Annotated in this window: 27 protein-coding genes and 3 pseudogenes (2 of these 30 cut by a window edge); 19 read left to right on the plus strand and 11 right to left on the minus strand. The window is 71.4% G+C overall.

Annotated elements, in window-relative coordinates; translation table 11 throughout:
* A protein-coding gene (locus ACIBJC_RS00425; RefSeq protein ID WP_399285761.1) for a non-ribosomal peptide synthase/polyketide synthase crosses the window boundary here: on the minus strand, positions 1-5,997 show its beginning. It extends 13,212 nt beyond the left edge of the window; only the first 5,997 of its 19,209 coding nucleotides appear in the window; its start codon is at positions 5,995-5,997; the stop codon falls past the left edge of the window.
* A gap of 565 nt (positions 5,998-6,562) precedes the next feature.
* Here ACIBJC_RS00425 and ACIBJC_RS00430 point away from each other — a divergent pair.
* From ACIBJC_RS00430 to ACIBJC_RS00460, 7 genes are all read left to right on the plus strand, one after another.
* Entirely contained in the window at positions 6,563-7,549 is a 987-nt protein-coding gene (locus tag ACIBJC_RS00430) for a class I SAM-dependent methyltransferase (protein ID WP_399285763.1), read from the plus strand.
* A gap of 18 nt (positions 7,550-7,567) precedes the next feature.
* Positions 7,568-8,356 (plus strand): 2-keto-4-pentenoate hydratase, encoded by a 789-nt coding sequence (locus ACIBJC_RS00435; protein WP_399285765.1) that lies wholly within the window; start codon positions 7,568-7,570, stop codon positions 8,354-8,356.
* Between the two features lie 181 nt (positions 8,357-8,537).
* A complete protein-coding gene (locus tag ACIBJC_RS00440; RefSeq protein WP_399285767.1) occupies positions 8,538-9,443 on the plus strand; it encodes an acetaldehyde dehydrogenase (acetylating) in 906 nt (301 codons plus the stop codon).
* A complete protein-coding gene (gene dmpG / locus ACIBJC_RS00445; protein ID WP_399285769.1) occupies positions 9,440-10,519 on the plus strand; it encodes a 4-hydroxy-2-oxovalerate aldolase in 1,080 nt (359 codons plus the stop codon). Before ACIBJC_RS00440 ends, dmpG begins: the two co-directional genes overlap by 4 nt.
* Before the next feature lie 20 nt (positions 10,520-10,539).
* Positions 10,540-10,797, plus strand: coding sequence for an acyl carrier protein (locus ACIBJC_RS00450; RefSeq protein ID WP_399285771.1), 258 nt, complete (start codon positions 10,540-10,542; stop codon positions 10,795-10,797).
* Positions 10,798-10,866: 69 nt separating this feature from the next.
* Positions 10,867-11,976: a histidinol-phosphate transaminase gene (locus ACIBJC_RS00455; protein WP_399285773.1), complete on the plus strand. Its 1,110-nt coding sequence runs from the start codon at positions 10,867-10,869 to the stop codon at positions 11,974-11,976.
* A gap of 111 nt (positions 11,977-12,087) precedes the next feature.
* Positions 12,088-13,032: an LnmK family bifunctional acyltransferase/decarboxylase gene (locus tag ACIBJC_RS00460; protein ID WP_399285775.1), complete on the plus strand. Its 945-nt coding sequence runs from the start codon at positions 12,088-12,090 to the stop codon at positions 13,030-13,032.
* Between the two features lie 92 nt (positions 13,033-13,124).
* On the opposite strand, the gene ACIBJC_RS00465 is transcribed toward ACIBJC_RS00460, so the two are convergent.
* From ACIBJC_RS00465 to ACIBJC_RS00475, 3 genes are all read right to left on the minus strand, one after another.
* Positions 13,125-14,561 (minus strand): tryptophan 7-halogenase, encoded by a 1,437-nt coding sequence (locus tag ACIBJC_RS00465; RefSeq protein ID WP_399285777.1) that lies wholly within the window; start codon positions 14,559-14,561, stop codon positions 13,125-13,127.
* Between the two features lie 306 nt (positions 14,562-14,867).
* Complete coding sequence (locus ACIBJC_RS00470) at positions 14,868-25,901, minus strand: type I polyketide synthase (protein ID WP_399285779.1); 11,034 nt, start codon at positions 25,899-25,901, stop codon at positions 14,868-14,870.
* Positions 25,902-25,979: 78 nt separating this feature from the next.
* Positions 25,980-38,585 (minus strand): type I polyketide synthase, encoded by a 12,606-nt coding sequence (locus ACIBJC_RS00475; protein ID WP_399285781.1) that lies wholly within the window; start codon positions 38,583-38,585, stop codon positions 25,980-25,982.
* Between the two features lie 533 nt (positions 38,586-39,118).
* On the opposite strand from ACIBJC_RS00475, the gene ACIBJC_RS00480 reads away from it, so the two are divergent.
* Positions 39,119-40,006, plus strand: a complete 888-nt coding sequence (locus tag ACIBJC_RS00480) for a 2OG-Fe dioxygenase family protein (RefSeq protein ID WP_399285783.1) — start codon at positions 39,119-39,121, stop codon at positions 40,004-40,006.
* Between the two features lie 27 nt (positions 40,007-40,033).
* Here the strand turns inward: ACIBJC_RS00480 and ACIBJC_RS00485 are convergent, their stop codons facing one another.
* From ACIBJC_RS00485 to ACIBJC_RS00505, 5 genes are all read right to left on the minus strand, one after another.
* Entirely contained in the window at positions 40,034-40,963 is a 930-nt protein-coding gene (locus tag ACIBJC_RS00485; RefSeq protein ID WP_399285785.1) for an NAD-dependent epimerase/dehydratase family protein, read from the minus strand.
* Positions 40,960-41,577 carry a dTDP-4-dehydrorhamnose 3,5-epimerase family protein gene (locus ACIBJC_RS00490; protein ID WP_399285787.1) on the minus strand — a complete coding sequence of 206 codons (618 nt, stop codon included), beginning with the start codon at positions 41,575-41,577 and terminating at the stop codon, positions 40,960-40,962. Before ACIBJC_RS00490 ends, ACIBJC_RS00485 begins: the two co-directional genes overlap by 4 nt.
* Positions 41,574-42,827, minus strand: a complete 1,254-nt coding sequence (locus ACIBJC_RS00495; RefSeq protein ID WP_399285789.1) for an activator-dependent family glycosyltransferase — start codon at positions 42,825-42,827, stop codon at positions 41,574-41,576. The genes ACIBJC_RS00490 and ACIBJC_RS00495 overlap by 4 nt, the downstream gene beginning before the upstream one ends.
* Positions 42,828-42,840: 13 nt before the next feature.
* Positions 42,841-43,626 carry a thioesterase II family protein gene (locus tag ACIBJC_RS00500; protein WP_399285791.1) on the minus strand — a complete coding sequence of 262 codons (786 nt, stop codon included), beginning with the start codon at positions 43,624-43,626 and terminating at the stop codon, positions 42,841-42,843.
* Positions 43,627-43,768: 142 nt separating this feature from the next.
* Entirely contained in the window at positions 43,769-43,975 is a 207-nt protein-coding gene (locus tag ACIBJC_RS00505) for an MbtH family protein (RefSeq protein ID WP_329826771.1), read from the minus strand.
* Between the two features lie 392 nt (positions 43,976-44,367).
* Here ACIBJC_RS00505 and ACIBJC_RS00510 point away from each other — a divergent pair, with 392 nt between their 5' ends.
* From ACIBJC_RS00510 to ACIBJC_RS00530, 5 genes and pseudogenes are all read left to right on the plus strand, one after another.
* Positions 44,368-45,645 carry an NDP-hexose 2,3-dehydratase family protein gene (locus ACIBJC_RS00510; RefSeq protein WP_399285793.1) on the plus strand — a complete coding sequence of 426 codons (1,278 nt, stop codon included), beginning with the start codon at positions 44,368-44,370 and terminating at the stop codon, positions 45,643-45,645.
* Positions 45,646-45,731: 86 nt separating this feature from the next.
* Complete coding sequence (locus ACIBJC_RS00515; RefSeq protein WP_399285795.1) at positions 45,732-46,661, plus strand: Gfo/Idh/MocA family protein; 930 nt, start codon at positions 45,732-45,734, stop codon at positions 46,659-46,661.
* 704 nt (positions 46,662-47,365) lie between these two features.
* Positions 47,366-48,319, plus strand: coding sequence for a sulfotransferase domain-containing protein (locus tag ACIBJC_RS00520; RefSeq protein ID WP_399285797.1), 954 nt, complete (start codon positions 47,366-47,368; stop codon positions 48,317-48,319).
* Positions 48,320-48,349: 30 nt separating this feature from the next.
* A pseudogene (locus tag ACIBJC_RS00525) lies at positions 48,350-48,556 on the plus strand (IS5/IS1182 family transposase); the annotation flags it as partial.
* 420 nt (positions 48,557-48,976) lie between these two features.
* Positions 48,977-49,081 (plus strand): annotated as a pseudogene (locus ACIBJC_RS00530) (IS481 family transposase); the annotation flags it as partial.
* A gap of 94 nt (positions 49,082-49,175) precedes the next feature.
* On the opposite strand, the gene ACIBJC_RS00535 reads toward ACIBJC_RS00530, so the two are convergent.
* Positions 49,176-49,781 (minus strand): hypothetical protein, encoded by a 606-nt coding sequence (locus tag ACIBJC_RS00535; RefSeq protein ID WP_399285799.1) that lies wholly within the window; start codon positions 49,779-49,781, stop codon positions 49,176-49,178.
* A gap of 195 nt (positions 49,782-49,976) precedes the next feature.
* Between ACIBJC_RS00535 and ACIBJC_RS00540 the strand changes: the two genes are divergently transcribed.
* Positions 49,977-50,951 (plus strand): helix-turn-helix domain-containing protein, encoded by a 975-nt coding sequence (locus tag ACIBJC_RS00540; protein WP_399285801.1) that lies wholly within the window; start codon positions 49,977-49,979, stop codon positions 50,949-50,951.
* Between the two features lie 61 nt (positions 50,952-51,012).
* Here the strand turns inward: ACIBJC_RS00540 and ACIBJC_RS00545 are convergent.
* Positions 51,013-51,210: pseudogene (locus ACIBJC_RS00545) on the minus strand (phosphoserine transaminase); the annotation flags it as partial.
* A 692-nt stretch (positions 51,211-51,902) separates the two neighbouring features.
* Between ACIBJC_RS00545 and ACIBJC_RS00550 the strand changes: the two are divergent.
* The 5 genes from ACIBJC_RS00550 to ACIBJC_RS00570 all read left to right on the plus strand — a co-directional run.
* Complete coding sequence (locus ACIBJC_RS00550; RefSeq protein ID WP_399285803.1) at positions 51,903-53,375, plus strand: hypothetical protein; 1,473 nt, start codon at positions 51,903-51,905, stop codon at positions 53,373-53,375.
* A gap of 497 nt (positions 53,376-53,872) precedes the next feature.
* Positions 53,873-54,865 carry a substrate-binding domain-containing protein gene (locus tag ACIBJC_RS00555; RefSeq protein ID WP_399285805.1) on the plus strand — a complete coding sequence of 331 codons (993 nt, stop codon included), beginning with the start codon at positions 53,873-53,875 and terminating at the stop codon, positions 54,863-54,865.
* A gap of 68 nt (positions 54,866-54,933) precedes the next feature.
* Positions 54,934-56,010, plus strand: coding sequence for a galactitol-1-phosphate 5-dehydrogenase (locus tag ACIBJC_RS00560; protein ID WP_399285807.1), 1,077 nt, complete (start codon positions 54,934-54,936; stop codon positions 56,008-56,010).
* A gap of 25 nt (positions 56,011-56,035) precedes the next feature.
* Positions 56,036-57,547, plus strand: coding sequence for a ribulokinase (locus ACIBJC_RS00565; protein ID WP_399285809.1), 1,512 nt, complete (start codon positions 56,036-56,038; stop codon positions 57,545-57,547).
* A 26-nt stretch (positions 57,548-57,573) separates the two neighbouring features.
* Positions 57,574-57,671, plus strand: the 5' end (the start) of a protein-coding gene (locus ACIBJC_RS00570; protein WP_399285811.1) for a sugar-binding transcriptional regulator. 868 nt of this gene lie beyond the right edge of the window; 98 of the gene's 966 nt are visible here — the first part of the coding sequence; the start codon lies at positions 57,574-57,576; its stop codon lies beyond the right edge, outside the window.

The raw sequence follows: 57,671 nt of genomic DNA on the forward strand, positions 1-57,671 counted from the left end.
GTCAGCGGTCCAGCGCACCCTGTCGCCGGTGCGGTACATGCGGCCGCCGCCGGGCTCCGGGCGGCTCCCGGCCGCCGAACCGGAGGAGGGCCCCGCCGCCCCCTGGAACGGATCGGCCACGAACCGGCCGGCGGTGAGCCCCGGGCGGTTCAGGTACCCCCTGGCGACACCGGCGCCGGAGACGTAGAGGTCGCCCACCACCCCCACCGGTACGGGCGCGAGGTGTTCGTCGAGGACGTAGACGCCGGTGTTGGGGAGCGGCCGGCCGATGCACGGCAGGTCACCGGGGCGCAGCGGGCCCGCGGAGGCGGCGATCACGGTGGTCTCGGTCGGTCCGTACGCGTTGCCGAACCAGCGGCCCGCGCCCCACCGGTCGACGAGTTCGGAGCCCAGTGCCTCGCCCGCGACCAGCAGCGTCCGTACGGTCGCCAGTTCGGCCTCGGTTTCGACCATGCCGAGGACCGTGGGCGGGAGCTGTAGGTGTGTGACGGCGTGCCGGGCGATCACACCGGCCAGTCCGGCTCCGGGCAGCAGTTGCTCGGCCGGCGCCACCACCAGGCATGCCCCTGCGGAGAACGCCATCATGATCTCCCAGGTCGCGACGTCGAAGCCGATCGACGCGAACTGCAGCAGCCGACTGTCGCAGTCCAGGCCCGGCCAGCGGTCGGCCATGAGGTTCACGGCGTTCGCGTGCTCCACCACGACGCCCTTGGGCGTCCCGGTGGAGCCGGAGGTGTAGATCACATAGGCGGCGTGGTCCGGACGCAGGGGGGTGATCCGGTCGGCCTGGGTGAGTGCGCGCGGGTCCTGGTCGGCCGCCGTCGCCCGGACCACCGCGTCGTCCAGCATGATCCACTGCGGTCCGGCTTCCGGTCCGTGCCCGTCCGCGTGGGGCTCACGCAGCCGGCCGGCGATCTCCGTGGAGGTGAGCAGGGCGACCGGGGTGGCGTCGGCACACATGAAGGCGACCCGTTCAGCGGGCTGGCCGGGGTCGATCGGAAGGTAGGCACCACCGGCCTTCAACACCGCCAGCAGCGCGGTGATCAGGTCGGGCGAGCGGTCCATCACCACCGCCACCAGCGACTCCGGGCCCACCCCCCGCGCGATCAGATACCGGGCCAACCGGTTCGACTCCGCCTCCAGCTCGGCGTAGGACAGCTGTACGTCTCCGTAGGCCAGGGCATCGGCATCGGGGGTGCGGACGGTCTGGGCGGTGAACATGTCCGCCAGGGTGGTGACGGGCACCGGGCGGGCGGTGTCGTTCCACTCCGCCAGAATCCGCTGTCGCTCGGCCGCGGGGAGGACGTCGATGTGCCCGAGCGGGGTGTCCGGATGCCGTTCCAGAGCGTTGACCAGGTTCTCGGTGGTGGTATGCAGCAGGCGGGTGATCATGTCCGGGTCGATCGCCGCGGTCACCTGCACCACGAAGGCGAACTCGTAGCCGCTGTCGTCCACGGACACGACGAGGGGGTAGTTGGTACGGTCCCAGGCGCCGAGGATCCGGGTCCCGTGCGGCCTGGGCGCCACCCAGTCGCCGCTGAAGAAGTGGCGGTAGTTCAGCAGGGCGGTGAACAGCGGAGCGGGGGCGCGGACGCCGCTGGCCCGCTGGGCGACGGCCAGTGAGGCGTGCTCGTGCACGATCAGGTCGGCGAGCTGAGTCTGCATCGCGCGCATCGCGTCACGCACACCGACGCCGCTGCCGGCCCGCGCGCGCACCGGCAGCGTGTTGATGAAGAGCCCCGGAACGCGGTCGGCGCCCGCTCCGGCGTTCATCCGTCCGAACAGCACGGTGCCGAACACCACGTCGTCGCGGGCGGACACCGATGCCAGGACGCGGGCCCACACGGTGTGGAACACCGTCGCCGGGCTCACCCCCAGCAGGCTGGCCTGCTGCCGCAACCGCACCGCCAGCCGCCCGTCCACCGGCAGACGGGCCTCCCTGACAGCCGTACCGTCCCCGTGCACGTCCGCCAGCCCGAACGGAACCGTCGGCTCCGTCACGTCTCCCAGCAGTCCCGCGAAGTACCGCTCGTGCTCCGCGGGCGGTATGCCCAGCCGTGCCTGCGCCACGAACGTGCGGAACGGCAGGGGCGCCGGGAGCTGGTCCTCCCGCCCCTCCAGGATCTCCTGCATCTCGTCCAGCACCACGTCCAGGGCGGTGTGGTCCTGCACGAGATGGTGAAACTGCAGCACCCCGTGCCAGCGTTCACCGTCCGGTTCGGCCGCGACGCACACCCGCAACAACGGGCGCCGGCCGATGTCCATCGCCGAACCGCTCGCGGCCAGCAGCTCCTGGACCGTGTCAGGGGCTTTGCCGTCCAGGGTTATTTCCCGTACGGGGAGCCGCGCTTCGCGGAGCACCACCTGAACCGGCTCCCGTAGGCCTTCCCACAGGAACACTGTCCGGAATGTGTCGTGCCGGTCCACGACCGTCTGGAAAGCCTCCAGGTAGCGGTCCAGGCGGGCCCTGGAATCGAACTCCAACACCATGGACACGACGTATGCGTCGTTGCCGGTGTCCCGCATGAGGTGGTGGAAGAAGATGCCTTCCTGCAACGGTGCCAACGGATACACGTCCGCCACGTTCGCCGCCCCGCCCGGTACCTGCGCGACAATCCGTTCGACCTCCTCGCCGGTCAGATCGACGAGCGGCAGCATGCCCGGCGTGATGGCCTCCGCGCCCGCCGGAATCATGTTCGGGGGAACCTCGATCTCGGACTGACCGGCCACCACGGCCAGACTCGCCACCGTCGGTGCCGTGAACAACGACTGCACATCGACCGCCAGAGCCCGCTGCCGCAGCCGTTCGACCAAGGACACCGCAAGCAGCGAGTGCCCGCCCAACTCGAAGAAGTTGTCGTCGATGCCCACCTGCGGCAGCCCGAGAACCGCGGCGAACTCCTCGCACAGGATCTCCTCCCGCGGTGTGCGCGGCCCGTGCGCCGGCCCGGACACATCAGGCGCCGGCAGCGCCTTCCGGTCCAGCTTCCCGTTCACCGTCAGCGGCAGGCCGTCCAGCACCACCACCGCGGACGGCACCATGTACTCGGGCAGGCACGCGCTCACGTACGTACGCAGTTCACCGGCGAGCGCGCTCGTGTCGCCCGAGGCCGCGGGGTCCTCCTGGCCGTGGTCACGCCCGGATTCACCCCTCGCCGGAACCACGTACGCCACCAGACGCTTGTCATCCGGCTGATCCTCACGGACCACCACCGTGGCCTGCCCCACCTGTTCATGGGCGAGCAGCACGGTCTCCACCTCACCCGGCTCGATCCGGAACCCGCGGACCTTGACCTGGTCATCCGCCCGTCCCACGAACTCCAGCTGCCCGCCGCGGGTCCAGCGCACCACGTCCCCGGTCCGGTACATCCGCCCGCCGGCACCCTCGAACGGGCAGGCCGCGAACCGCTCGGCGGTCAGGCCCGGACGGTGCAGGTACCCCCGGGCCAGCCCGGCACCGGCCACGTACAGCTCACCTGCCACGCCCACCGGCACCGGATTGAGGAAGTCGTCGAGAACGTACACCCGGGTGTTGTCCAGCGGGTACCCGATGAGGCTGCCCATGTGTTCCCCGTCGACCATGGCCGCGTCGAGCCGGAGGTGGCTGACGTGCACGGTGGTCTCGGTGATGCCGTACATGTTCACCAGTACCGGAGTTTCACTCCGGTGCCGGGCGTACCACTCCCGCAGCCGGGGCAGGTCGAGCGCCTCACCGCCGAACACCACCAGCCTCAGCGCCAGTCCGGTACCCACCTCGGCGTGCTGCCCGTCGGCCCGCACGAGCTGGTGGAAGGCCGAGGGGGTCTGGCTGAGCACCGTCACCCGCTCCCGCGCCAGCATGCGGAGGAACTCCCCGGGGGAGCGCGAGACCTCGAACGGAACCACCACCAGGCGCCCGCCGTGCAGCAAGGCGCCCCACAGCTCCCACACCGAGAAATCGAACGCAAAGGAATGGAACCAGGTCCACACGTCCCCGCCGTCGAAGCCGAACCGCTCCCCCGCCCCCTGCAAGAGGGCCACCACACTCGTGTGAGCGACCGAGACACCCTTGGGAGCACCGGTCGATCCAGAGGTGTAGATCACATAGGCAGGGTGTTCGGGCCGGAGTGGGGCGGCTCGGTCGGCCTGGACCAGGGCGTGTGCGTCCTGCCCGGTCACCGAGGCCCGCACCGCCGGATCATCCAGCACGACCCACTGCGGCACGGACAGTCCGGCATGTGCTCCAGACCGGCCCAGGCGGCCGGAGACCGCGGCAGTGGTCAGCAGGGCGACCGGGGTCGCATCCGCCACCATCGAGGTGATGCGCTCGGACGGATATTCCGGGTCGACCGGCAGATACGCACCACCCGCCTTCATCACCGCCAGCAGCGCGGTGACCAGCTCGGGCGAGCGGTCCATCACCACCGCCACCAGCGACTCCGGGCCCACCCCCCGCGCGATCAGATACCGGGCCAACCGGTTCGACTCCGCCTCCAGTTCCGCGTACGAGACCTGTTCCTCCCCCGACACCATGGCCACGGCCTCAGGAGTGCGAGCAGCCTGCGCGCCGAACAGTTCCGGCACCGTCGCAGCCGCCACCGGGCGCGCGGTGTCGTTCCACTCGACCAGCGTCCGCCGGCGTTCGTCGGCGTCCACCACCTCAAGGCGGTCCAGCCCGACTCCGGGATCGGCGGCAACCCCGCGTAGGACCTGGACGAGGCGGGCGACGAGGTCTTCGGCCGTGACCCGGTCGAACAAGGCGGTGGCGTAGATGAGCACGGCGTCCGTACCGGCCGGCCGGCCCTGGCTGTCGAACCGTTCCATCACCTGGAAGTCCAGGTCGAACTTGGCCAGGGGCACCTCTCCCAGACGGGCCCGGACCGCCAGGCCCGGCAGGTCCACCGTCCCCTCGGGGGTGTTGTGGAGTGTGACGTTGACCTGGAACAGCGGGTGCCTGGCCATGGAACGGGCCGGGGCCAGCTCCTCCACCAACCGCTCGAACGGCACCTCCTGATGCTCCAGCGCACCCAGCACCCTCTGCCGCACCCGGCCCAGCACCTCGGCGAAACTCGGACCACCCGACAGATCGGTACGCACCACCAGCGTGTTCACGAAGAACCCGACCAGATCCTCCAGAGCCTGATCGTTACGACCGGCCACCGGACTACCGATCACAATGTCCTCCCCCGCACCCACCTTCGACAACAGCACCGCCACCGCCGCCTGCCACACCATGAACACCGTCACGCCCTGCCGGGCCGCCAGCTCCGCCAACCCCGCATGCAGGTCGGCCGGCAGGTCGAGCCGCACCAGACCGCCGGCATGATCGGCTGTCGCCGGCCGCGGCCGGTCCACCGGCAGGGCCAGTTCCTCCGGCGCCCCGGCCAGCTCCTTGCGCCAGTACGCGAGCTGCCTGGCGAGCACACTGTCCGGGTCGTGCGCCTCGCCCAGCAACTCCTGCTGCCACAGGCCGTAATCGGCGTACTGCACCGGCAACGGCTCCCAGCCCGGCACCCGCCCGGCACACCGCGCCGCGTACGCCTCGGAGAGATCCCGCCCCAGCGGGGCCACCGACCACCCGTCGCCTGCGATGTGGTGCACCACCAGCACCAGCACACACTCACCGGTCACCACCGGGTCGCGGTCCGCCGGCGGCTGCCCGGAGACCGGCGTGAGCAGCGTGGCCCGCAAGGGGATGCCGGCCGCCAGGTCGAAGACCTCCAGGGACGCGCGGACGATGCCGGACTCCACCTCGTCGGCGGGAGTGGGAACCAGGGTCAGGCCGACGCTCGCCTCGTCCGGGGAAAGGATCTGCTGGTACGGCTCCCCGTCCCGTTGCAGGAAACGTGTGCGCAGGCTCTCGTGCCGGGCCAGGACGTCGTCCAGCGCGGCCCGCAGCGCCACGACGTCCAGCCGTCCGGACATCCGCAGCACCAGCGGGATGTTGTAGAGCGCGGTCGGGCCTTTCAGTTGGTCCAGGAACCACATCTGACGCTGCGCGTACGACGCGGGGATCACAAGAACTCCTTACGGACGGGCGCATCCGGCGAAGGAAGGAGAACGACTGTGACAGGGCTTCGGGCGATCCCTGTGGCAGCCGGGGATCCGGGCGCCGACCAAACCGTGCATCCACTCCAACGGGTGCGATGCTCCCAAAGACATGCCTGCTCACGGCATCGGTGGGAGCCACAGTTACGCCTCGCCCCGTGGTTCTCCCGTCGTTCCGTCGGCCGGGTCGGCCACCGAGCGGCGCTTGTGTCCCTCTCTCGCGGAGAGCGCGCGGAAGAGCTCGCGGCAGGAAGCCCGGGCCCACCGGGAAGGCTCGATGCCCTGCCGATGTCCGGCCGTGCGGTACTGCGACCGTAACGGCGGTCGTCACCGATGTCTCTGGGCCGCGTGTCACCGAATCATGACGCATGGAAGATCGGGGATGGGCGCCAGATCGGTTGTCCCACCGTTTCCAGCCCTGTGCCAAGGTCGACGGGCTCCGGCCGCCTCTGCTCGACGTCACCCGGCTCGCATGCGCGGGACACTCTACGACGCCTTGCTCCGAGAAGTTTCCTCCTCCATCCGGAAGGGACGCATGAACAGTACCGACTCCAGGGAGACCGCCGCCGATCTCGCCGCCGACGCCGCTCTCCTTGAGATCGCCGAGGGCCTCGGCCTCTCCGCCCTCCTGGACCGAGCCGCGCCCTTCACCCTCCACGAGGTGACGGCCACCGCCGACGTGCCCGAGTCCGGTGCCGCCGCGTTTCTCGACGCGCTGCTCTGCGCGGGACTGCTGGAGCGGGGCGAGGAAGCGCACCACTTCACACCCTGCTCCGACATGGCCGACCGCCGGTACGCGGCCGGCTACCTCTCCTGGGCGCTCAACGCGAACCGCCCGTACGTCGACAACGCGGTGCTGTTTCTCCGCGACCCCGCGGCGGCAGGCGCGCGGTACCAGCGGGACGGGCGGCGGGTGGCGGTCTCGTCCCGGTGGATCGGGTCGTACGGCTTCTACCCCGGCGTCATCTCGGAGATCACCCAGCGCAAACCGGGGCGGATCGTGGATCTCGGCGCGGGAGCCGGCGGACTGCTGATCCACCTGCTGACCGCCCTGCCGGACAGCACCGGGCTGGCACTGGACCTGAGCGCGGCGGCCTGCGAGGAAGCCGAACAGGCCGCCCGGCGAGCAGAGGTCGGCGATCGTCTCCGGGTGGTGCACCGTTCGATCGAATCGCTTGCCGAGGACCCCTCTCCGGTGCGGGACGCGGACGTCGTGCACGCGGGATTCGTAATGCACGACGTGGTGAGCAGGCCCGACGTGCTCGACGGCGTGCTGCGCACCTGCCGGGCGTCGATCGCGGACGGGGGGTGCCTCGTGGTGACCGATGCGGTGCCCTACGTCGCCGATCCGAGGGAGCGCGGCTTCAGCGCGCTCTTCACGTACCTGCACGCCTGCTCGATGGACGTGCGGCTGCCGCCCGAGGAGGAGTGGCGCGCCGCGTTCCGTCGGGCCGGGTTCTCGGACGTGACCAGCACACCGCTGCGGATGCCCGGCAGCCGGATGTTCGTGGCCGCCGGATAGGACAGGAGCACTGTGAGGATGTCGGCCGAAGACACCACGGCACGAGCGAGAGCCCTCTACGAGGCGCGCGCGAAGCGGGTACCCGTCGCTCCGTTCACCGACGCGGACCCCACCCTGGGCATGGACGACGGATACGCCGTCCAGCGTGAACTCGTGCAGATGCTCGTCGCGGACGGCGATCACGTCGTCGGGTACAAGGCGGGCCTCACTTCCGCTGCGATGCAGGACATGTTCGGCGTGGACACGCCGGACTACGGCCCCGTGCTGGCCTCCACCGTGTACGCGGACGGGGCGACCGTGTCGTGCGACTCATTCATCGCGCCCAAGGTGGAGGCCGAGATCGTCTTCCGTCTTGGCGCGCCCCTCACGGGTCCCGGCATCACGCCGGAGCAGGCGCGCGGAGCCGTCGCGGAGGTCATGGCGGGGCTGGAGATCGTCGACTCCCGGATCGAGAACTGGCGCATCAGGCTCGCCGACACCATCGCGGATCTCGCGTCGAACGGTGCCGTGGCCCTGGGCCGGTCCGCCGTCTCCCCCGCGGACTGCGACCCCCGTCTGATCGGCATGGTGTTCTCGCGCAACGGCGAGACCGTGGCGACCGGCGCCGGCGCCGCGGCCCTGGGAGATCCGGTCGCCGTCGTGGCATGGCTGGCGAACGTGCTCGGCGCGCGCGGGGTGTCCCTGGAGGCGGGGCAGTTGATCATGACGGGGGCGCTCCACGCCGCGGTCCCGATGAGTCCCGGGGACACGTTCGTCGCCGAGTTCGACCGCCTGGGCTCCCTCACCCTGCACGTGGACGGCCCCTAGGGTCTTTCGTTTGGGTCTGGCTGGGTCAGGGAGCGGCCGCCGCGTCAGCGGCCGATGTCGCCGCGGGCACGCGAGCCCAGCAAGATCCAAACGAGAGGCCCTGGGCAACCGTCCTTCCGACCGGAACGCCGTACCAGGGCTCGTCAAGGCAGGTCTGCACACAAGGAAGGGCGGCACAGCCATGAGTACAGCCAGGAGAAGAACCGGGCGACTGTCCGCGGCGGTGCTCGGCGCCGGCCTCATCGGAGTGGACCTTGCGGCCAAGATCATGCGTTCGCGCTCCCTCGACTGCCGGCTGGTCGTGGCACGCGACGAGGACACGCCGGGTCTGCGGCACGCGGCCAGGCTCGGGCTGCCGACCGCGACGGGCGGCGTCGAGTCCCTGGTCGGCGCTCCGGACCCGTTCGACGTGGTCTTCGACGCCACCAACGCCGTGTCGCACGCCGAGCACGCGGAGCGGTTGAGGCCCCTCGGGACGATGCTCGTCGACCTGACGCCGAGCAAGGTGGGGCGGATGGTGGTCCCGACCGTGAACGGGGCGGATGTCCTGGACCACGGCGACATCAACATGATCAGTTGTGGCGGCCAGGCGTCGATCCCGATCCTGCACGCGATCGCGCGGCGGCACCGGATCGACTACGTCGAGGTGGTGGCCACCGCGGCCAGTCAGAGTGTGGGCCCGTCCACCCGGCGGAATCTCGACGAGTACATCGAGACCACCGAGGACGCGGTCCGTGGCTTCACCGGGGTCAAGGATGTCAAGGCGATCCTCAATGTGAGCCCCGCCAGGCCGCCGGCGACCTTCCGGGTCGCCATGTCCGTGCTGGGGGAAGGGCTGACCGCGGAATCGGTACGCGCGGTCGTGGCGACCGCGACGGAACCGGTCCGGGCGTTCGCCGGTGGCTTCGAGGTCACGGCGTGCGTCGTGGACGGCGGGAAGGCCCTCGTCGCCATCGAGGTCACCTCGTCCGGTGACCGCATTCCGCGGTACGCGGGCAACCTCGACATCATCAACTCCGCCGCGCTCCAGGTCGCCGAACTGTACGCGGCGGCCCACGTCCCGACGGCCGGGGCGGTGATGTCGTGACCGGGACGGCAGACAGGAAGAGCGGCGGGCGGAAGCCGGTTCTCGTCCATGATCCGACCCTGCGCGACGGACATCACGCGGTCCGCCACGCCCTCGGCCCCGACCAGCTCCGCAGGTACGCGGCGGCCGCGGACGCCGCGGGTGTTCCGGTGGTCGAAGTGGGGCACGGCAACGGCCTGGGCGCGTCCTCCCTCCAGGCCGGCCGGGCGCGGCTCGGCGACGACGAGATGCTGTCCGTCGTACGTGAGGCGCTGCCGAACAGCAGGATGGCCGCCTTCATGATCCCCGGATGGGGCACCGTCCAGGACCTCAAGAGGGCCATCGCCCACGACGTCGACATGATACGGATCGGCACACACTGCACCGAGGGGGACCTCGCCGAGCGGCATCTGGGGTTCCTCCGCGACGCCGGTGTCGAAGCGCACGGCGTTCTCCTGATGAGCCACATGGCCACTCCCCGGCAGTTGGCGGAGGAGTGCGCCCGGCTCGTGGAGTACGGGGCGAGCGGGGTGGGGTTTCTCGACTCCTCCGGTCACTTCCTGCCGGCGGACGTGACGGAACGCGTCGGCGCCATCCGCCGGGCCGTCGATGTACCGGTGATGTTCCACGGGCACAACAACCTCGGTATGGCCGTCGCCAACTCGGTCGCCGCGGTCGAGGCGGGGGCGGTCATCGTGGACGCCTGTGCCCGGGGCTTCGGAGCTGGGGCCGGCAACACCCAACTGGAGGTCCTGGTACCCGTGCTGGAGCGGATGGGATTCGCCACGGGCATCGATCTGTACGGTCTCCTGGACGCGGCGGACCTCGCCGGACGCGAGCTGATGCCCGCCCCGCCGACCATCGACTCCGTCGGCGTCGTCAGCGGCCTGTCCGGAGTGTTCTCCGGCTTCAAGAACCGGGTCCTCGATGTCTCCCGGCGCGAAGGGGTCGACCCGCGCGATGTCTTCTTCGAGCTGGGCGAGCGCCAGGCGGTGGCCGGCCAGGAAGACCTCATCGTGGACGTCGCACTCACCCTGCGGGAGGAGGCCCGCAGCGGCCGGCCCGCCCGGGAACCACGGCCCTCCGGTCAGTTGTGACGGCGAAAGAGGAACAAGCCATGTACGAGGTACTCAAAGGAATCCTGGTGGACGGCCTCCAGATGAGGGAGGAGGACATCGTACCGACGGCCCGCCGCGAGGAGGTGGGCCTCGACTCCCTCACCGCGGTGGAACTGGCGGCGCTGCTGCACACCCGGCTCGGCATCGAGATCCACGACTACGAGCTGTTGGACGCCGCCACGGTCGCGGACATCGGGCGTCTGCTGGAGGAGCGGCTGCCGCGCGCCGGAGCCGAGACCGCCGAGGGGCGCCCCTGAGCCTGTCCCACGACCACCGGACAACCCACCGGACCACGATGCACCGGCCTTGCGAGCTTGGGAGTCCCCTTGTCCTTGCCCCGACTCCGCGCGGTCCTCGGCCGTCTCACCGCATACCAGGCGACCGAGGGCGTGCATACGGCGGCGCGCACGCGCCCGCTGTCGGCGAACGAATCTCCCCACGACCCGCTGCCGGGCATCGCGGAAGCGATCGCGGATGCGGCCTCGACGGTGAACCGCTACCCCGACCCGGGGTGCGGCGAGCTGACGCGTGCGATCGCGCGGAGGCACGGGATCACGGACGACGGGGTCGTGGTGGGCGCGGGGTCCGTCGCGCTCCTCCAGACGCTGATGCAATCCGTCGGCGACCCCGGCACCGAGGTCGTGTACGCCTGGCGGTCGTTCGAGCTCTACCCCGTTCTCGCCGACCTCGCCGGCCTGCGCTCCGTGCGGGTGCCCCTGGTCGACGGCGCGCACGACCTCCCGGCCATGGCCGACCGGGTCACGGGCGCCACGCGGCTGGTCCTCATCTGCAATCCCAACAATCCGACGGGCACGGTGGTCACCGGGGAGGCTCTGCGGACGTTCCTGGCGCGCACCCCGGCGACCTGCCTGGTCGCCCTCGACGAGGCGTACTACGAGTACACGCGCGAGCCGGCCGCCTCAAGCGGCCTGGACCTCTGCGCGGCGCACCCGAACCTCGTGGTGCTGCGCACGTTCTCGAAGGCCTACGGACTCGCCGGCCTCCGGGTCGGCTACCTCGTGGGTCATCCCCGCGTGACCGAGCAACTGCGCAAGGCCTGCCTCGCCTATGCGGTGAACGGGGTCGCGCAGCGAGGGGCCGTGGCGGCCCTCGGGCTCGACGACCAGTTGCTGCGCCGCGTCGACGCCACGGTCGCGGAACGCGGCAGGGTCCGGGACGCCTTGGCGGCCCACGGCTGGGACGTTCCGGCCGGCCACGCCAACTTCCTCTGGCTCCGGCTGGGCGATGCCTCGGCCGAGTTCGGCAGGTGGTGCACGGGCAAGGGCATCGCCGTGCGGACGTTTCCGGGCGAGGGCGTGCGCGTGTCGATCGGTTGCGCCGAGGACAACGACGCCTTCCTCGCCGCATCGGCCGAATGGCTCACGAGGACGTCGGCCGGAGCCGGAGCAGGTGAGTCACGAGCGGCAGAACGGTGACCCCCGGCCACCCCCGGTGAGCCGGCCCCGCGAACAGCCCGGTCAGCCCCGATCAGCCCGAGCGGAAAGGTGGGAACAGTGAACCGGAGCACTACGGCACAGCCCGTCCGGATGGTTGACGACAGTTCGCTGTCCCGCCATGTGGTCGTCGCCCCGGGCATGTGCAGTGGCGGATCACTCGTCTTCGGTCAGATCGGGGACTGGACCTGGGAAGCGGTGGCCGCCGCCTGCCGCACCAACGTGCACGCGGCCCGCACCTCCGAAGGGCAGCCCGCCTACCTGTCCTTCTACTACTTCCACGTACGCGGCGGCGACGTCGTCCATCCCCACGGCCTCGCCTTCGGCGACGAACTCCAGGTGAGCTCCCGGGTGTTCCAGTTCGGCAGCCAGGGCGTGATCACGCTCCACCGGCTCGCGCCGGCGAGGCTGGGCCTGGCCGACGCTCCGTTGGCCCCCGCGGAGCTGTACGAGCGCCCCCACCCGGACTGTCTCTACGCCGAGAACTTCAACCGTTGGATCGCCCGTGAACGCCCGGGCAGCAACCAGCAGTTGTCCCAGGTCGCGCCCCCGGACTTCTCCTACGGCGGCCTCCCCCGGCTGCCCAACGCCCACTCCCCGCGCACCCTCGTCGGACGCGCCCGCGAGGCGGGCAGCTTCTACTCGGCGGGGCCGCCCGGCCTGGTCACGGCCGGGCCGGCCCACACGTCCGAGTACGCGCTGGACGTCGTGCGCGACCTCAACGGCGCCGGGCTCGTGTACTTCGCCTCGTACTTCTCGATCTTCGACACGGCCCTGCTGCGCGTGTGGCGGTCGCTCGGCCGCAGCGACGCGCAGTTCCTGCGGCGCAAGGTGGTCGACCAGAAGGTCGGGTATTTCGGCAACGCGGACCCGGGCGCGGTGTTCACCATCAAGGTGCGCAGGTGGCGCAGCACGGCGCGTCCGCGGATCGAGATCGCCGACATGGCCATGCGTGACTCCGGTACGGGGCGTCTGCTCGCGGTCGCCGGCATCGAGATCGACGTCGACGCGTCCCGGGCGGACGCGCCGACGTCGTGAGAAAGGCCTCGTCGAGACCTCGGGGGCGACCACGGCGGGGCGCCAGGAGCACCACCGCACCCGCCGGTGGCCGGTCAGCCCGTGGGGGTCCCTCAGGGAGCGGGCTGTTCGGAGCGGGCCCAGTGCATGCCGTCGGGTGACTCGACCAGACCGCCCTCGTACAGGGGGTCGTCCCCCACGCTCTCGCCGAAGACCGCCTGGACCTGAACCCGGGATCCCTGCCAGTGGATCTTCCGCGACCGCTCCAGCAGGTCCGCCCTGCGTTCCCGGCTGACGGAGGGCGCCGTACCGATCAGCGCTTTCTCGTCGGACGCGCCGCCGCCCACCAGTTCCGCGAACGACTCCTCGGCCGAGGCGGAACTCCCGATCACGCTCTTCGCCTCACGGAAGTACGCGTGCTCGTCCTTCTGGAGGTCGTAGAAAGCGGCCAGGAAGTCGTGGAACACGTCGTACTCCCTGCGGTAACGGGCTTCGTACTCTCGGAAGCAGTCGGCCTCGTCGATGGCACCGCGCAGTGTGGTGTTGATCGACCGGGCCGCCAACAGGGCACTGTACGTGGACAGATGAACGCCGGAGGAGAACAGTGGGTCGATGAAGCAGGCTGCGTCGCCGACCAGCACCATGCCGGGCCGCCAGAACTTCTCCTGGATGTAGGAGTAATCCTTGCGGACGCGGACCTCCCCGTAGGGCCCCTCCGTGACCCGCTCCGCATCCGACAGGTAGTCGGCAATGAGTGGGCATTCTTCGATCAGGCCTGCCAGCACCTTTTCCCGGGGCCCGTCCCGGAGGCGTTCCAGCGCCTCACGCCTGAGCACCGCGCCGACGCTGGTGAGCTCATCGGAGAGGGGGATGTACCAGAACCAGCCGAGGTCGAATGACGCGCAGATGATGTTGCCCGTCCCGGGGGCGGGCATGCGCTTTCCGCCGGTGAAATAACCGAATACGGCGATGTTCTGGAACAGCTCCGAGTACTGGCGTGCACCGCCGATCCGCCGGTGAATTCGACTCTTGTTACCCGAGGCGTCCGCCACAAATCGGGCACGGACCTCCCGCCGGACGCCTTCGGCGTCGTCGTACCGCACACCGCAGATCCGGTTCCCCTCCTCAAGAACCGCCACGACCTCGCAGCGTTCGCGGACATCCACACCCTTGCTGCGGGCGTTGTCGAGAAGGATCTTGTCGAACTTCATGCGCTCGACCTGGTAAGCGTAAGAGGTCGGGCCCGAGAATTTCGTGGCAACGGAGAAATCGAAGGTCCAGGGCTCAGCGTTGAGCCCCCACCGGAAGGTACCGCCGTGCTTCTTCATGAAGCCGGAATTCTCCAGCTCCTCCGTGACTCCGAGGAGGCGGCAGATCCCGTGCACGGTGGAGGGGAGCAGTGACTCGCCGATCTGGTGCCGCGGGAAAACCTCCTTTTCCAGGAGCAACACCCGATAGCCCTGGAGTGCCACCAGCGTCGAAAGTGTGGATCCGCCAGGACCACCCCCGACGACCACTACGTCGTAATCTGACTCATCAGCAGAATTCACGCCTTTCCCTGCCTTTCATGTCGTTCGCCGGTGTGGGCAAGGGGTCTCCGAACTTCTGCCAGCATCACGCGTGGGCGGTCAGCCCGGCATCGGCAAGAGCCACGGTTACGCGCTGAGCAAGGTCTCGTCGGGCCCCCACGGTGGAGCGCCCGGAACACCCCGCGGAGAACCGCCCACCACGTAGCGCAGGACGGCGACGTCGAGCACGGTGGAAGTCGGCGCGTGGGTGTTGAGGTGGAACCGGGGCGTCCGCGAGGGCCGCGGACGCGCGGTGTGTCCCGGCCTGCCCGGTAGCGGCCGACGCCGTCATGCCCGCTCCCGTAGCCGCAGCCGGGGCCTCGGACGCCCGGGGGGAGCCGCGTACGTGGCGAGCAGGTGGTCGGTCAGAGCGGTCGGCGTGATGTGGGCGAACACCGTCGCAGCGGTGAGCTGGACGCCCGTGGCGGCGCAGATCCGGTTGCTCAGGCGCATGGCGGTCAGGGAGTCGAACCCCATCTCCGTGAAGCGGCGGCCGGGGGCAATCGCGTCCATGCCGGTGTGCCCCAGCACGGCGGCGGCATGGGAGCGTACGAGTTCCAGAAGTTCCCGGCTCCGTTCGGTCTCGGGCAGTGATCGCAGGCGCCCGGCGAGGGCGGCCGGATCCTCGGCCCGTGTCGCATCGGTGCCGTCGGCCGCGTCCGTCACAAGCCGCCGTACTTCCGGGATCCCGCTGAGCAGCCGTTCCACGAAGCGGGCCTCGGACGCTGCGGTGAAGCGATGCCAGTCGGCGTCGACGACGACGGAGGTCCCGTCCTCCGCCAGTGACCGTTCCATCGCCATGAGTGCCGACCGCGGGTCCATCGGGGTCAGACCGCTGCGCCGGACGTTGCCGCCGGCCTCGCTGCTGCGGACGGCCATGCCTTCGTCGGCCCACGGCCCCCACGCCACCGAGGTGGCCGCCAGCCCCTCGGCCCGCCGCTGCTCGGCCAGGGCGTCCACGAGCGCGTTCGCGACCGCGTAGTTCGCCTGCCCGGCGGAACCCACGACGCCCGCGAACGAGGAGAACAGCACGAACGCCGAAAGCCCCAGGTCCCGCGTGGCCTCGTGCAGATGCCACGCCGCCTCGCTCTTCGACCGCAGGACCTCCTCGAACCGCTCCACGGTCAGCCCCTCCAGCACACCGTCGTCCAGAACGCCGGCCGTGTGAACGACTCCCGTCAACGGTGCCCGCGCTGTCACGCGCGCCACCAGCTCGGCGACGGCCCTCCGGTCGCCCACGTCGCAGGCCACCACCTCCGCCCGCGTACCCAGCTCCTCCAGTTCCCTGCGCACTTCGTCCGCGCCGTCGGCCCCGGGGCCACGGCGGGACACGAGAACGAGGCGCTCGGCGCCTGCGCGTGCCAGCCACCGCGCCACGTGCCTGCCCAACGCTCCCGTACCGCCCGTGACCAGGACGGTTCCCGAGGGTCGCCACCCGGCACCACGATGTCCGTCCGTGGCGGCCCGCACCACACGGCGACAGAACACACCCGCGCCTCGGACCGCCACCTCGCTCTCGCCCGAGCCGCCGGCGAGTACCCAGGCCAGACGATCCATGACCCACCCGTCCAGCACGTCCGGCAGGTCCACCACCCCGCCCCAGCTCTCCGGCGCCTCAAGGCCGGCCACACGTCCCAGGCTCCACACTCCGGCCTGCTCCGTGCTCCGCACCCGTTCCGCGCCGTTCACGGACATGGCCCCGCGGGTGACGCACCAGACCGGGGCGCGCACCCCCAACTCGCCCGCGGCCTGCACCGTGGCCAGCGTCAACGCCACTCCCAGCGGCACCGACCCGCACACCGCGTGCCGTCCCTCCGCCAGCGCCAGCAACGACAGCACGCCGGTGATCCCCGTGTCACCGGCCTGTGTCAGCGCCGCGCGCAACCTTTCGGCCACCGCGCCGCCGTCCGTGGCGCTCGGCGCCAGCTCCACGACCACGGGGGACGCCCCGCGCCCCTCCACCGACTTCACGACGTGCGACATCCACGCGTCCGCGCTGTGCCCCTCGGGGACGACCACCAGCCATGTTCCCGTCGGCCTGCCCGTCCCACCGGCCACCGGCGACCACGCCACCCGGTAGCGCCACGCGTCCACCGATCCCCGCTCCCGCCGACGCCGCCGCCACGCCGACAGCACCGGGAGCGCCGCCGCAAGCGACTCACCCGCTGCGTCTCCGTCCTCGACCGACAGCTCCCTCGCGAGCGCGCTCGTGTCACCGCGCTCCACCGCCTCCCAGAAACCGGCGTCCGCCGGCCCGCCGGGCGCCGTGTCACCGGCGGTCGTCGCAGCGGTCCCGGCGGTCGAGCACAGCCAGAAGTGCTCCCGCTGGAACGCGTACGTCGGCAGGTCCACACGCTGCGGCAAGGAGCCGCCGGCGGCGATGACGGCCGGCCAGTCCACCGCCAGGCCCCGCACGTACGCCTGGGCGAGCCCGTCGACGACGGATCCGGTCTCGTCCACGTCCCCGCGCAGGACCGGCGCGAACACCGCATCGGGCAGGCACTCGTGCCCCATCCCGGAGAGCACACCGTCAGGACCGAGTTCGACGAACGTCGTGACTCCCCGTCCGGCCAGCGCCGCCACCCCGTCGGCGAAGCGCACCGTCTCCCGCACGTGTCGCACCCAGTGACCGGGCGCGCACAACTCCTCGGCCGAGGCCACTTCGCCGGTCACGTTCGACACCACTGGAAGGTGCGGCGCGCGGAAGGAGAGCCCGTCCACCACCTCGCGGAACGGGGCGAGCATCGGCTCCGTCAAGGGCGAGTGGAAGGCGTGCGACACCTTCAGCCGCTTCGTCTCCACGCCCCGTTCCCGCAACGCCCCCACGACCTCGGCGACCGCCGCCTCCCTTCCCGAGAGCACGACGGACGCGGGACCGTTGACCGCCGCGACGCTCACCTCGTCCGCGCGCCCCACCAGCAACGGCACCACCTCCGCCTCCGCCGCCCGCACCGACACCATCACCCCGCCCTCGGGCAACTGCCCCATCAGCCGGCCCCGAGCCGCCACCAGCGCACAGGCGTCGTCCAGCGACAGCACCCCCGCCACGTGTGCGGCCACCACCTCCCCCAACGAATGACCACCCACGAAGTCCGGCCGCACACCCCACGACTCCACCAACCGGAACAGGGCCACCTCGACCGCGAACAGCCCACACTGCGTGAAATCCGCCCGGGCCAAGGCTGTCTCGTCCCCGAACACGACCTCCCGCAACGGCCGCTCCAGCAGGGCGTCGAACCGCGCGCACGCCGCGTCGAAGGCCTCCGCGAACACCGGGAACCTCGCGTACAGCCCCCGCCCCATGCCGATGTGCTGGCTGCCCTGTCCCGAGAACAGCACCGCCGACTTCCCGGGGAGAACGGTGCCGCGCACCACACCGGCCGCCGGTTTCCCCGACGCCAGAGCCGCAAGGCCCGCCACCAGCCCGTCACGCCCCGCAGCGAGCACCACACCCCGGTGCTCGAACACCGACCGGGACGTCACGAGCGACGACCCCACCTGTGCCGGCGACAAGCCGTCGTCGGCCCGTACGAGCTCCGCCAGACGCTCCGCCTGCGCACGCAACGCCGCCTCCGAACGCCCGGAGACCACACACGCCACCACGCCCACGTCGTCCGCCGGTGTCTCCGCACGCTCCTCCTGCGGAGCCTGCTCCACGATCACGTGCGCGTTCGTCCCGCTGATCCCGAACGACGACACGCCCGCACGCCTCGGCCCTCCCTCCCGGGGCCACTCCACCGCGTCCCGCAGCAGCTCGACCCCACCGGCCGACCAGTCCACGTGCGGTGTCGGCTCGTCGATGTGCAGCGAGGGCGGCAGCACGCCGTGCCGCAGCGCGAGCACCATCTTGATCACGCCTGCCACACCGGCAGCCGCCTGGGTGTGCCCCACGTTCGACTTCAACGACCCCAGCCACAAGGGCCGGCCTCCGCCCGCCCGTTCGCGCCCGTATGTGGCCAGCAACGCCTGCGCCTCGATCGGGTCCCCCAGCCTCGTCCCCGTCCCGTGCGCCTCCACTGCGTCGACCTCCGCCGCCGACACCCCCGCATCCGCCAGCGCCGCCCGGATCACCCTCTGCTGTGACGGGCCGTTCGGCGCCGTCAGCCCGTTCGACGCACCGTCCTGGTTCACCGCGGAACCCCGCACCACCGCCAGCACCCGGTGCCCCCGCCGCCGAGCGTCGGACAACCGCTCCACCACCAACACACCGACGCCTTCGGCGAGCGACGTCCCGTCCGCTGCCGCCGCGAACGTCTTGCACCGCCCGTCGGGTGCGAGACCGCGCTGCCTGCTGAACCCCATGAGCGGGCCGGGATCCGGCATGACGGCGACACCGCCGGCCAGCGCGAGATCGCACTCGCCCTGACGCAGCGACCGTACCGCCAGGTGCAGGGCCACCAGCGACGACGAACACGCAGTGTCCACCGTCACCGCGGGTCCCTCGAAACCGAAGGCGTACGCCACGCGCCCGGACAGGACGCTGGCCGCGGTCCCCGTCATCAGGTGGCCTTCGAAACCCTCCACCGCCTCGTGCAGCCGCGGGCCGTACTCCTGGTAGTGGGAGCCGACGAAGACACCCGTCCTGCTGCCGCGCAGCGACGACGCGACCAGCCCGGCGCGTTCGAGCGCCTCCCACGAGGTCTCCAGCACCAGACGCTGCTGCGGGTCCATCGCCAGTGCCTCACGCGGTGAGATCCCGAAGAACTCCGCGTCGAACTCGCCTGCGGCGTAGAGGAAACCGCCCTCGCGCGCGTACGTCCTGCCGGGCGCGTCGGGGTCCGGGTCGTAGATGCCCTGGAGATCCCATCCACGGTCGGTGGGCAGTCCGCCGATCGCGTCCCCGCCGGAGACGACGAGCTGCCACAGCTCTTCGGGGGACGTCACTCCGCCCGGGTAGCGGCAGCTCATCCCGACGATCGCGATGCGGTCGTCCTCGGACGCGCCCTCGCTTCGGCCGGCCGGGGACGTCGCCGCCGCGCCATCGGTGTCGGCCCGCCCCACCAGTTCGGCCAGGATGTACTCGCTCAGCGCCTTGTTGTTCGGGTAGTCGAAGGCGAGCGTGGCAGGCAGGCGCAGCCCGGTCGTCGCACTGAGCAGATTCCGCAGCTCGATCGCTGTCAGCGAGTCGAGGCCGAGATCCTTGAACGCCCGGTCGGACTCGACCGCGTCCGGCGTGGAGTGCCCCAGCACGGCCAGCACCTGCGCGTGGACGAGCTCCAGCACGGTGTGGCCGCGGTCGGCGCGGCTCATGCCGAGCAGCCTCTGCCGCAGTTCGGTGGCCTTGCCGACCGGGCGGCGCGGTTCGACGTGGAGGGGGGTGCGTCGTGCGGGGACCGGCCGTCGTACGAGTCCCTTGAGCAGGGCGGGGATCGCGGTGCCGGAGGCGGCCGGGGCACCGGTGTCCAGCCGGGCGGGTACCACCAGGCTCTCGGCCAGGGCGTGCGCCGCGTCGAAGAGCCGCAGCCCCTCGTCGGACGAGAACGGCACCACACCGACCCGCGCCATCCGCGACAGATCCGCCTCATCGAGGTGCTCCGTCATACCGGAACGCTCGGCCCACATGCCCCACGCCAACGACACACCGGGCAGACCCACCGCATGACGATGCGCGGCAAGCCCGTCCAGAAACGTGTTCGCCGCGGCGTAGTTCGCCTGCCCCGCCGACCCCCACACACCGGCGGCCGACGAGAACAGCGCGAACAGCGCGACATCGTGGTGCCGGGTCAGCTCGTGCAGGTTCCACGCCCCCGCCACCTTCGCCCGCAGCACCGCGGCGACCCGCTCGGGCGTCAGCGACATCACCGTCCCGTCGTCCAACACCCCCGCGGCATGAACCACGCCCGTCACCCCACGCCCCCCGGGCAACCCCGCCAGTACCTTCGCCAGGGCGTCGCGATCGGCCACGTCGCATGCGGCGACGGTCACCGACGCCCCCATGCCGGTCAGCTCCCTCTCAAGCTCCGGCATGCCCTCGGCCGCCGGGCCACGACGACTGACCAGCAGCAGGTGACGCACCCCGCGCTCGGCCACCAAATGCCGGGCCACCAGGCCACCCAGCACGCCCCCCGCCCCCGTCACCAGGACGATCCCCTCCGGGTCCAAGGCGGCCGGAACGCTCAACACCAGTTTCCCCGTGTGCCGCGCCTGACGCATGAACCGGAGGGCCTCACCCGCCCGGCGCACATCCCACACCCGCGTCGGCAACCGCTTGAGCGCACCCTGCTCGAAGAGGCCGACGATCTCCGTGAGCATCGCCCCGATGTGCTCCGGACCCGCTTCCACCAGGTCGAACGCCCGGTATGTCACACCGGGGTGCGCCGCCGCCACCTCGTCGGCTGACCGCACGTCCGCCTTCCCCATCTCGATGAAGCGCCCGCCCTCGCCGAGCAGCCGCAGCGAGGCGTCGACGTACTCACCCGTCAGGGAGTCCAGCACGACATCGATACCACGGTCACCCGATGCCGAACGGAACCGCTGCTCGAACTCCACCGACCGCGACGACGCCAGATGCGCGTCGTCGACTCCCAGACCGCGCAGCACGTCCCACTTGCCAGGGCCGGCGGTGGCGAAGACCTGGAGGTCGAACGTCCGCGCCAGTTGCACCGCCGCCATCCCCACCCCACCGGCCGCGGAGTGGATCAGCAGCGACTCACCGGGCCGCACAGCCGCCAGCTCGCGCAACGCGTACAGCGCCGTCACGAACGCGACCGGAACCGACGCGGCCTCGGTGAACGACCAGCCGTCCGGGATCCGGGTCAGGGTGCGGTGGTCCGCCACCGCCAGCGGCCCGAAACCACCGGTCCACAGACCCATCACGCGATCACCGACGGCGCAGGACTCGACCCCCGGGCCGGTGGCCACCACCACACCGGCTCCTTCGCTTCCCATCAGCGCCCCGTGGTCCGGATACATGCCCAGCGAGATGAGCACATCGCGGAAGTTCAGTCCTGCCGCGCGTACGGCGACGCGTACCTCGAACTCGCCCAGCTCGCGAGCCGCGTCCTCGGCCGGCGCCGGGGTCAGCCCCTCCAGCGTCCGCTCCCCCGAAGGCTCCAGCCGCCATGGCCGCCCCTCGTCCGGGGGCGCCGGCACTGCGCTCGCCGGGCCCCGGGTCAGGCGCGGCACCTGTACCGCACCCCTGCGCACGGCGATCTGAGGTTCGCCGGTCGACACCGCCTCGTGCAGGGCGTCCGGCGAGACGCCGGCGTCGTCCACGTCCAGCAGGACCAACCGCTCCGGGTGCTCGGCCTGCGCCGAGCGCACCAGTCCCCACACGGGGGCCGCGGCCAGATCACGCACGTCCTCACCGGCCTCGACGGCCACCGCCCCCCGCGTCACCACCACCAACCGCGACCCGGCGAACCGCTCCTGGGCCAACCACTGCTGTACCAAGGACAGAACACGGTCGACCGTCGCGGTCACCCCCGGCACAACACCCTGATCGCTCACACCATCAACACACACCACCACGACAGCGGGCACACGTTCGCCGACCTCATCGAGATCCGCATACCTCTGCACCGTCGGCCCCTCGACTGCTCCGAGGTCATCCTCTCCGACCACCGCACACCCCTGCACCCCGGCGTCCGGCCCCGTGGCCGGCGGAGCGGCCACCCACTCCACGCGGTACAGCCACTCCTCCACCCCGGCGGAGGCCGTAAACTCCTCCTCCCCCACCGGACGCGTCATGAGGGCATCCGCCGAGGCCACCGGTGCCCCCGCCGCGTCGGCCACCGCCACCGACACCCCGCCGTCGCCGGTCGGCGCCAGCCGCACCCGCACCGCCGAAGCCCCGACCGCGTGCAACGAGACACCGCTCCACACGAACGGCAACCGGACCCGCCCGGCCCTCGGGGCGGTGTCCGTATCGTCATGGACCGCCCAAACGTGGAGCGCCGCGTCCAGCAACGCGGGATGCACCCCGAACCGGCCCGCCTCGATTCGCGCCTCCTCCGCCAGCGCCACTTCGGCGAAGAGCTCGTCGCCTCGGCGCCAGGCGGCGCGCAGTCCGCGAAACGCCGGGCCGTACGCAAGCCCGGTGGCCGCCAGCCCTTCGTAGAGGCCTGCGGTCCCGACCGCCTGGGCGCCGGCCGGCGGCCAGACGCTCAGCTCCGGGGAGGTCACCGCCGGGCTCTCGGCGGTCAGCATGCCTCGCGCGCAACGCGTCCACGAGTCGTCCGGCGCTCCGTCGTGGCGCGCGTACACGCCGAACTCGCGATGCCCCGTCTCCCGCGGCCCGCTCACGACCAGGTGCACCTGGACCGCGCCGTCCTCGGGCAGCACCAACGGCGTCTCAAGTGTGAGCTCTGCCAGCCGATCACATCCGGCGGCGTCTCCCGCTCGCAACGCCATTTCGACGAACGCCGTGCCGGGCAGGACGACACGGCCCAGCACCGCATGGTCGGCGAGCCAGGCGTGGGTACGGAGCGACAGACGGCCCGTCAGCAGGAAACCACCGGAGTCGGGCAACGGAGCGACGGCGCCCAGCAAGGGGTGCCCGGCCGAGGCCAGCCCTGCCGACGCCAGGTCACCGGCCTCAGCCGCCCCGGAGCCCAGCCAGTAACGGCGGCGCTGGAAGGCGTACGTCGGCAGCTCCACGCGTCGCGCGCCGGTACCGGCGAACACCTCCCGCCAGTCGACGTCGGCGCCACCGGCGTACGCCTCGGCCAGCGAAGTCAGGAACCGCGCCGGTCCGCCCTCGCCACGACGCAGCGTCCCGACCACCGTCGCCTGCGTTCCGTGGTCGTCAGCCGTCTGCTCGATCCCCATGGTGAGTACCGGATGGGCGCCGGCCTCCACGAACACCTGGAAGCCCTCGCCCAGCAGGACCCGTACCGTCTCGTCGAAGCGGACCGTCTGCCGCAGGTTCCGGTACCAGTAGGCGGCGTCCAGCTCCGCCGTGTCCAGCACCCCGCCGGCCACCGTCGAATAGAACGGCACCGCCGACGACCGCGGAGCGATCCCCGCGAGATCGCGCAGCAACTCGTCCTCGATCGCCTCCACATGTGCGGAGTGCGAGGCGTAGTCCACCGGAACCCTGCGCGCCCGTACTCCCTCGCGTTCGCACCGCGCCAGCAGTTCCTCCAGTGCGTCGGTGTCACCCGACACCACTACCGCCGAGGGCCCGTTCACCGCCGCCACCGACAGCCGTCCGCGCCACGCGGACAGCCGCTCCCGCACCTCGGCGACGGACAGGCCGACGGACGCCATGCCGCCCCGGCCCGACAGCGCCCGCAACGCCCGACTGCGCAACGCCACCACCCGTGCCGCGTCCGCCAGCGACAGCCCGCCCGCGACACACGCGGCGGCGATCTCCCCCTGGGAGTGACCGATCACCGCCGCCGGCACCACGCCGTACGCACGCCACAGCTCGGCCAGTGACACCATCACCGCCCACAACGCCGGCTGTACCACGTCCACCCGGCCCAGCCAGCCGTCCCCCTCGGTGCACCGCAGGACGTCCGGCAGCGACCAGTCCACGTGCGGCTCCAACGCGACGGCGCACTCGCCCATCCGCGCGGCGAACACCGGCGAGGAGTCCAGCAGCTCCGCCGCCATCCGGGCCCACTGCGCTCCCTGCCCCGGAAAGACGAGCGCCACCCCGGTGCCGCGTCGTGCGAGCCCGGTGACGAGCCCCGGGGTGTCGTGGCCCGCGACGTACTTCTCCAGTTCGCCCACCGCGCCCGCGTGGTCCGGCGCGAGGACCACCGCGCGGTGGTCGAAGGAGGTTCGGGTGGTCCCGAGGGACAGACCGGTGTGCGCCGCGGCCACCTCCGGATGCCCGCGCACGTGGTCCAGCAGCCGGGCGGCCTGGCCACGCAGGGCCGCCGAGGACCTGGCCGAGAGGACCCACGGGACAAGCGGGAGCGACGCCGGGGCCACCTCGGACGGTACGGCGTCGTCATCCGGTCCGCCGTCCGCTTCGCCCTCCACCGGATCAGAGGCCTGTTCGATGATGGCGTGCGCGTTGGTGCCGCTGATACCGAAGGAGGACACACCGGCCCGACGCGGTCGGCCCGTCTCGGGCCACACGACGGGGTCGGTCAGCAGCCTCACCGGGCCCGCGGACCAGTCGATGTGCGTCGACGGCTCGTCGACGTGCAGGGTGGGCGGCAGCACACCGTGCCGCATGGCCAGCACCATCTTGATCACACCGGCCACCCCCGCGGCAGCCTGGGTGTGCCCGATATTGGACTTCACCGAACCCAACCACAACGGACGGTCCCCAACCCGATCACGCCCGTACGTGGCCAGCAACGCCTGCGCCTCGATCGGATCACCCAGCCTCGTACCCGTACCATGCGCCTCCACCGCGTCGACCTCGCCCGCGGTCAGCCCCGCACTCGCCAACGCCGCCCGGATCATCCGCTGCTGCGCGGGACCGTTCGGTGCGGACAGTCCGCTGCTGGCCCCGTCCTGGTTGATCGCCGTGCCGCGGACGACGGCCAGCACCGGATGGCCGTCGCGGTGCGCGTCGGAGAGCCGCTCCAGGAACAGCATGCCGGCGCCTTCGGCAAGCCCGAAGCCGTCCGCGGCGGCCGAGAAGGGTTTGCACCGGCCGTCCGGGGCGAGCCCGCGCTGCCGGCTGAAGCCGATGAAGGTACCGGGCGTGGCCATGACCGTCACACCGCCGACCAGCGCGCTGGAGCAGTCACCCTGGTGCAGGGACTGCACGGCCAGGTGCAGGGCCACCAGCGAGGACGAGCACGCCGTGTCCACCGTCACCGCGGGCCCCTCCAGGCCCAGCGCGTAGGCGACGCGTCCGGACGCGACGCTGAGGCCGGTGCCGGTCATCAGGTGGCCCTCGACGTCGCCGGCCGCCTTGTGCAGGTGGGGGCCGTAGTCCGGGGCGACGGCCCCGACGAAGACACCGGCCTGGCTCCCCTTGAGCGACGCGGGATCGATGCCCGACCGTTCGACGGCCTCCCACGCCGTTTCCAGCAGCAGCCGCTGCTGCGGGTCCATCGCCAGCGCCTCACGCGGCGAGATCCCGAAGAAGTCGGCGTCGAAGTCCCCCGCGTCGCCGAGGAAGCCGCCCTCGCGGGTGGAGGACGTTCCCGGCCGGTCGGGATCCGGGTCGTACAGGGCGTCGACGTCCCAGCCACGGTCCTCGGGAAAAGCCGAGATCGCGTCCTGTGCCCCTGCCAGCAGCTCCCAGAACTCCTCGGGAGTCCGCACGCCCCCGGGGTAGCGGCAGCTCATCCCGACGATCGCGATCGGCTCCCGCGCCGCCGCCTCCACTTCCTGAAGGCGCCGGCGCGTCTGATGCAGATCGACGGTCACCCGTCGGAGGTAGCCGACGAGCTTTTCTTGTTCCGACATCGATACCTCACGGGATTGGGCTTCGGGAGCTTGGGTGTACGGCGTGCGACGGGTGTGCGGCGTACGAGAGGGTGCCGTTCAGGAGGGCCCGAATTCCCGGTCGATAAAGCTGAAGAGCTCGTCGGCCTCCGCGGACTCCAGATGACCAGGGACGTCGACCGGGGCCCTCTGCTCCGTGCCGTCCGGTGCCGGGGCGTCGGGAACGGGAAGGGGAACGTCCGTGACCGCGCCGTTCCGGTCGCCGCTCCACCGGGACAGGACGCTCGTCAGGCGGCTCACGACCATGGCGCGCGTCGCGTCGTCCGGCTGCACGCGCGCGCCGAGAAGCGCGGCTTCCAGCCTGTCGAGCTCGGCGGTCAGGGAGGGGTCCGCGTCCCCCGTCGTCCCGGCGGGTGCCAGTTCCTCTCCGAGGTGTTCGGCGAGCGCGGCCGGGCTCGGGTGGTCGAAGATCAGGGTCGCGGGCAGCCGCAGCCCGGTGGCCGCGTTCAGCCGGTTGCGCAGTTCCACCGCGGTGAGCGAGACGAAGCCGAGGTCGAGGAAACCGCGATCGGGCGCCACGGACCCCACTGCCCCGTGACCGAGGACGGCCGCGGCGTGTTCCCGGACCGACCGGAGCAGCACCCGCTGTCGCTCCGCGTGGCCGAGGCCCGACAAGCGCCGTATCAACGGCGCCTCTTCCGAACGGGAGGCTTCGGCATGGGTGGGGGCGCTTCGTACGGGGACCGGCCGACGGACGTGTCCTTTCAGCGGGGTCGAGCGCGGGGTGAACACCGCGTCGCCACGTACGGCCACCCGGTCCTCTCCGGCCAGGACGGTATGACGCAGTACCTCGGGCGACGCCTGATCGTCCACGTCCACCAACGCCAACCGCCCCGGATTCTCCGCCTGCGCGGAGCGCACCACTCTCCACACCGAGGCCGCTACCGGATCGCGGACCTCCTCACCGGCCTCGACGGCCACCGCGCCCCGCGTCACCACCACCAACCGGGACCCGGCGAACCGCTCCTGGGCCAGCCACTCCCGCACCACACCCGAAATTCCGTCCACGGCACCGCTCACGGCCGGCGCCGCCCCCTCGCCGACCGCGGAACCGACTCGTACCACCGCCACATCCGGCACGTGCTCGCTGAGCCCGGCGAGACCCTTGACGGCCTCCGCCCCCAACGCCTCGGCCAGCTCGAAGAGGTCCGCCCCGACCACAGCACATCTGCGCGCTCCGCCCTCCGACACCGCACACGACGCTGCCGGCACCCACTCCACCCGGCCCGAGCGCTCCCCCGCCCCCACCGAGGCCGCGAGGTCCGCCTTCCGCACCGGTCGTGTGACCACGGCATCCACCGACACCACCGGCATCCCCGCCGCATCGGTCACCACCACCGACAGCCCGCCGTCGCCCCTCGGCGCCAACCGCACCCGCACCGCGGAAGCCGCAGCCCCATGCAGCGACACACCAGACCACGCGAACGGCAACCGCACCCCGTCCTCGGCGCCGTCCGCGCACGCCAGCCACGCGTACAACGCCGCGTCCAGCAACGCCGGATGCATCCCCAAGCGATCCGTGCCCGGCATCTCGGGCAACTCCGCCTCGGCGAAGACCTCCTCTCCCCGGCGCCACACCGACCGCAGCCCGCGAAACGCCGGCCCGTAGGCAAGCCCCGCGCCCGCCAACCGCTCGTACGTCCCGGCGAAGTCCACCGTCTCCGCCCCATGCGGCGGCCAAGCGCTCATGTCCCCAGAGCCGTCCGCCTCGCCACCGACGCCCAGCACACCCCGCGCATGGCAGGTCCAGGCACCGCTGCCGCCACCACTGGCGTACACGCTCAGCTCGCGCCGGCCTTCCTCCTGCGGCCCGCCGACGACGAGCTGCACCCGGACCGCGCCCTCGTCGGCCAGGACCAGCGGCGCCTCCAGCGTCAGTTCCTCCAGCCGCAGGCACCCCACCTCCTCCCCCGCTCGCAAGGCCATCTCCACCCATGCCGACCCCGGCACGACCACCCGACCCAGCAGCACGTGATCGGCGAGCCATGGCTGGGCACGCGGCGACAGACGCCCCGTCAGCAGGAAGCCTTCGGACCCGGGCAGCGGCACCGCCGCCCCCAGCAACGGGTGCTGCGTCGGCTCCAGCCCCACCGAGGCGGCATCACCGGACACCGCGGCAACGCGCGGGGCGAGCCAGTACCGCCGACGCTGGAACGCGTACGTCGGCAAGTCCACGTGCCGCGGCGCCGATCCCGCGAACGCCGCCGGCCAATCCACCCTGGCGCCGCCCACGAACGCCTCGGCCACGGACGCCAGCAACCGGTCGGGACCGCCTTCTCCACGGCGCAACGACCCCACCGCCGCGATGTCGACCCCGCAGTCGTCGGCCGTCTCCGCCACGCCCATCACCAGCACCGGATGCCCGCTGGCTTCCACGAACACCCGGAAGCCCGCGCCCAGCAGCACCCGCACCGTCTCGTCGAACCGCACCCTCCCGCGCAGGTTCCGGTACCAGTACCGCGCGTCCAGCTCCGCCGTGTCCAACACACCGCCCGTCACCGTTGAATAGAACGGGACCGACGACGGCCGCGGAGCAATCCCGGCGAGACTCCGCTCGAGCTCGGCCTCGATCGCCTCGACATGCGCACCGTGCGAGGCGTAGTCCACCGACACCCGACGTGCTCGAACGCCCTGCACCTCACACACCTCCAGGAACTCCTCAACGGCTTCCACATCGCCCGACACCACCACCGCCGTCGGCGCGTTCACCGCCGCCACCGACAACCGCTCGCCCCAGGCGGCCAGCCGCTCCTCGGCCACCCCCGCGGGCAGGCCCACCGACGCCATCGCCCCACGGCCCGACAGTGCCCGCAGCGCGCGACTGCGCACCGCCACGACCCGCGCACCGTCCTCCAGGGACAGCCCACCCGCCACCACCGCGGCGGCGATCTCCCCCTGCGAGTGCCCCACCACCGCCGACGGCACCACGCCCAACGAACGCCACGTCCCCGCCAGCGACACCATGACCGCCCACATCACCGGCTGCACCACGTCAACCCGGTCGAACCACTCCGGGCCCTCGACGCCTCGCACGACGTCCACCAAAGACCACTCGACCGAGGGCGTCAGCGCCGCCGCGCACCTCTCCATCCACTGCGCGAACACCGGCGACGAGTCCAGCAACTCGACCGCCATCCCCAGCCACTGCCACCCCTGGCCGGGAAAGACGAACACCACCCTGTCGTCGGAGCCGACCACCGCACCGCGCACCACACCTGGGGCCTCCCGCCCCTGGGCCAGAGCGGTCAGACCACACGCCAAGCCGGTACGATCCGCACCCAGGACGACCGCGCGACGGTCGAACACCGCGCGGGTGGTCGCCAGCGAGAAACCGACATCGCCCGGTGCCAGCGCGTCCGGCCCCGCGCCCTCGTCGGTGAGCGGCAGCAACCGCGCGGCCTGGTCCCGGACCGCCGCCTCGGACCTGGCCGACAGCACCCAGGGAGTGACACCGCCGACGGAAACCGCCAGGGTGCCCGGCACCGCCCCGTCGTCCGCCCCGGCCTCCGCAGCAGCCTGTTCCCGTGCCTGTTCCGGTGCCTGTTCCAAGATGACGTGGGCGTTCGTTCCGCTCACGCCGAAGGAGGACACACCGGCCCGACGCGGTCGGCCCGCCTCGGGCCACACGACGGGGTCGGTCAACAGCCTCACCGGGCCCGCGGACCAGTCGATGTGCGTCGACGGCTCGTCGACGTGCAGGGTGGGCGGCAGCACACCGTGCCGCATCGCCAGCACCATCTTGATCACACCGGCCGCCCCCGCGGCAGCCTGGGTGTGCCCGATGTTGGACTTCACCGATCCCAACCACAACGGACGGTCCCCATCCCGGTCGCGACCGTACGTGGCCAGCAACGCCTGCGCCTCGATCGGATCACCCAGCCTCGTACCCGTACCATGCGCCTCCACCGCATCGACCTCGCCCGCGGTCAGCCCCGCACTCGCCAACGCCGCCCGGATCACCCGCTGTTGCGCGGGACCGTTCGGCGCCGTCAGACCGTTGGAGGCGCCGTCCTGGTTCACGGCCGAGCCCCGTACCACCGCCAGCACCCGGTGCCCACGGCGCCGGGCCTCCGACAGCCGCTCCACCACCAGGACGCCGACACCCTCGGAGAAGCCGGCGCCGTCGGCCGTCGCCGCGAACGCCTTGCAGCGCCCGTCGGGAGCGAGCCCGCCCTGGCGGGTGAACTCGGTGAACAGGCCGGGCGTGGCCATGACGGTCACACCGCTGACGAGGGCGAGCGTGGACTCGCCGGTGCGCACGGACTGTACGGCCAGGTGCAGGGCCACCAGCGAGGACGAGCACGCCGTGTCCACCGTCACCGCGGGCCCCTCCAGGCCCAGCGCGTAGGCCACCCGGCCGGAGAGCACACTGGCCGTGCTGCCGGTGGTGACGTATCCCGCCGCGTCCTCGGGCACGTCGGGGCTCATGGCGAGGTAGTCCTGACCGTTCGTCCCGGCGAAGACGGCGGTGGCGGTGCCCCTGAGCGCCGAGGGGTCGATGCCCGCCCGCTCCAGTGCCTCCCAGGACGTCTCCAGCAGCAGCCGCTGCTGCGGGTCCATCGCCAGCGCCTCACGCGGCGAGATCCCGAAGAAGTCGGCGTCGAAGTCCCCCGCGTCGTGGAGGAAGCCGCCCTCGACGGCGCAGGACGTCCCGGCTCGGCCGGAGCCGGAGTCCGGGTCGTACAGGGCCTCCACGTCCCAGCCGCGGTCGTCGGGGAACGGGGTGATGCCCTCCCCGGCCGTGTCGAGCATCCGCCACAGGTCCTCGGGCGACCGGACGTCACCGGGAAACCGGCAGCTCATCCCGACGATGACCACGGGGTCCTCGCCCGTCGTCGGCTCGGCGGCCACGGGCGGAGAGGACGCCGTCTCCGGCCCGGGGAGCAGTTCCGCGCGCAGGCGGACCGCGAGCGCGCGGGCGTTCGGGGAGTCGAAGGCCACGGTGGAAGGCAGGCTCAGGCCGGTCGCCGCGCTCAGGCGGTTGCACAGCTCAACGGCGGTCACCGAGTCGAGGCCGAGGTCCTTGAACGCGCGGGACGGATCGACCGCGTCGGCTTGCGCGTAGCCCAGTACCGACGCCACGTGCCCGCGTACCACGGCGAGCATCGCCGTCTCCTGTTCGGCCCCGGTCGCCAGGCCGGCCAGCCTGCCGACCAGGCCGCCGGGCGCGTTCGCCGCGTGCGTGCCGGGATCGGCCGTCCGTGCGAGCCGGTGTACGTCGGGCAGGTCGGCGAGGAAAGGGCTGGGGCGCGTGGCGGTGTACGCCACGTGGAACCTGTCCCATTCGATGTCCGCGATCACGACGCCGGGCTCGCCTTCTGCCACCGCGCCCGCCAGTGCCGACACCGCCAGTTCGGGGGCCATCCCCGGCAGGCCGTGCCGGCGCGCCACCGCGCCGATCCCGCCCCCGGCCATGCCTTCGTCGGCCCAGGCGCTCCAGGCCACCGAGGACGCGGGAAGGCCGAGGCCGTGCCGGTACTCGGCGAGGGCGTCGAGGTAGGCGTTGCCGGGCGCGTAGTTGCCCTGTCCGGAGGCGCCCAGGGTGCCCGCCACGGAGGAGAACAGCACGAAGGCGTCCAGGTCCATGCCGTCGGTCAGCTCGTGCAGGTACCAGGCGCCGTCGGCCTTCACCCGCAGCACGCGGTCGATCTGCCCGGGGGTCAGCCGTTCCACGACCGCGTCGTCCAGAACCGCGGCGGTGTGGACCACCGCCGACAGCGGGCAGCCGTCGGATATCCCGTCGAGGAGGCGGGCGAGTGCCGCGCGGTCGCCCACGTCGCAGGCGGTGAGGGTCACCCGCGTGCCGGTGGCCTCCAGTTCCTCGCGCAGCGCACCGGCGCCGGGCGCGTCCGGTCCGCGGCGGCCGGCCAGCACCACGTGCGCGGCGCCCGACCGGGCCAGCCAGCGGGCCACCCGCCCGCCCAGGGCACCGGTGCCGCCCGTCACCAGCACGGTGCCGCGCGGGTGCCACTGCGCCCGCGGGTCGGGACGCGGGGCTCGGGCGAGGCGGCGGGCGAACGTTCCGGAGGGACGGATCGCGACCTGGTCCTCGCCCTCCGCGCCGGCCAGGACCGCCGCCAGCAGGCGCCCCGTGTGCGTGTCCCAGCGCTCGGGCAGGTCCACCAGACCGCCGAACCGCTCCGGGTGCTCCAAGGCCACGATCCGGCCGAGGCCCCACACCATCCGCTGGGTGGGGACGCCGGCCCGGTCCGTGTCCGCCACGGCCACCGCGCCGCGGGTCAGGTACCACAGGGGGCCGTTCACCCCCGCGTCGCCCAGCGCCTGGAACAGGGCGAGCGCCCCGGTCAGGCCCGCCCGGGGGACACCGGTTTCGACGGGCGGCCCGTCGGCCAGGGACAGCAGCGACAGCACACCCCCGTACGCGCCACCCTCCGCCCGCACACTTCGCAGCAGGTCGGCGATCCGGTCGCGGGCGGCTCCCGCGGGCAGCTCGACCGTGACCACGTCGCCGCCGTGGTCACGCACCGCGGCCGCGGTCGGCCCGACGACCTCCGCGGCACAGCCCTCCGGGGCGACCAGCAGCCAGGTGCCGGACAGCGTCGGCCGACGCGCCGTGCTCACGGGCGCCCACCGGGTGCGGTAACGCCAGCCGTCCACCGTCGAGGTCACGCGCTGCCGCTGCCGCCAGGACTTCAACGCGGGCAGCACCTGCGCCAGCGACGCGTCGTCGACCTCCAGTGCGCCGGCCAGCGCCTCCGCGTCGCCGCCCTCCACGGCCTGCCAGAACGCCCCGTCCGCCGCGCTGTCCTCGGGCGCGGGCGCGTCGTCCGGAGCCCACCAGAACCTCTCGTGCTGGAACGCGTAGGTGGGCAGATCGACGCGCCGTGCCCCCGACCTGGTGTACGCCTGCGTCCAGTCCACCGGCACACCGTGGACGAACGCCTCGCCCAGGGACGTGAGCACCCGTCGCGCACCGCCGTCGTCACGCCGCAGCGAACCGACCACCACGGCGTCGCTCCCCGCACTCTCCAGTGTCTCTCGCATACTCGCGGTCAGCACGGGGTGCGCGCTGCACTCCACGAACGCCCCGAAGCCCGAACCGGCCAGCGCCCGGATCGCCTCTTCGAAACGCACCGTCTGCCGCAGGTTGCGCACCCAGTACTCCGCGTCCGGACCACGCCCGCCCTCCAGCCACTCCCCGGTGACCGTGGAGAGGAAGGGCACCGTGAACGCCCCGGGTTCCACCGGCGCCAGGTCGGTGAGTACGCGCTCGCGCACCTCGTCGACCTGCGAGGAGTGCGAGGCGTAGTCCACCGCGACACGGCTCGCCCGAATCCCGTCGCGCTCGCACCGCGCCAGCAGGGCGTCCAGCGCCTCCGGCGTACCCGACACCACCGTGGACGACGGACCGTTGACCGCCGCCACCGCCACCGCCGCGCCCGACGCCTCGATGCGCCGGCGCACGTCGTCGACCGGTGACGCCACCGACACCATCCCGCCGCGCCCGGCCAGCACGGTGCCGATGGCGCGGCTGCGCAGCGCCGCCACCCGGGCGCCGTCCCGCAACGACAGGCCGCCGGCCACCACCGCGGCCGCGATCTCCCCCTGCGAGTGGCCCACCACGGCCGCGGGTTCGACACCGTACGAGCGCCACACCTCGGCCAGCGACACCATGACCGCCCACAGCGCCGGCTGGACCACGTCGACGCGCGCCAACGCATCGGCGTCGTCGAGGACGTCCAGCAGCGACCACTCCACGAACGAGGACAGCGCCGCCGCGCACTCGCTCATCCGGGAGGCGAACGCCGTCGAGGACGACAGCAGCTCCCGGGCCATTCCCACCCACTGCGATCCCTGCCCCGGGAACACGAACACGGGCCGAGGCGTGATTCCGCCGCCTCGCGCCGCACCGCTCGGCGCGGTGCCCTCCGCCACGGCCCGTACCGCTTCGAGGAGTTCCTGCCGCGAGCCGCCCGTCACGACCGCACGCCGCTCGTGGAGCGACCGCGAGGTGACCAGTGACATTCCGACGTCGACGGGCGACACCTCGGGGCGCGCCTCCAGGAAGGACGTGAGCCGCCGGGCCTGCCCGCGCAGCGCCGCCTCGCACGTGCCCGACAGGACCCAGGGCACGGCGGCGGAGGCGCCACCCGGTTCCTGCGGCGGCGCTCCCGGCCCGTGCGGGGTCTCTTCGGACTCCTCGGCCTCCTCGGCCTCCTCCAGGATGACGTGTGCGTTGGTGCCGCTGATCCCGAACGAGGACACCCCCGCCCGGCGCGGACGACCGCCCCCGGCCCACGCACGCGCCTCGGTCAGCAGTTCCACCCTGCCCGCCGACCAGTCCACCTGCGGCGTCGGCTCCTGTGCGTGCAAGGTCTTCGGCAGCACCCCGTGCCGCATCGCCAGCACCATCTTGATCACACCGGCCACACCCGCGGCAGCCTGCGTATGCCCGATGTTCGACTTCAGCGACCCCAGCCACAACGGCTGGTCCTCGCCCCGGTCCCGCCCGTACGTGGCCAGCAACGCCTCCGCCTCGATGGGGTCCCCGAGCCTCGTTCCCGTACCGTGTGCCTCGACGGCGTCGACCTCACCGGTGCCGATTCCCGCACTGGCCAGTGCCGCCCGGATCACCCTCTGCTGTGACGGGCCGTTCGGCGCTGTCAGCCCGTTCGACGCACCGTCCTGGTTCACCGCGGAACCCCGCACCACGGCAAGGATCCGGTGTCCGTTGCGCCTGGCGTCCGACAGCCGCTCCACCACCAGCATGCCCACGCCCTCACCCCACCCCGTACCGTCCGCACCCGCCGAGAACGCCTTGCACCGACCGTCCGCCGACAGCCCGCGCTGCCGGCTGAACTCGATGAACATGTCCGGGGAGGCCATGACCGTGACTCCGCCGGCGAGGGCGAGGTCGCACTCGCCGGAACGCAGCGCCTGACCGGCCAGGTGCAGCGCCACCAGTGACGACGAACACGCCGTGTCCACCGTCACCGCCGGGCCTTCCAGGCCGAGGGCGTACGCGATGCGGCCGGACATCACGCTCGGCGCGTTACCGGTCAGCAGGTATCCGGCGAAGCCCTCGGTGGCCTGATGAGCACGTGGACCGTAGGAGTGGGTGGTGGCACCTATGTACGTACCGGTCGCCGACGCGCGGCGCGATCGCGGATCGATTCCGGCGCGCTCCAGTGCCTCCCAGGACGTCTCCAGCAGCAGCCGCTGCTGCGGGTCCATCGCCAGCGCCTCACGCGGCGAGATCCCGAAGAACTCCGCGTCGAAGTCGCCGGCCCCGGTGAGGAAGCCACCGCTCCGTGTGTAGCTGGTGCCCCAGTGATCGGGGTCCGGGTGGTAGAGGGCGTCCAGGTTCCAGCCCCGGTCGGCGGGATAACCGGAGATGGCGTCCTCGCCGCTGACGACCAACTGCCACAGCTCTTCGGGCGTGTTCACCCCGCCGGGGTAGCGGCACGCCATGCCCACGATGGCCAGCGGCTCGGCCGTCGCCTTCGCGACGCGCGTGACGGCCGCCTGCCGCTTTCCGGTGATCTCTTCGTGGAGGTGGTGGGCGAGACCGCGCGGGGTCGGGTGGTCGAAGACGAGGCGGCCGGCGACGGGCAGACCGGTGCGTGCGGCGAGACCGTCGGCCAGCTCCTGTGCCATCAGGGAGTCGAAGCCGAGGTCTTTGAAGGTCAGGGTGGCATCGACCCGGCCGGTGTGCTCCATGACGGCCGCCGCTTGGTCGCACACCGCGTCGAGGAGGGCGTCACGTTGTTCGGGCTCGGACAGTCCGGCCAGGACGGAGACGAGGTGTCCGTCGGTCCGCCCCGGGCCCGACGTCGTTGCCACCCCGGTCCCGTCGGGCTCGTCGAGGTCCTTCCGAGGGGGCTCGGCGACCGTCCGTTCCGGTTCCGGCCGGCTCTCCTGGCTCTCCTGGCTCTCCTGGCTCTCGAACCAGTACCGCCGACGCTGGAACACGTAGGTGGGCAGGTCGACTTGGAGCGCCCCCGGGAAGAACGGTCGCCAGTCGACCTCCGCCCCGCGCACCCACAGGTGGGCCAGCGCGGTTGTCGCGGTGTGGGTCTCGTCCCGGTCCCTGCGGCAGAACGGGACGGCGACGACATCGGCGGGCGTCCGCACGTCCTCGGTCCGGGCCCGGACCGACTCCTTGACCATGGGGGTGAGAACGGCGTCGGGGCCGATCTCCAGAAAGGTCGCCACCCCGCACTCACGCATCGTGGCGACCGCGTCACCGAACAGCACCGTCCTGCGCACCTGGCGCACCCAGTACTCCGGATCCCGCAACACCCCGGGAGCCGCCACCTGTCCCGTGACGGTCGACACCACCGGCACCGACTGGTCCCGGGACTCCACCGACCCCACAACCCGCCCGTACGCCTCGAACATCGGCTCCATCAGCGCCGAATGGGACGCATGCGACACCGCCAGACGCCGTGTCCTCACCCCCAGCTCCGCCAGGCGCCCCACCTCGGCCAGCACCGGCTCCACCGTGCCCGTGAGCACCACCGACTCAGGACCGTTCACCGCCGCGAGCTCCACGCCGTCCCCCAACCGCACGGCCTCCGCCCCGGCCCCCACCGCCACCATCACGCCCTCACCGATCGGCAGACCGTGCATCAACCAGCCACGCGCCAGCACCACCCGAGCCGCGTCCCGCAGCGACCAGACACCCGCCACATGAGCCGCCACCAGTTCGCCCAGCGAATGACCCGCCACCACCGAAGGACGCACGTCCCACGAGCCCAGCAGGCGCCACAGAGCAACCTCGAAGGCGAACAACGCCGGCTGCGCCCACCCTGTCCCGTCCAGCCCGTCGACGCCTCCGGACATCACCTCACGCAGTCGACCTGAGTAGTCACCTCCGACCCCGAAGAACTCCCGTGACTCCTCCGGCAGACGTACGTCAGCGGCCACATCTCCGACGACCTCGTCGAAGACGCCCATCACCTCGTCCAGCGCCTCGGCGAACGCACCGAAACACGACAGGCCCTCACCCATGCCGACTCGTTGCGCACCCTGGCCCGAGAACACCATCCCCACGCCACCGTCCACCACCGAACCCGACACCACCCCGGGTCCGCCGCCCCGCTCGGCCAGCCCTGACAGCCCTTCGGTCAACTCACCCCGACCCGTGCCCACCACCACCGCACGGTGCCCGAAGCGCGACCGCGACGAGGCCAGCGACCAGCCCACGTCCGCCGCGTCCGCGTCACCGGCGCCCTCGGCGAACCGGGCCAGTCGGCGCGCCTGTCCGCGCAGTGCCTCCGGGGAGCGGCCGGAGACGATCCAGGGCACGACCGGCAGGTCCGGTCCGGCACGCCCGCCGGTGCGCTCGTCCCCGGGTTCCGGTCGCCAGTCCGACAGTACGACGTGGCAATTGCTGCCGCCCATCCCGAACGAGCTGACTCCGGCGACGAGTTGCTCGTCCGGCGCCGGATCCCCGGGCCACGGACCGAGTTCCCGCTGCACCCGGAGATTGAGGTCGTCCAGGGGGATCCGGGGGTTCGGTGTCTCGAAGTTCAGGCTGGCGGGCAGCAGTCGGTGCTTGAGGGCCAGGACGGTCTTGAGGAACCCGGCGATACCGCCCGCGCCGCTCAGGTGGCCGATGTTGGTCTTGACCGACCCGACCGCCAGAGGCAGGCCGGCGGGACGCCGACGGCCTATGGCCTCTCCCAGGGCGGCGGCCTCGACCGGGTCGCCCACCGGGGTTCCGGGGCCGTGCAGTTCGACGTAGCGGGCGGCGGCCGGGGACAGACCGGCACACTCGTAGGCCCGGGTGACGACGTCGGCCTGGGAGCCCACCGTCGGCGAGGTGAGCGTCTCCCCCCTGCCGTCGTTGTTGGTCGCGCTACCACGTACCAGGCACAGGATGCGGTCCCCGTCGTCGAGCGCCGCGCTCAGCCGCTTGAGCACGACGGCGCCGCCGCCCTCGCCCGGCACATATCCGTTGGCCCTGGCGTCGAACGTGTAGCAGCGACCGTCCGGCGAGAGGCCGCCCAGGCTCGCGGCGAGCAGCACGCCTTCCGGCATCAGATGCAGGTTGACGCCGCACGCGATGGCGAGTTCCGACTCCCCGGACCGCAGGCTCGCACAGGCCAGGTGCAGGGCCACCAGGGAGGAGGACTGCGCGGAGTCGATCGTGAGGCTCGGGCCACTGGCGCCGAGGAAGGCGGAGAGCCGGTTGGCGATGATGCCGCGCTGGATGCCCGGCATGGTGTGGTGCGCGCCGAGTGCCTGGGCATGACGCGTCAGCAGCTTCGCGTAGTCGTCGGCGTTCACGCCGACGAACGTGCCCAGTCGGCTGCCGCTGACCTCGCCGGGGACCACGCGGGCGTCCTCAAGTGCTTCCCAGCCCAGCTCCAGTACGAGTCGCTGCTGCGGGTCGACGAAAGGCGCCTCGCGGGGGGAGAGACCGAAAAAGCCCGCGTCGAAGTCCGCGGGCCGGTCGAGAAAGGCGCCCCACCGAGGCGCCCCGTCCGAGGCCGGACCCGTCCAGCGGTCCGGCGGGACCTCCGTGACGGCACTCTCGCCGGCCGCCAACAACTCCCACAGGCGCTGCGGGCTTCCCGCCCGCGGGAACCGGCACGAGACGCCGATCACGGCTATCGCCGTGTCCGGATCGACAGCGCCTCCGGTGAGAACTTCTCCAGGCAGGCCGACAGTCGTCATCGAGAGAAACCTCCAGCACCGGACGTACGGCCGAACGGAAACGAATTCAGCAGAAGCCCGGCGTGGAGTTCATGCTCTCGATATACCGGGCATCAGCCGCCCTTGACTGTCCGACACCACACCCTTCGGCCACGTCGGCGATCACCGCCGTTACGGCGGTGATCGCACCGGTGTCCCACAGCGGGCAGGAGGAAGTTCCGGGCCATCTCGAAACGCCGGTGACGTGTGCGTCCGGCCGGCCAAACGCGCATGTCACCGACTGCCGCCGCGGATCGTCCGCCTCGGCGACAGCTTTCGCGGTCCATTGCCCGACGGGCCGTCGGATGATAAATGTGGTGTCAGCGCATGCTGAGCGTTCCGACTTCGGCCGGCCGATCCCGTTTCCCGGTGAACCGCACCTTTGCCGAGCGGATTTCCGGACCTCGTACATCACACGGACTTCGCGCATCACACCTGATCGGCCGTTGGCCTCAGCCCATTACATCCGCCGTATCACCATGGAGGGAACAAGGGGTATGTCGAAACACGATGCCGTGGCTTCCGAAATCGCAGAGATACGTTCGACCTATGTCCGCGACCGTTTCGTTTTCGTCCCCGGCGCCCAGCTCACCGGGATCGTCAAGGAATTGGGCGCCACGGACGATGACCTCGAGAACCTCGCCACCGTCAGCGACGGGCTGAAGAGCGACCCGACTCTTCCGTTCCGAAAGACCAGGACCGGCCGCTTCGGTTTCGACCCACGGTCCATGCGGGTACGGCGGCTCGAATTCCAGCCGTTCATGCTGTCCTTGGAGGACGACTTCGTACGGCACGATTCCGGCCGGGTACGCGTCTTCGACGAGATTCAGAACGACCTCCAGCTCAACACCGCCCTCCAGGCGCTCTTCGTCTTCAAGTTCATGGTCTTCGACGGCGTGACGGTCACCCACCGGCCGAAACTGGGCTACGACAGCGACCAGTGGATCTGCACACTGCTCAACGTGAGGACCACCACCGACGGTGACCTGATCGGCGAGCCGGCACTCGAAGGGGTGCACAGCGACGGCGTCGACCACACCATGACGACCTACCTGGGCAGCGAGAACATGACGGACGACAGCGCCGTCACCTTCCTGCACGACATGCGCGAGGTGAACGGCACCCGATGGCACGACGCGAACGCCCACCTCGTTCGCGCCGAAGCGCAGCATCGTGACTTCCTCGACACGTGCCTGATAGTCGACCACGAGAGCAAGCACAGCGTCTCGACCCTGTACGCCGCGGACCGGTCTAAGCGGGCCACGCGGGACCTGCTGGCCTTCCTGACCCGCAAGCCGGTGGCCGAAGGACACCACTCGCACTCCTTCGACTCGCTCGAGCCGCACCGGGAGCTTCCCATGACGGCCGACCTGCTCCGGCTCAACGGCGCACCGTCCGCCTAGGGTCTGCGCCGCCTCAGGCCGAAGGGGTCACGACGCGGCCCACAGGTCGTGGAGGGACTGCTTCAGCGGCACCTGCGGGGACCAGCCGAGCACCCTGCGCGCGAGCCGGATGTCGGCCTGGGTCCACGCACCGCCCTTGCTGTGCACCGGGGCCTGCCCCCTCCGCACCAGGTGCGGGGGCACGCCCGATACGGAGACGAGAATTCCGGCGAGTTCCCGCATGCTGGTGGCGGTCCCCGAACCGATGTTGATCAGGTGCGCGGTCGCCCGCACGCCCGCCGCCAGCACCACGGCCTCGGCGATGTCACGTACGTCGACAAAGTCGCGCTGGTCGTCGACGACTGTCAGATCGAGGGGCGCGTCCTCGCTGGTGGCACGCAGTTGCGCGGCGAGTCGGCCGAGGAAGCCGTGCAACGGAGCTCCGGGTCCGCAGCCGTTGGTGAGGCGGAGCACGCAACCGTCCACGCGTCCCGCCTCCGTGGCATCCAGGACGATGCGGCTGCCGGCCAGCTTGGTGCGCGCGTAGACGCTGCCGGGGGCGGTCGGGTGGTCCTCCGCGATGGCGGTGCCCTCCGGGACAGGACCGTACTCGTGCACGGTGCCGAGCTGGAGCAGCCTCGGCCGTCGGCGGAGCGTCGAGACGGCGCGCACCAGTCGGTCGACGAGCAGGACGTGCTCGGCCGTCATCCGATCCTCGTCGTCCGCCCCGATGTCACCCGCCGCGTTGACGACGAGACCGGCCGGGCCCACGGCCTCGGCGATGTCCCCGGCCGTCGCGGACGTCACGTCGAGCGCGAGGAAGCGGGCCCCGGGAGCCGGCTCAGCGGGTTTCCTGGCCACGGCCAGGACGTCGTATCCGCGGGCGACCAGCGCTGTGCAGATGTTCCGGCCCATGAATCCGGTGCCGCCGAGGACGACGGCCGAGCCCGCGTGCGCGTCGATCACGTCGTTCGTCATGCCCGGTCCCCCCTCTCCACGTGCGTGTCCACATGCAGCGCCCGGCACGCCTCGTACGACGGCAGCCTGCCGGCGCGACGGGCCTCGGCCAGGGTCGGCGCACCCCGGTCACGTGGGGAGACCAGGTACTCCATGCCTTCGGGCCAGGGCAGCCCAAGGGCCGGGTCGAAGGCGTCGATCTCGTGCTCGGCGGCCGGGTCGTACTCCACCGACGTCACATAGGCGGCCACCGTGTCGTCCCGCAGGGCGACGAACGCGTGCCCGAGTCCCTCCTCCAGGTACACCGCACGGCAGGAATCGGGGTTCAGCCGGGTGCTGTCCCAACGGCCGAACGTGGGGGAACCCACCCGCAGGTCGACCACCACGTCGAGCAGCTCCCCGGCGGGGCAGGTCACCAATTTGGCCTGGCCGGGCGGTACGTCCTCGTAGTGCACGCCCCGGACTACCCCGCGCCGGGAGAAGCTGTAGTGGACCTGGCCCAGCCGCAGCGGGTACCCCACGGCTTCCGAGAAGGCGGATTCGGTGTAGTGGGCGACGAACGCGCCGCGGTGATCGCGGTGCACGTCGGGTACGAACTCGTAGGCGCCGGGCACTGCCAGTTCTCGGACCTTCATCGGCGACGCTCCTCGGTGAGGTTTTCCAGTACGGGCACCAGATCGTGCGGGGTGGGTGCGGTCAGGTTCTCCTGGCGCAGGCGCTCGGCTCCGCCCGCGAAGGACGGGTCCCTGAGCAGCCGTTGCACACTGTCGCGCAGGACATCGGCCGTCAGCTCGGAGGCGTGCACGGCGATTCCCGCACCGGCCCCGGCCAGGCTCGTCGCCCTGTTCCACCAGTCGGCGTAGCGGATGGTGGGGATGAACTGGGGTACGGCGTTGACGAGTGCCGTGCTCCAGGAGCCGAAGCCGCCGTAGTGGATGACGGCTGAGGCGGTGGGAAGCAGGGCGTGCAGGGGGACGAAGTCGACGATACGGGTGTTGCCGGGGACCTTGGCGAGCTTCGCGGCTTCGGCGGGCGGCAGCGTGGCCACCACCTCGATGTCCATGTCGCCCATGGTGTCGATCATGTCGGGGATCGGGAGGAGGGTGTCGCCGACCACGGCATGCGTGGCGAGGCCGGGGGTCAGGACGACGCGCGGGCGTTCAGGTGGCTCGTGCAGCCAGTCCGGAATCTCGGAGGGGCCGTTGTAGGGGAGGTAGCGGAGCGGTATCCGCTCCACCGTCGACGGAAACTGGAGGCTGGTGGGTACCTGGTCGATGGTCCACTGGCCGACCACGACCTCTTCGTCGAACGAGCTGCCGTAGCGGCCGAGGTGCCTGCCGAGCCAATCGGCCATCGGGTCTTCCCGGCGCTCCCGCGGGCGTTCCGCCTGGCGTCGGAGGAAGACGTCGCGCATCGCGGAATGATTGTCGAAGCACCACAGCAGCCGGGCGTGGGCGGCGCCGACGACGCGCGCCGCCACCGGCCCCGCGTAGGTGAGGGGTTCCCAGACGACCAGGTCGGGTCGCCAGTGGCGGGCATAGGAAACCAGGTCGGGGATCATGGGGTCGTTGTAGACCTGGTGGGAGAACATGACGCCGGCCCTGAGCTTCGCCAGCGCCAGCTCCCATGAGTGCGCTTCGAGGGTCGGGGTGGACCAGTCGGACAGTGGGTTCTCCAGGGAGCCGCGGTTCCGCGCCAGCATCTCGTGGAAGTTGTGGTCCTCGCCGACGGAGACCGCGGTCAGCCCCACGCCCTTGATGGCGTCCACCAGCGCCGGGCTGCTGGCGACCTGGACGTCGTGGCCTGCGACGGCCAGGGACCAGGCGAGCGGCACCATGGACAGCAGATGTGACCTGTCGGAGAGCGTCACGAAAAGTACACGCATCGTCGGGTTCTCCTCAGCCGTTGGTTCGTCCGCCGCGGGTCGGCGCCGCGCACAGGGTGTCCGTGATCACCGCGGCCACGGCCGCCCGGTGGTCGGCGATATAGAAGTGGCCGCCGGGGAAGACCCGCAGATCGAAGCCGCCCGTGGTGCGCTCCCGCCAGCCCGCCGCCTCGTCGACCGGAACGTGGTGGTCGGCTTCCCCGGTGAGCGCGACGACATCGCACCGCAGTGCCGCGCCGGGCTCCGCCGTGTAGGTCTCGAACGCCTTGTAGTCGCTGCGGATCGACGGCAGGACCAGTTGCAGCAGTTCGCGTTCTTCGAGGATCTGCGCGTCGGTACCACTGAGCAGTTGCAGCTCGGCGACGAGCCCCGCGTCGTCGAGGCGGTGCATGTCCCGGCCGCGGTGCAGCGAGGACGCGGATCTGGCGGACACGAAGAGCGCCCGGGGGGTTGTCCCCAGCTCTCGTTCGAGCAGCATGGCCAGTTCGAATCCGACACTGGCGCCCATGCTGTGACCGAACAGTGCGACGGGACGCTTCGCGGCGAGCGGCTTCAGCACGTCGAACACGGCTCGCGCCATCTCGGGGATGCTCTCGACGCACGGCTCACGCAGCCGGTCCTGTCGCCCCGGGTACTGGACGACCAGGGCCTCCACGGTCGAAGGCAGCAGCTCGGTGAGCGGGAAGTAGAAACTCGCGGTCCCCCCGGCGTGCGGCAGACACACCAGGCTGATCTCGGCCTCCGGGCTCGGACGGAACCTGCGGAACCACCTGCTCTCACCGGTGGCGGGCGACGTCATAGTTCCCGTTGGTCCTTTCTCCGGTGTTCCCGTCCTCTCGTCGACGAGAGGGGTCCTCATGCGTCTCGAAAGACGCGCGCGGGCCCCGCTCCCGACCGCGAGGACCGTCCCCTTCATTCCGTGACGCGCAGCCGAGGACGGCTCAGTCGCCCATCGCCTCGATCAGGCTCTTGGGCCGCATGTCCGTCCAGTTCTCCTCGATGTAGGCCAGGCACACTTCACGGGTGTCCTTGCTGTGGGCGACATGCCAGCCGCTGGGCACATCCGCGAAGGCGGGCCACAGCGAATGCTGTCCCTCGTCGTTGACCAGCACCAAGAACTCGGCGCCGGGGTCGTCGAAAGGATTCACGCCAGTCTCCACCTCTCATGCCGTCCTACGTGGGCGACCATCTGAACGTCGCCATCCTCACGTGTCGCGACAGGAGGGGTGATCCGCGAGAGCCACAGTTACGGATCCGGTCGCGCCCTCCACCGGTGCCACGCGGACCTTCCTGTGCCAGTCTTGCTGCGCAACAGACACCGCGATCCACCCCTTGTACCCACACGCCGGGTGGCGGCGCATCGCCGACCCCGTGCACCGCGCGGGCCCGCGGATCGCAGCGCTCCCGGCGACCGTATTTCCCGGAACGAGCAGAGGCGGAGCTGATGACCGCGACAGGACTGATGTTGCCATGCCGCGTCGCGGCGCCCGTCAGTGCATCGAGACTCGCCGCCTCCGCTGCCGCGGTCGACGGCGGGGTGATGAGCAACCTCGAGGTACGGGCCTGGCTCGACAGCCGGCGTCGCGAACACGCACAGCGAGTGGAGCGGGTGCCGTTCGCCGCGTTGCGCGGCTGGGGCTTCGACGAACGGACGGGCGATCTGCGGCATGTGAGCGGACGGTTCTTCTCGGTGCACGGGCTCGGAGTGCGGTCGGACTTCGGTCCGGTGTCCGCCTGGTCGCAGCCGATCATCCGGCAGCCGGAGATCGGCATCCTCGGCATCGCACTGCGGGACTTCGGCGGTGTGCCGCATCTGCTGATGCAGGCGAAGACCGAGCCGGGGAACGTCAACGGCGTGCAGCTCTCGCCGACAGTACAGGCGACCAAGAGCAACTACCTCCGGGTGCACGGTGGTTCCGCCGTCCCTTATCTGAAGCTCTTCCGCCACTCGGAACCCGGTGCCGTCGTCGCGGACGTCCTCCAGTCGGAACAGGGCTCGTGGTTCCTGCACAAGCGCAACCGCAACATGATCGTGGAGGTCGGCCCCGAGGCCGAGGCAGGTGAGGACTTCGCCTGGCTGACGCTGGGACAGGTCAACACGCTGCTGCGGCAGGACAACCTGGTCAACATGGACGCGCGGACCGTCCTGTCCTGCCTTCCGGACTGGCGGCAGGACGACACACGGCGGGCGCTCCACGCGGATCAGGAGATCCGTAGCTGGATCACGCGGCGACGGGCCGAGCACGAGGTCGAGGTGGTACCGACCGGCCTCTCCCAGACCGTGGGCTGGCACCGCACCGCGGACGAGGTGGCCCACGAGCGGGCGCTGTACTTCAAGGTGGTGGCGGTCGACGTCTCCTCGCACCGGCGTGAAGTGTCCGCCTGGTCACAGCCGCTGCTCGAACCACACGGCACCGGCGTCGTGGCCCTGTTCGTCCGCCGTGTCGACGGCGTACCGCACGCGCTGCTGCGGGCGCGGGCGGAGCCGGGCTTCCTCAACGTGGTCGAGCTGGGCCCCACGGTGCAGTGCGTGCCCGAGAACTACGCCCATCTGCCCGCGGCCGACCAGCCGCCCTATCTCGCCGAGGCACTCGCCCGCGCCGGCGGCGCCTGCTACGACGTGGTTCTGTCGGAGGAAGGCGGCCGGTTCTGGCACGCCCAGAGCCGTTACCTGATCATCGAGGTGGAGAGCGACTTCCCCGCCTTGTCGGACGATTTCCGTTGGGTGACACCATGCCAGCTGGACGAGCTGCTCCGCTACAACCATCACGTGAACGTGCAGGCCAGGACCCTGGTGGCGGCGCTGCGGGCGTGGTGAACCCGGCCGGGGTCCGGCCGTTGCGGCTGGGGGCGCTCGCCACGTCGTCCATCGCCCTCAGGCGCGTGCTACCAACCGCGGTGAGCATGCCGGAGCTCGATCTCGTTGCGGTCGCCGGCAGGTCCGCGGACAAGGCCGGCCGTTTCGCCCAGCAGTTCAGTTGTGCTGCGGAGACGGACTACGCGGTGCTGCTCGATCGCCCCGACGTGGAGGCGGTGTACATCTCCACGCCGACGGCGCTGCACCACCTATGGGCGGACCGCGCGCTCCGCGCGGGCAAGCACGTCCTGGTCGAGAAGCCGCTCGGGGTGAACGCCGACGAGGCACGCCGGTTGTGCTCCCTCGCGCGGGAGCGCGGTCTCGTGCTGCGGGAGAACGTCATGTTCCCGCACCATCCGCAGCACGCGTTCGCCGCCGGCCTGGTGCGGCGCGGACGGATCGGCACACCGAGCACGTTCCAGGCGTCCTTCTGCATTCCGCCGCTGCCCGCTGACGACATCCGGTACGCACCCGGCCTCGGGGGCGGGGCACTGCTCGACGTGGGCGTCTATCCGTTGCGCGCCGCGGCGCTGCTCCTGGGGCCCGGGCAGCGGGTGGCGGGGGCGACGCTGCGCACCCGTGCCTCGGACGGGCTCGATCTGTCGGGGCAGGCGTTGCTGGTCTCGCCTTCCGGAGTACTGGCCCAGGTGACGTTCGGCTTCGAGCACGCGTACGTGTCGTCGTACACGCTGTGGGGAGACCGGGGTCGGCTGTCGGTGCCGCGCGCGTTCACCCCGCCCGCGGCTCACCAGCCGGTTCTGGTGCTGGAGGAACGGGACTGCGAGGAGCGGTTCAGGCTACCGGCGTCGGATCAACTGCGGCTCTGTCTGGAGGACTTCGCGGCTGCGGTGCGCGGGGGCGAAGCGGGCGACGCAAGCGCGGAGGCCGACCGGCGGCGAGACGCGATCTCTCTGATGGAATGCGTGGACGAAGTGCGCAGACAGGCCGTGCGCGTCACGGTCGACGACCGCCCGTAGGGGAGCCCCTCCTCGGGTCCCTTTCTGAAGGTCGCAGAAAAGCGACCGCGCCCCCGCGTGATGCCCCCTGACAGCGGCCTCGCCACCCACCCCCGAGCGGGATGGCTACGCCCTCAGGCGACCGATGTGAAGCCTCTGGTTCCGGACCGTCTTGTGAGAGAGACCTGTCCCGCAAGGGGCTTTGCGTCTGTCCGCCACCGGGACCTCCGTACCCGGCCCATGCCGCCATCGACACGTCATCCCGCCTCGCGTACACCACTTCGCTGCGAGTGCCTCAACGCATCGCGGACGACCGAGGCCCGGACTGCGGCCGGGGCATGATCCGGCTTTGAAAGAGACCCGGTACATGATCGCCGAGCTGCGGGGCGACGTGCGTCCGCCTCTTCGCGTGGCCTCCTCATACTCAGCCCGGTCGGGCGTAACTGCGGTAATCGCGGATGTTTCTCCACCACGACAACGAAAGGTTGGAACCGTATCCGTCACTTCTGTACGCCACTTCTGTACGCATCTACAAGGAGTGCTGCCATGCACGTCCAAGGCGCTGTCCCGATGGAGCATAATCCCGCACCGGTCCCGAAATCCGTTCTTCGCACCATGCTCCGGCCGCTCGTCGACCGATTTGCACAGCGGAACACCGCTCACATTCCGGCCCCTCACCCCGAATCAGCGCTGAGTGGCGTCCTCAGCGTGGTCGGGGGATAACCATGGCAGAAGCACAGCGCCGATACCTGTCGCCGGAGCACAACAGCGTCCGCTGGGACGAGTTTCCTTTGCGCGACGGCGACATCGTCGTCAGCACCCCACCGAAATCGGGTACGACGTGGGTACAGATGATGTGCGCATTGCTCATCTTCCAGACGCCCGACCTCCCGCAGCCTCTGGAAGTCCTGTCACCGTGGCTGGACCAGCCCACGTGGTTGGACCGACTGCGTTCGCAGGAGGAGGTGTACGCGCGTCTCTCAGCGCAGAAGCACCGCCGTGTCATCAAGACGCACACCCCGCTCGACGGCCTGCCGCTCGACCCGCGTGTCAGCTATATCGTGGTCGCCAGGCATCCCCTCGACCGGGCCTTGTCCGTCTACCATCAAACCGCCAATATCGACGTCGAGCGAGTGTTCGCTGCCCAGGACGGCCCAGAGGCACAGTCCCGACAGGCTCCCCCGGCACTCCCGTCGATGCGCGAATGGCTGCAGCACTGGTGTCTGCCCCAGCCGACCGACGACCAGGGAATAGCGGTTCCCGAGAGCCTGCACCAGACTGTCCATCACCTCTATGACGCGTGGAACCGGCAGACGCAGCCGAACGTGAAGGTCCTGCATTACGTCGACTTGTGCGCCGACCTCGCCGGCCAGATGGCGGCCCTGGCCGAGTGGCTGGGCATCACGGTGAACGAGTCGGTCTGGCCCGATCTGGTAAAAGCCGCGACGTTCGACGAGATGAAGAGTCGCGCGGAGCGACTGGCACCCGACACCGAAATACTCAGGGATCCGGCGAAATTCTTCCGCGGCGGGCGATCGGGTGACAGCCGGGGCTTTCTGACCGAGGACGATCTCGATGCGTACCGGAAGCGGGTCGGCGACCTCGCTCCGAAGCCGTTCCTGGATTGGCTGCACCGCGATCCGCCCGTCATCAGTGAGGGAGCCGCCTCCAACGCGTGAAGACCTTCTCGCCCCCAAGGACATAAGCCGATCGTGATCACGGCAGGGCAGCGCGGCGATTCACCGCAGTTCGAACCCGTGCTGGCAAAGGTCCGCGTGCCCCGCCTCGGACCGGGCCGGCCACGCCTCCGCCCCAACCGCGTGCGGGCCGACAAGGCGTACTCCTCCCGCAGGAACCGTGCCTACCTGAGCCGTCGCGGAATCCGCTGCACCATCCCGGACAAGGCTGACCAGGCACGAACTCCTATGCTGCGTGATCCACATCGTTCGGGGGATCATGAACTGCACGCGGTATCGCAGGCCGTCGGCCTTCCTGCTGCTGACGATGGCAGTCGCCCTCGGCGCTGTGGCCGTGGCCGGACTTGAGTCGGGAGACGAGGGTGCGCTGGTCCTGCTGATCGGGATCCGTGAGTACGTCCTGTTGCTGGGATGGCTCGCCCTGGCCGCGCTGACCGGGGCAGTCCTCTTGGGGCTGACGAAAGTCCTCGCTGCGTGTGCCTTCTGGTCACCACGCTGCTCGTCATCGGCGCACCGACGTTGCTTCTCGGCGGCTTTGTCTCGGCGGCGTTCGGTGGCTCGGACGAGGAGGTGAGGACCGAGTCGGCCCCGGTCGCGGCGACCGCCAACTGCTCGTGGTGGCGCGGAGCGGCTCTCTTGAACAGCGAGCGGACCGAAGCCCTGGCAGACTTCCTCCACACCTACAACCACCACCGCTGCCACACCGTACTGGGCGGACACCCGCCCATCAGCCGCGTCAACAACGCTCCGGTCAATACACCGATGGGGTGGACCGTGCGCCCGACGGCCGGACGCGGCGCGCCCCTCGGGCGCGCCGCGTCGCTTTACGCCTCCGCCGTCAGCAGGGGCTCAGCCACCACACCCAGCCCCAGGGGGCGTGGCGGTCCTCGCTGTAGCCGCCCGGCGAGGTCCAGCCGAGGTTGCCGTTCGAGTCGTAGAACTTGGCGTACAGGGTGGAGCGCTGGTTGTTGATCCAGGAGCCGGTCCCGTTCCAGGGGATGTAGTTGAGGTAGTTGCAGGTGTACAGGCGCAGTTCGTCACCCTCGAAGTTCTCGTACTGGTAGGCGCACACATAGGTGTACGGGCAGCCGGCGGCCGCGCCGAGCCCCGCGTCCGGGGCGGTGAGGTCGCGGGCGTTCCGCTCGCCGGGGAGCGTGAGCAGCAGCTCACCGCCGCCCGCCAGGACGATCTTGTTGGCGTCGGCCTGCGTCCCGGGCATCTTCGCCAGGTAGCCGTCGACCCGGGCCTGGAGGCCCTTCGCCTCGGTGCCGTTCAGCCCCGCGCTTCTGGCCTGGGCCGTGAAGTCGGTGCGGGCGCCCCGCGCGGCGTCGGCCGCTCCGGCGGAGGCGGGGGTGGCCACGAGGGCCAGGAGGGCCATCACAAGGGCGGCGAGGGCCTTCGCCCACCCGCCGGTCGGTAAGGATCCCTGCTTCGGCTTCATCATCGGGTCACCTCTGCTTCGTCCGTGGTCGTGCGTCGGATCATCACTGTGGGGTGCGCGGGCCCCTCCCGTCGTTGGCGTCGTGCGCACGTTCCTTTCGCACCGAGTGCACGACTGCGCCGGTTGACCGACTTCGCCCTATGTCCGCGGCCCGACCAGCCCCAACAATGGACGTGTCCACATCACGGAGGGGGGAGCGTGAACGGGATCACTACGGTCTCCACCACGAGCGTCGGCGCACACGACGGCTTCGAGTGGTGGTCCCGGATGGTCGGCGACGCCGTCATGCCCGTGGCCATCGCCAGCCCGTACGCCGAACACTTCCGCGGCACCGCCACGGCGATCCGGCTGACCGACACCGAAATCTCCGACTTCGCCTTCTCGCCGATGACCGCCCGGCGGGCCGCCGCCCACATCCGGCGCGCGGACCCCGAGCAGTATTTCCTCTTCCTCGTCCACGGCGGCCCGATCGGCATCGAGCAGCGCCGCAACAACACCCTGCTCACCGCGGGCGACATGGCGCTCTTCGACACCTCCCACCCGCTGAGCTGCGAGTTCCGGGACGACGGCCGGCTTTCGCACGTCAGTATGCTGCGCCTCCCCAGGGCCACCCTGCCGCTGCCCCAGGACCGCGTCGACCAGCTGCTGGGCACCACCCTTCCCGCCCGCACCGGGTCGGGAGCGCTGCTCGCCTCGTACCTCACCGGACTGCACGCCGAGGCCGGCCGGTGCGAGCCGGAGGAGCTGCGCCGGCTGGGCGCCGTCGCGCTCGCGCTCTCCGCGACGTTCCTCGCGACCCGGTCCGACAGCCCGATCCCGACGGCCCACGAGACCCGGCACCAGGTCCTCCTCGCGCGGGTCCACGCGTTCATCGAGGCCAACCTCGCCGATCCCGGCCTCGGCCCCGTCACCGTCGCGGCGCACTACCACATCTCCGTTCGGCTGCTCCACCTGCTGTTCCGCGACGAGCCGGAGACGGTGGGCGCCACGATCCGCCGGCTCCGCCTCGAACGCAGCCGCGCCGACCTCGCGAACCCGGGCCTCGGTCACCGCCGGATCGGCGAGATCGCCGAGCGGTGGGGATTCCGTCACCAGGCGGACTACAGCAGGGCCTTCCGCCGCGCGTACGGGATGCCGCCGAGCGACTTCCGCAGACAGGTCCTGCCCGGGTGACGACGAAGGGCCCGGCGCCGAATGTGTTCCGGTGCCGGCCCCTTCGTATGCCCAGAGGCCAGAGCTTCTCGATCATGTAGTCGGTGCAGGCCGTCAGAGCGCGGACGTCCGCCGGGTCGATCGCCGGGAACATCGCGATCCGCAGCTGGTTGCGGCCCAGCTTGCGGTACGGCTCGGGGTTGACGATCCCGTTCGCGCGCAGCACCTTCGCGACGGCCGCCGCGTCGATGCCGTCGGCGAAGTCGATCGTGCAGATGACCGCCTGCGGGGAACGGTGTGCTCGCCGAGGTCGGGGTCGATGTCGGGGAGGGAACCGGTCCGGGTCGTCCGCGGACAGGTCCCGTTCCAGACGAACTCCAGGTGCTTGATGGCCGCTGCGGCAGCAAAGCCGGGTGGTGCTGTCGTCGCAGTGGTCCGGTTCCACGGTGTTGGGGATGTATCAGAGGATTCCGGGCTCATCTTGGCTGCGATCCGTGCTCGGCCGGCGCCGCGGCGGTGCGGGCACGGCTCGGTGCGGGACTCGAGACGCCGGAGGGTGGGCGGGACGGTGGCGGCCTCGTCGGACGGGGTGTGGCGGTGCGCGTGGTTCAGCGCCGCGGACCGAGCACCGTTCCATGGCCGTGCCGACCCACCCGGGGGCGTGGCGCGAGGTGGACCGGAAGGTCAACACCGTTTGCTGGACACGCGGACGTCGCGGTGAGCAGCGAGACCTCATACATGCGAGGGAGTACCCGCGCGATCGACCGGAATGTCAACTCGCCCCCGTCCTCGCCTCCACGGCGATGCGAGCCGACGGTCCGAGTGGCCGCCGCCGGCCGCCGGAGGGAGCCTTCGCTCTCGCCAACACCGCTACGGCGGGCGGGAATCGACGGTGTGGGCAGGGAGGTGCGCCGTGAGGACCGTGCATGCGAGACTCGACGGTCAGCCCCGGAGCCAGAAGGGCCACTCGACGTGTCGGACGACGCACCTCTGCCGGTCCACCTCGACGAGGCGCTGGAGGGACTCGCGGAGAACCCCGCGCTGCCGCCGGAGGCCATCCGCCGCCTCTTCGCCCGCCGCAAGGGCCTCGGCCATGTCTCCAAGCGCCCAGACCTGACCGACGACATGATCTCCGAGGTCATCGCCGTCGACGACCACTGGCTCACACACTCGCTCGCCCTCAACCGCCGCCTCCCGCACGCCTTTCGGATGACGCTCGCCGAGCACCCGGACCCGGCGGTACGGTCGGCCGTGGTCGTCGGCGCCGGCCGCGCGCCGTACGAGCTGTTCGAGCGGCTGTCCAAGGATGCCGACCCGCGAGTTCGCAAAGAGCTGGCACAGAGCGATGACGTACCGCCGGATCTGCGCGCCCGGCTGGCGGCCGATCCGGACCCGAAGATCCGGGCCGCCCTCGCCGCATGGTGGACACAGGCCCCACAACCGGTGCGCCGGCGCCTGCTGACGGACCGGGAGGACTCGGTGCGCGCGGCGGCCTGCGCGACCTACTACCCACGACTCCCCCACCCGGCCCTCCCCGCCGACCTGCTCCCGGTGCTGCTGGCCGACCCGGTCACGCGGGCCGGAGCGGTGCGCCACTGCGCGCTGGAGGCCGGCACGGCCCTTCGTCTGGCCGACGATCCGGACGAGGAGGTGCGCGAGGAACTCGCGATCCACCCCGCCCTGCCGCCGCGGCTTCGCGAGGTGCTGGCCGAAGACCCCAGCCCACAGGTCAGGCTCCGCGTCTTCGCCCGTCAGGACACCCCGGAGCCGACCCGTGCCGCGATCCACGCCCGGATCCTGGCCGACGCGCCCCCGCTGGACCGGCCCGCCAACAGCCATCTCCTGGACGAGGACGCGCTGGAGCGTCAGTTCATGAACGAGCTGGCGCGAATGGAGCTTCGAACACTGCGTCTGCCCTGGGTGACCGCCGACCCCCTGCCGTACACCGACTCGCCCTACACCTGCTTCCGCACCTCGGCCGCGATGTCCGACCGTCTCCCGGAAACGGTGTCGGCCCGGCTGCTCGACGACGCGGAGAGCAGCGTCCGCACGACGATGGCCCTGCACGCCCGTCACCGGATCGACCCCGCCACCGCCGAACGCATCGACCGCGGCTACCGCCCGGAGAAAAGGAGCCGGTGGCGTCCGGCCGACGACTTCCCCCTCCCGGTGGAGGTCCTTCGGCGGCTGGCCACCGACCCGGATCCGAGAATGCGGCAACTGGCTCCCCGCGACCCCGGCCTGCCGGTGGAACTCGTCCGCCGCCTGGCCGCCGATCCCGATCACACGGTGCGCCGCGCGATCGCGACGCACCCCCTGCTTCCGATCCGGGATCTGATCCGGCTGCTCGCGGATCCGTCGGAGTTCGTCACGGCCACCGCCGCCGGCAACCCCCGTCTGCCGCTCGCGCACATGCGCCGGCTCCTCACCCTGGCAGACCTGTGACACCGGTGTACGTGCAGTGCACGGATGGTTCAGCACGAGTTCTTCGAGTGGACGAACGCGAAGGCGTGGACATTCCGGCTCCGGAGAGATCAGGAGGAAGCCGGGCGAGGATGTCGGCGCGCAGTTGCGCCACATGAACGCCGCAGGCTGCACTGTCGCGGCCGGCAGGCTGCCCGAGGCGTGACGTCACCGCGGTGACGTCTCTGGCGGGGCACGGCGGCGCGGCGGGGTGACCGTCGGCGGTTCACCTCGCCCGGCTGTACACGAGTGGTTCCGGCGGGTCCGGTCACCGGCCGGGGTCCGCTTTCGTTGTGCGCGGGCGGCGCCTGGTGGGCGTGCCGCCCGCGCACACCCACGCACCGGTCACACCGCGCGTCCAGTGGATCGCGCCTGGTCAGCGCAGCTTGTGCTCATGAGAGCAAAAAAAACCGCATGTGTTGCCGGGAGGTTAATTCCGGGCCTACTGTCCCTCGCCAGGACCACATCTGGAGGCCCACATGCGTATGAAGCGCATTTTCGGGATCTTTGTCGCAACATCCACGCTTGCGTCACTGGCCGCCTGCTCCGTTTCCACCACCCCTGGTGGCTCGGACAGCGGCGGCAAGAAGTCCACCGACTCCCTGTCCATCGGCTTCAGCCAGGCGACCCAGCAGTCGCCCTTCTACGTGCAGCTGCGCACCGGCGCCGAGCAGGCGGCCAAGAAGGCCGGGGCCAAGCTGAACTTCGCGGACGCCGGTGACGACGTCACGAAGCAGAACAACGACATCCAGGACCTGATCACGCGCGGTGTCGACGTGCTGCTGATCAACCCCGTCGACCCCAAGGGCGTCAAGGCGGGGCTGGCCGCGGCCAAGGCCGCCGGCATTCCGGTGGTGAGCGTCGACCGCCCGGTGCCCTCCGGCGCCGCCGCCCACGTCGGCCGGGACAACACGGAGATGGGCCGGCTCGTCGGCGCGGAGGTGGGCAAGGCCCTCGGCGCGGCGGGCGGCAAGATCATCGAGATCAAGGGCGACGCCGGCGGCGCGGTGGCCCGCGACCGCAGCGCCGGGTTCCACGAGGCCGTGGCCGCCAACAAGAAGATCAAGATCGTGGCGGGCCCCTACTGCGACTACATCCGCTCCAAGGCCGTCACCGCCATGCAGGACCTCCTCCAGACGAACCCCGACGTCAAGGCCGTCTACGCGCACAACGACGACATGGCCCTCGGCGCGCTCCAGGTGCTCAAGGAGAACAACCGCACCGACGTCAGGGTCGCCGGGGTCGACGGGCTGATGGAAGCCGTGAAGTCCATCGCGGCCGACGGTCCCTACCTCGCCACCGCGCTCAACGACCCGATCTCCCTGGGCGCCACCGCCGTGAGCACCGCGCTGGACGTCCAGGCCGGCAAGAAGGTCGCCGCCTCCGTCGACGCCGGGACCGGGCTGATCAACGGCGCCAACGCCGGCACGTACACGGGCTCCAGCACCTTCGCCCTCGCGGGCAAGGAATGACACCGCACCCCACGCCGCAGGCCGGATCCGACCGTGCGCCCGGCTCCGTCCGAGAAAGCGATACGAACATGCCGCAGACCATGCGAGCCGCCCTGCTGCACGCCCCGGGCGACATCCGCGTCGAGGAGGTTCCCGTACCGGAGCCCGCGCCCCGCGAAGCGCTCGTGCGCGTCGCGGCCTGCGGGGTCTGCGGCTCGGACATACCCCGGATGCTGCGCCCGGGCGGCGCCTACCACCTCCCGCTGATCTGCGGCCACGAATTCTCCGGCCATGTGGTGGCACTCGGCGCGGAACTCGCCGCGACGGGCACGGTCAAGGAGGGCGACCTCGTCGCCGTACCGCCGCTGATCCCGTGCCGCCGCTGCGCGCCCTGCTCCCAGGGGCATTTCAGTCTCTGCGAGGACTACGACTACTTCGGCAGCCGGCGCGCCGGCGCGTACGCCGAGTACGTCACCGTCCCCGAGGGCAACCTGATGGTCCTGCCCGCCGGCCTCGACCCGCGCGCCGCCGCCATGCTCGACCCGGCCGCGATCGCCCTGCACGCCATCTGGCGCACCAAGCTGCGCACCGGCCACCGGGTCGCCGTCGTCGGCGCCGGCCCGATCGGCCTGTTCGCCGTCCAGTGGGCGCGGCTGGCCGGAGCGAGCGAGGTGCTCTCCATCGACGTGAGCGAGCAGAAGGCCGCCATGGCGCTGGAGGCGGGCGCCACCCACACCGCCGCCACTCCGGAGCGGGCCGCCGAGCTGGCGGGCCACGGGTACGACGTGATCATCGAGTCCGCCGGGGTGCCGGCCACCGCCGACCAGGCGGTCAGGCTCGCCGCCCGGCACGGGCAGGCGGTCTTCATCGGCATCCCGCACGACCCGGTGGTCCTGCCCAAGGCCACGTTCAGCAACTTCCTGCGCCGGGAGGTCACCCTGCACGGCGCCTGGAACTCCTTCTCGGCGCCCTTCCCCGGCGACGAGTGGCGCACCGCCGCCCGCGCGATGGGCGACGGCAGCCTCCGCTGGAAGTTCATGATCACTCACGAACTGGGCCTGGACGACGTGTCCTCGACCCTGCACCAGCTCGGCGAGCGGTCCGTCTTCAGCTCCAAGGTCCTCTTCCTGCCGAACGGGACCCCGCCGAACGGAGACCGTCCGTGAGCACCCCGCGAAACGGAGGCCGTCCATGACCGCGCTCCTCGCCATCGATCTGGGGACCGAGAGCGCCCGCGTCGCCGTCTACAGCGCCGGCGGCGAAGCGCTCGGGGGCAGCCAGAGCGGCTACCCGACCTCGTTCCCGCACCCGGGCCGGGCCGAGCAGAACCCCGAGGACTGGTGGCGCGCCGTGGTCATCGCCACCCGCGCCGCGCTCGCCGAGGCGGGCTCGCCCCCGGTGGCCGGTGTCGCCGTCGCCACCACCGCCTCGACGGTCGCCGTACTCGACGGCGCCGGGCGGCCGTTGCGTCCCGCGCTGCTCTGGATGGACAGCCGGGCCAGCGCCGAGTCCGAGCTGACGGGGCGCTCCGCCCACCCGGTGCTGCGGTACGCGGGCGGCTCCGACGCGGTCGAGTGGCTGGTGCCCAAGGCCATGTGGCTCGCCCGCCACGAGCCCGGCGTCTACCGCGCGGCCCGCCACATCACCGAAGCCGTCGACTATCTCGTGTGGCGGCTGACCGGCGAGTGGACCGGCTCGCGGATGAACGCCGTGTGCAAGTGGAACTACGACCCGCGCGGCGGCGGGCTGCCCGACGACCTCTACGCCGAGTTCGGTGTGCCCGGTCTGCGGGACAAGCTCCCCGGCCGGATCGTGCCGGTAGGCGACCCGGTCGCCTCCGTGCAGGCGGCGGCCCGCGACGAACTCGGTATCACCGGCGGGGCCGTGGTCTGCGCCGGAGGCATCGACGCCCATCTCTCGCTGCTCGCCGTCGGCGGCGCGCGTCCGGGCCGGGTGTCGGTCGTCTGCGGCACCTCCACCGCGTTCGTCACCGAGATCGACGAGCCCGTCTTCCCGCCGACCGTCTGGGGCCCCTATCCGGACGCCCTCAACACCGGGCGGTGGCTGGTGGAGGGCGGTCAGGTCACCTCGGGGTCCGTGCTGACCTGGGCCGGTGAGCAGCTGCTCGGCCGGGACCGGGCCGCGTTGCCGGAGCTGATCGAGGAGGCGTCGGCGCTGCCGCCGTGCGCCCACGGGCTGATGGTCCTGGACTACTTCATGGGCAATCGCACCCCGCTGCGCGATCCGCGGCTGCGGGGCGCCGTCCTCGGGCTGACCCTGGGCAGCAGCCCCGCGGAGGTCTACCGGGCCGCCGTCGAGGGCGTCGCCTACGGCACCCGGCAGGTCCTCGAATCGTTCGTCGACGGCGGGATCGCCGTGGACGAGGTGTTCGTCTCCGGCGGCATCCGGCACAACCCGCTCTGGCTGCGGACCACCGCCGATGTGCTGGGCCGTCCGCTGCGGCTGGTCGGGGAGGACAATCTGACGCTGCGCGCGTGCGCGGTCGCCGCTGCCGCGGGCTCCGGCCAGGCCGCCTCGCTGGCCGAGGCCGCCGCCGGGTTCGCGCCGCGGGTACGGATCGTGGAGCCCGACCCCACCCACCGCGACGCCCTGGAGCGCGGATACGCGGACTACCTCGCCGCCACCGAGGCCACCCGGACGATCGCCCACCGGCTCAGCGCGCCGGACCGGCAGCCGGTCTGATCGGGCACACGGACAAGGAGGTCCGGATGACCAACTTCGAGGACGAGGCCCTGCTCTACCAGGTCGCCTCCCTGTACTACGAGCAGAACAGGACGCAGGAGCAGATCGGCGAGGAGCTGCACTT

Source organism: Streptomyces sp. NPDC050509 (assembly GCF_044457965.1).
Lineage (GTDB): Bacteria > Actinomycetota > Actinomycetes > Streptomycetales > Streptomycetaceae > Streptomyces.

What these genes read in the sequence shown, in the direction of transcription:
- ACIBJC_RS00490 (WP_399285787.1), bottom strand. Translation starts at nt 41,577, where the DNA reads ATGAAGGTCCGAGAACTGGCAGTGCCCGGCGCCTACGAGTTCGTACCC.
- ACIBJC_RS00510 (WP_399285793.1), top strand. Translation starts at nt 44,368, where the DNA reads ATGAGCAACCTCGAGGTACGGGCCTGGCTCGACAGCCGGCGTCGCGAA.
- ACIBJC_RS00495 (WP_399285789.1), bottom strand. Translation starts at nt 42,827, where the DNA reads ATGCGTGTACTTTTCGTGACGCTCTCCGACAGGTCACATCTGCTGTCC.
- ACIBJC_RS00430 (WP_399285763.1), top strand. Translation starts at nt 6,563, where the DNA reads ATGAACAGTACCGACTCCAGGGAGACCGCCGCCGATCTCGCCGCCGAC.
- ACIBJC_RS00520 (WP_399285797.1), top strand. Translation starts at nt 47,366, where the DNA reads ATGGCAGAAGCACAGCGCCGATACCTGTCGCCGGAGCACAACAGCGTC.
- ACIBJC_RS00555 (WP_399285805.1), top strand. Translation starts at nt 53,873, where the DNA reads ATGCGTATGAAGCGCATTTTCGGGATCTTTGTCGCAACATCCACGCTT.
- ACIBJC_RS00485 (WP_399285785.1), bottom strand. Translation starts at nt 40,963, where the DNA reads ATGACGAACGACGTGATCGACGCGCACGCGGGCTCGGCCGTCGTCCTC.
- ACIBJC_RS00470 (WP_399285779.1), bottom strand. Translation starts at nt 25,901, where the DNA reads ATGTCGGAACAAGAAAAGCTCGTCGGCTACCTCCGACGGGTGACCGTC.
- ACIBJC_RS00460 (WP_399285775.1), top strand. Translation starts at nt 12,088, where the DNA reads ATGGTTGACGACAGTTCGCTGTCCCGCCATGTGGTCGTCGCCCCGGGC.
- ACIBJC_RS00435 (WP_399285765.1), top strand. Translation starts at nt 7,568, where the DNA reads ATGTCGGCCGAAGACACCACGGCACGAGCGAGAGCCCTCTACGAGGCG.
- ACIBJC_RS00535 (WP_399285799.1), bottom strand. Translation starts at nt 49,781, where the DNA reads ATGATGAAGCCGAAGCAGGGATCCTTACCGACCGGCGGGTGGGCGAAG.
- ACIBJC_RS00475 (WP_399285781.1), bottom strand. Translation starts at nt 38,585, where the DNA reads ATGACGACTGTCGGCCTGCCTGGAGAAGTTCTCACCGGAGGCGCTGTC.
- ACIBJC_RS00440 (WP_399285767.1), top strand. Translation starts at nt 8,538, where the DNA reads ATGAGTACAGCCAGGAGAAGAACCGGGCGACTGTCCGCGGCGGTGCTC.
- ACIBJC_RS00450 (WP_399285771.1), top strand. Translation starts at nt 10,540, where the DNA reads ATGTACGAGGTACTCAAAGGAATCCTGGTGGACGGCCTCCAGATGAGG.
- ACIBJC_RS00565 (WP_399285809.1), top strand. Translation starts at nt 56,036, where the DNA reads ATGACCGCGCTCCTCGCCATCGATCTGGGGACCGAGAGCGCCCGCGTC.
- ACIBJC_RS00515 (WP_399285795.1), top strand. Translation starts at nt 45,732, where the DNA reads ATGCCGGAGCTCGATCTCGTTGCGGTCGCCGGCAGGTCCGCGGACAAG.
- ACIBJC_RS00560 (WP_399285807.1), top strand. Translation starts at nt 54,934, where the DNA reads ATGCCGCAGACCATGCGAGCCGCCCTGCTGCACGCCCCGGGCGACATC.
- ACIBJC_RS00500 (WP_399285791.1), bottom strand. Translation starts at nt 43,626, where the DNA reads ATGACGTCGCCCGCCACCGGTGAGAGCAGGTGGTTCCGCAGGTTCCGT.